The organism is Thauera sp., from assembly GCF_035444905.1.
In the GTDB taxonomy this organism is placed as follows: Bacteria; Pseudomonadota; Gammaproteobacteria; order Burkholderiales; family Rhodocyclaceae; genus Thauera.
Genome location: NZ_DAOMPS010000003.1, coordinates 1 through 56,931 on the forward strand (window position 1 = coordinate 1; position 56,931 = coordinate 56,931).

The window sequence follows — 56,931 nt, forward strand, 5'->3', positions numbered from 1 at the left end:
GCGTCGTCTTGCCATGGTCAACGTGGCCAATCGTGCCAACGTTCACGTGCGGCTTCGTCCGCTCAAACTTACCCTTAGCCATATCGCTATCCTTAAAATCAGAACCAGAAAAACCAGTGCGGCAGCCAATCGAGTTGGCCGCCGCGCCAGGCCAGGCAGAAAATGAGTGGTGCCCATGACGTGGATTGAACACGTGGCCTCTCCCTTACCAAGGGAGTGCTCTACCACTGAGCTACATGGGCTCCGAAACAGTACAAACGCAGCACATCTGGAGCGGGTGAAGGGAATCGAACCCTCGTCATAAGCTTGGAAGGCTTCTGCTCTACCATTGAGCTACACCCGCACTTACCACGCCGCAGCAAACTGCAATCGATTCACTACAACCACTTTCGCCGACCGCGCACGCTGCGCGGCACAACGACGATGTATCTGGTGGAGGGAGAAGGATTCGAACCTTCGAAGGCTGAGCCGTCAGATTTACAGTCTGATCCCGTTGACCGCTTGGGTATCCCTCCGTCGGGAAGCCCCGCACTATAGTGTCTCGAAATTGGGCTGTCAAATACTTTCTGCGAAAGCCCGTGTCATCTGCCATGCACGGCAAGGCCGACAGTGAAACGTGTCGCGCCGGCCCCGAGGGCACGGCCCTATCATGAGGGCAGTCACCGCAACCGCCCGCGAGCGATCGCCCCGCTGCAGCTTCAGCCCCACCACATCCAGCCCGACTCGAGCCTGCCATGGCGCCAGCCCTCAAAGCCCTGCTCGCCCAGGGCGCCGGCCTTGCCGGCGCCCTCCTCCTCGCCCGCAGCGCCGTCTTGAACGGACTGTGGCCGCTCGTGACCGCACAGGCGGCGCTGGCCGCACTGCTTGCAGTCTTGTTGCGCAGCGACCGCTGGTGGCTGCCCATCCATCTCGGCTTTCTTCCGCTCGTGGTGGCAGCGCAGCGGCTCGCACTGCACCCGGGCTGGTACCTGCTGGCCTTCATCGTGCTTGCCCTCACCTACTGGACGAGCTTTCGCAGCCAGGTGCCGCTTTACCTGAGCAATCGCGACACGGCACGGGCCGTGCTCGGGCTGCTCCCAGCGGGTCCGGCGCGGGTACTGGACATTGGCGCGGGCACCGGCTCGCTGCTGCGGCCGCTGGCCCGGTCGCGGCCCGACTGCCAGTTCACCGGCATCGAGCTGGCGCCAGCGAGCTGGCTGCTGGGGCGGGTGCTGACACGCCGGCTCGCCAACCTGCAATGGCGACGGGGCGACCTGTTCGCGGAGCCCTGGGCCGACTACGATGTGGTGTATGCCTTCCTGTCACCGGTGCCGATGGCCGCGGTGTGGAACAAGGCCCGGGCCGAAATGCGGCCGGGCAGCCTGCTGTTGAGCAACAGCTTCCCCGTTCCCGGCTGCGAACCGACGTTCGTCGTCGAAGTCGGAGATCGACGTCGCACACAGCTCTACGCCTACCGGATCGCGCCGGCCAGGGCCGCCTGAGGCACTCGGCCGATGGACGGAAATGACGGCACGAAAGCCCGCTTTTCGCGCGCTCGCACCGGTCGGCCGCACCGGATAATGCCTGCCATGCGCTGATTTGCGAGTGCAAAGCTGAGGACTGAGGATTCATGGCTGAGATCATCTGCGTGATCGGCAACAAGGGCGGGACCGGCAAGACCACGCTCTCCCACATGCTGTGCCAGGGTCTGGGGCTGCTCGGCCAACGTGCGGCCTGCGTGCTCACCGACACGTCGCGCGAACCCCTGATTCCCACTGGGCGCCGCTATGTGATCGCCGATGCACGCACTCGCGACGCGCTGACCAAGGTCGTGGACAAGCTGCGCACCCTGGAGGACTGGATCGGCGTCATCGACGGCGGCGGCAACCGCACCGAGATGGACCGCAAGCTCTACGCCCTGTCCGACATCGTGCTGCTGCCCTTCCGCGAGTCGCACGAGGACATCCGCACCGTGCTGCGCGACCTCGAGATGTTCCCGCGCGCCTACGCCGTGCCCACGCAATGGCCGCACAATGCGTGGCAGCGCGAGGCCGCCGACCGCAGCGTGGCGCAATGGATGGGGGCCTACCGCCATCGCATCCTGCGTCCGGTCAATGCACTGTCGTCATCCAAGCTGTTGCTGCACAAGCAGCTTCCCGAGCAGTTGCCAACGCCGCTCGCCAACGCCTGCCGCGCGATCGCGCGCCAGGTGCTTGAAGTGCTTGAAATCGACTTCATTGACGACGGGCAGGAGTACGAGGTGGAAGAGACGGTCGAGCGCCTGCCCGCAGCCGACATGCCGCTACGCCTGACGCAGGGCGTGCGGCGCTCGCACTGAAGAAGCGCCGCGCAGGCTACAGGCGGGTGCCGCTGCGCGCCAGCGCAACCAGCGCCTGGGCCCGATTGGCCACGCCCAGCGCGCGGAAGATGGCGGTCATGTGGACCTTCACCGTCCCCTCGGACAAGCCCAGCAGATCGGCAATCTCACGATTCGTCCGCCCACTGGCGAGCAGTTCCAGCACCCGGCCCTGGGCAGCGGTCAGGACGAAGTCAGCAGCCACCTGCGCGGGGGCGTGCGCCGGGGCCGCGGGTCGTGTCGGCGGTACCATCGGCATGCCGCCCTCGAGCACGCTGCGCACGGTCTGCAGCAACACCTCGCTCGAGCTGGACTTGGATACGAAACCCGAGGCGCCGGCCTTGATCGCGCGGTGCACCGAAGCCTCGTCGTCCATGGCGGAGACCACGATCGCCGGCATGTCGGGAAAGCGCTTGGCGAGGATCGCCAGGAGCGAGAAGCCGTTCATCTCGGGCAGCATCAGATCGATGATCGCCAGATCCAGATCGCCGTCCTGCTGGAGCCGCGCGAGAGCCTCGTCGGCACTCGCCGCCTCGATGCAGCACACCGCCTCGCCGAGGCGCACCACGGCCTGGGCCATGGCCTCACGCACCAGCGCATGGTCCTCAACGATCAGAATCTTGGTCAACACGCGCTCCGCAACGTTTCTGGTACCGCTCGCCATGCAGGGCGCGCAGGATAGCATGCGAGATCCGTGAGACCCTATGCCGCACCGGGGAAACAGCGGACAATCCGAGCGCCTACCCTCTCCACGCCATGTCACGTCCTGCTCCTGCCCGGCTCGCCGCGCCGCGACCCACTGCGATCGGCGCGCGCGCGCGACCAGCCCTTGCGCGACACCTTGCTCTCCGCGCTCCGGTTGAGCGAGGAAACGGGTCATGATCGAACGCTGGGGCGTACGCGCCCGCGTGACCTTCGTCGCCTTCGTGCCGATGGTGGTGCTGGCCGCGCTGATGACGGCCACCCATACCAGCCTGCGCCTGTCCGACCTGGACGAAGCGCTGGTCGCGCGCGCCCAGGCGCATACTCGCCAGTTGGCGGCGGCGAGCGAATATGCGGTGTTCTCCGGCGACCAGGAGTCCCTGCACCAGCTCAGCAGCGCCCTGCTGCTCGAAGACGACATCGCCTCGGTCTCCATCCTCGACCCCGACGGCAAGGTGCTGGCGCAAGCCGGGCGATCGCCGGATACACGAGCGGACGATGCAGGCGCCACGCGCTCGGGCATGGCGGCGGCAGGCTCGCGGCACTGGCTTCGCATCGTCGAGCCGATCCGCTACAGCCCGCTCGCGACCGATCCGACCAATGAGCTTGGCATGGGCGACGGCGCCGCCACGTCGCCAGCACTCGGCACCGTGGTCGTCGAGGTGTCACTCGCACGCATCCAAGACCGTCGCGCCCAGCTGCTGTGGATTGGCGCGGGCTGGATGCTGGTGGTGGCGCTGGGCAGCCTGCTCTTCGCGCGTGCCATGAGCCGCACCGTGAGCGGGCCGATCCGCAGCGTCGCCGAGACGGTGACACGCATTGGCCAGGGCCAGTTGCACGAGCGCGTCCACATCCGCGAAGGGGGCAGCCTGCGCATGCTGGCCGAGGGCGTGAACGAGATGGCTGAACGCCTGACTGACGCCCACGCGTCGATGTCGCGCCGGATCGAGGAGGCCACGGCGGAGCTGCGCGCGCGCAAGGAAGAGGCCGAGCGGGCGAATCTCGCCAAGTCGCGCTTTCTCGCCGCCGCCAGCCACGACCTGCGCCAGCCCCTGCACGCACTCGGCTTGTTCCTGTCCGAGCTCCAGCAACAGGCACTCGCACCCCGGAGCCGGCAGATCACCGAGCGCATCGGCGCGTCGGCCGAGGCGATGGAGAACCTGCTCGACGGCCTGCTCGACATCTCCCGCCTCGACGCCGGCGTGCTCAAGCCAGTGCCATGCAGCTTCGACCTGCGGGCCGTACTCGAACGCGTCGTCGCCGGCCACGCGCCCAGCGCCGATGCACGCGGGCTTCGCCTGCGGCTGCATTGCGCGTCATGCTGGGTACATAGTGATCCGCACCTGTTCGAGCGCATCATCTCCAACCTCGTCAGCAATGCGATCCGCTACACGCCGGCCGGCAGCGTGCTGGTCGCCTGCCGCCGGCACGGCGCGCAGGTCCGGGTGGAGGTGCGCGACAGCGGCCTCGGGATCGCGAAAGATGCCCAGCACATCATCTTCCAGGAGTTCGTCCAGCTCGATAACGTCGAGCGTGCGCGTGACAAGGGACTCGGCCTTGGACTGGCGATCGTGCGCCGACTCGTCGACCTGCTCGATCTGCGCCTCGACCTGCGCTCGGCCCCGGGCCGCGGCTCGGTGTTCGCGGTCGCCTTGCCCCGCGGCGAGCCGCCGAGCCCGCTCGGAATCGAGGAAAACGCACGCGCCCTCGGACGTTTCGACGGCCTGCGCGTGGCACTGGTCGATGATGACCCGCTGGCCTGCAGCGCCATGCACGACCTGCTGACGAGCTGGGGCTGCGAGGTGATCAGCGCGGCCAGCGCGGACGAGCTGATCGCCCAGCTCGAGGGCGGGCCGATCCCGGACATCCTGCTCACCGACCTGCGCCTGCGCGGCGCCTGTGACGGCCTAGTGCTGATCGAACGCGTTCACGCCCGACCGGCCACCCGTCGGCTGCCGGCCATCGTCGCCAGCGGCGAGATCGCCAGCGAGACCCTCGCGCGCATCCACGCCAGCGGCGTGCAATTGCTGCACAAGCCGGTGCGCCCCGCACGCCTGCGCGCACTGATGCACCGCCTGTTGTCGGCCTCCACGGCCGCCGGCGCGACCGACGACGCATGCTCGGCATGAGCAATGCACAGGAAGCCCAGCGCATCGGGTAAGATTCGCGCACACCCTTCAATCAGCCGGGAGTCACGCAATGTCGCAGGATCAGAATGCCCAGGACCCGCTCGAGTTCGTGCGCGGCATGTGGAGCAGCATGGGCTTTTCGCTACCGGGCATGGTCACCCCGACCTTGGATGTGGACGAGCTCGACAAGCGCATCGCCGACATGAAGGCGGTGGAAGGCTGGCTGAAGATGAACCTGAACATGCTGCAGATGAGCACCCAGGGGCTGGAAATGCAGCGCGCCGCGATCGCCGCCGTCAAGGCCATGAGCCAGCATGCGCAAGGGGCCGAAGCGCCGAGCGCCGACCCGGCGGCCAACCCCTTCGCAGCCGCCGCTTCGATGTGGCCATGGAACATGATGAACACCCAGCCGGCCGGCGAATCGCAGGCTGCCGCGGCGGAAGCCGCGGCCAAGGCGACCAGCCGCGGCGGGCGGCGCAAGGCCCCCGCCGACAAGTAAATCAGGCCGCCCCTGCGCGCCGGGCCGGCTCAGATCACGCCAGCCGCGCGCAGACGGGCAAGCTCCTCGCCCTCCACCCCCAGCGCAGCGAGGATCGCCTCGCTATCCTCTCCTGCGCGCGCCGGCGCCGGCCGGGGCTCGGTCCACGGCATGCGATCCATATGCACCGGTGGCCCGAACTGGCGGATTGCACCGGCGTCCACCACCATGTTGCGCGCGCGAAGCTGGGCATCCTGCAAGCTCTCCTCCAGCCTCAACACCGGCGTGACGCAGCAGTCGACGCGGTCGAACACCTCGATCCAGGCCTGCTGGCTGCGGCTGCCGAAGATCGCCTCGAGCTCAGCCCTCACCTGCGCCCCGACCTCGCCGCGGGCGAGATGGCCGGGTTTCAGATCGGGCCGGCCCAGGGTGTCGCACAGCAGGTGCCAGAACTTCTCCTCCAGCGCGCCCACGGCCATGTGCCGCCCGTCGGCGGTCTCATAGACGCCGTAGCAGGGCACGCCGCCGCTCACCAGATCCTCGCCGCGTGGGCGCGCGCGCCCCGTGGCCAGCACCTCGGCCAGCGGAAAGATCGCATGGGCGAACGCCGCGTCGGTCATCGACACGTCCACATGGCGGCCCCGTCCGCTGCGCTGCGCATCGAACAAGGCGACCATGATGCCCATCACCGCCGCCATCGTGCCTCCCAGCAGATCACCGATCTGCAGATTCGGCAGCACCGGCGGACCACCTGCAGCACCGATCTGGTCGAGCACGCCGGCGTAGCCGATGTAGTTGATGTCGTGGCCCGCGCGCTCGGCATAGGGTCCGGTCTGGCCATAGCCGGTGATGCTGCACAGGACCAGGCGCGGATTGCGCGCGGCGAGCACGGCGTAGCCAAGCCCGAGGCGGTCCATCACGCCGGGGCGAAAGCCCTCGACCACCACATCGGCGCCTTCGATCAGGCGCAGGAACAAGGCCTTGCCCTCGGCCTGCTTGAGGTCCAGCCGCAGGCTGCGCTTGTTGCGGTTGACGATCTGGTAGAAATAGCTCGTGTCGCCGCCCATCGCGCCCATGCTGCGGGCGTAATCCCCGGCGCCGGTATCCTCGACCTTGATGATCTCGGCGCCGTAGTCGCCCAGATGCTGGGTCGCGAGCGGCCCCGGCAACAGACGGGTGAGGTCGAGGATGCGCACGCCCTCGAGCGGACGGCGGTCAGCGTGATTCCCTGCTTGCATGCATGCTCCCGTTGCTGGCAGCGCGCACGCCCCGCGCCGGCCCGGGGCCCGGGGCGCGGGGTGCCGGGTCAGCGCGGCGGTGCGCCTGCCTGTCGATTATTCATAAACCCGCACGTCGTCGATGACCTTGCCGTCGTTGGCAAGCGCCCCTGAAGGCAGGAAGGCGACTTCACCACGCAGCTTGGTCAGCTCCCGGATGTTGGCGGCGATCGCCCCGGCCAGCGCCTCGCTGCCGCCACCGGCGACCTCGCACATCAGCGTCATGCGGTCGTTGAGCCCGGGATTATCCACCACCAGGCGGGCGCGACGGATCTCGGGATGGCGGCGCACCACCTCGGCGATCTGGCCGGGATGCACGAACATGCCCTTGACCTTGGTCGTCTGGTCCGCCCGCCCCATCCAGCCCTTGATGCGCAGGTTGCTGCGGCCGCAGGGCGAAACACCCGGCAGCACCGCCGACAGGTCGCCGGTGCCGAAGCGGATCAGCGGGTAGTCGGGATTGAAGGTGGTGACCACCACCTCGCCCACCTCCCCCACCTCGACCGGGTCGCCCGTGCCGGGACGGACGATCTCGAGCACGATGTCCTCGTCCACCACCAGGCCCTCACGCGCCGGCGTTTCATACGCGATGAGCCCGATGTCGGCGGTCGCGTAGGCCTGGAAGGCCTGGATGCCGCGCGCAGCGAAAGCGTCGCGCATGCTCGGCGGGAAGGCCTCGCCGGACACGAAGGCCTTGGTGAAGGAGACGGCAACGCCGAGCTCGTCGGCCTTGTCGAGCAGGATGCGCAGGAAGGACGGCGTACCCACGTAGGCATTTGGCCGCAGGTCCGCGATCGCCGCCAGTTGCTGCTCGGTCTGGCCCACGCCGGCCGGGAACACCGTGCAGCCCAATGCGTGGGCGGCGGTCTCCATCATCGAACCGGCCGGCGTGAAGTGGTAGGAGAAAGTGTTGTGCACCAGGTCGCCGGCACGGAAGCCGGCCGCGTGCAGTGCGCGCGCCAGGCGGTAGTAGTCGGGTCGGGCGCCCTCGGGTTCGTACAGCGGCCCCGGCGAGGCGAACACCCGCCGGCAGCCCTGGCCCCAGCCCACCGCCGCGAAGCCGCCAAAGGGGCGCGCCGCCTTCTGGCGCTCGAGCAGCTCGGACTTGCGCGTCACCGGCAGCGTGGCCAGGGCCTCGCGACTGACGATGCTGTCCGGGTCGACGTCCTCGAGCAGCTTGGCGAACGCCGGAGCGTTCGCCTTGGCGTGGGCGATCTGGCCGGGCAGGCGCGCAAGCAGCTCGCGCTCGCGCGCGGCGGGGTCGAGGGTTTCGCGGTGGTCGTGAAAATTCATGTCGGCATCCTTGCGCGATCCGGTATCGAGGAGGTGCGGCGCCGAGGCGCCCGGCGGCTCAGCTCAGCCAGCGCTTGCGGCGACGGTAGTGCTTGACGTCGCGGAAGCTCTTGCGCCCTTCGCCCGACAGGCCGAGGTAGAACTCCTTGACGTCCTCGTTGGTCGCCAGGTCCTTCGCGGCGCCTTCCATCACGATGCGGCCGTTCTCCATGATGTAGCCGAAGTCGGCATAGCGCAGCGCGACCATGGTGTTCTGTTCGGCGAGCAGAAAGCTCACCCCTTCCTTGGTGTTGAGGTCCTTGACGATCTCGAACACCTCCTCGACGATCAGCGGCGCCAGACCCATCGAGGGCTCGTCGAGCAGCACCAGCTTGGGCTTGGCCATCAGCGCACGACCGATCGCGCACATCTGCTGCTCGCCACCCGAAGTGTAGGCCGCCTGGCTGTTGCGCCGCGTCTTCAGGCGCGGGAAGTAGTTGTAGACCTTCTCCAGCGTTTCCTCGACTGCGGCCTTGCCGTCGGTGCGGGTGTAGGCGCCGGTGCGCAGGTTTTCGTCGATGGTGAGGTGGCCGAAGCAGTGACGGCCCTCCATGACCTGCACGACACCGCGCTTGACGAGGTCTGCGGGCGTCATCGAGTCAACGCGTTCGCCGTTGTACTCCACCGAGCCCTTGGTCACCTCGCCACGCTCGCCCTTGAGCAGGCTGCTGACCGCACGCAGCGTAGTGGTCTTGCCGGCGCCGTTGCCTCCGAGCAGGGCAACGATGCTGCCCTCCTGCACCGACAGCGACACGCCCTTGAGGACGAGGATCACGTGGTTGTAGATCACCTCGACGTTGTTGACACTGAGGAAGGCTGTATTGGGAGCGTTCATCTTGGATTCCACCACGAGGCCGCCACGCCCGAGGGCGCGGCGGCATGTTTCAACTTACTCCGCGCACTGCTCGACGGTACGGCGCTGAATGCCCTTCTCGGCGGCGTACTTGGTGGCCGCGTCGGCCACCATCGGGCCGAGAACCGACGCATCACCCTCGTACCAGTCGGAGCTGAACTCCCACTTGGCGCCATCCCAGGTGTGTACCCGCGCCCAGGCCGCGCCCATGTGGTCGTTGCACGAGGTCTTGACCGGGCGCATCACCCCCTCGAAGCCCATCCCGTCGAGCTTTGCCTGATCCAGATTGAGATTCTCCAGGCCCCAGCGCACCTGCTCGCCGGTCATGACCTTGCCCTTGCCGTAGCGCTCCTGCGCGGCCGCCACGCCCTCGACACCGAGCATGGCCGAGATCAGGCCACGCATGTAGAGCACCGAACCGACCTCGTCCTTCGGCCCGGTCCCCTGGCCCTTGTCGTGCACCAGGGCGAGCACGTCCTTCACCACCTTGCTGTTGGGCTCGGCACCGTGCTGCAGGGCGAGCGCGCTGTAACCCTTGGCGCCGGCACCGACATCCTTGACGTCGGGTTCCGCGCCCGCCCACCAGATGCCGAGCATCTTGTCGCGCGGATAGCCGGTGGCCTGAGCCTCCTTGATCGCGGTGGAGTTCATGACACCCCAGCCCCACAGCAGCACATGGTCCGGGCGGTCGCGGCGGATCTGCAGCCAGGTGGCCTTCTGCTCGACACCCGGGTGGGCGACCGGCAGCAACTGGAGATCGAAACCGTGCATCTTGGCGCGCTCCTGCAGCAGCGGGATCGGCTCCTTGCCGAAGGGGCTGTCGTGGTAGACCAGCGCGATCTTCTTGCCCTTGAGCTTGTCCATGCCGCCCATCTGCTTGGCGATATGCTGGATGGCGACGTCAGCGCCGACCCAGTAGGTGCCCAGCAGCGGGAAGTTCCACTTGAACACCGTGCCATCCTGCGACTCGCTGCGGCCATAGCCGGAAGTGATCAGCGGAATCTTGTCCACCGGGGCCTTCTCCGTCATGGCGAAAGTCACACCGGTCGACAGCGGCTGGAACACGGTGGCGCCCTTGCCCTTCAGGCGCTCGTAGCACTCGACACCGCGGTCGGTGGCGTAGCCGAACTCGCACTCCTCATAGCTGAGCTTGACACCGTTGACGCCGCCCTGGGCATTGACCAGTTTCAGGTAATCGACGTAGCCGTTGGCCCAGGGGTTGCCGTTGGCGGCATAGGCGCCGGTGCGATAGACCAGCACCGGGAAGAACTGCTCGGACGCCTGGGCGTGGGCTGCGGGGGTGAACACGGCGGACGACAGGCCCACCGAGGCGATGGCGGCCGCAAGGGCCAGGGTGCGGAATTTCATGAGTCTCCTCCTTATGATTGCTTCATGGGCACTGCGACAAAACCGCTGCATCAGTGGGGGAAGGGCCACAGACGCAGTTTCTGCTTGGCGATCGACCACAGTCGGGCGAGGCCATGGGGCTCGACGATCAGGAAGAAAATGATCAACGAACCGAAGATGATGAGCTCGGCATGCGAGATACCGGCGGTCGACACGGTGACCCCGATCAGCCCCCCCACGAAGGGCAGGAACTGGTTCAGGAAGATCGGCAGGATCACGATGAAGGCGGCGCCGAAGAAGCTGCCCATGATCGAGCCCATGCCACCGATGATGACCATGAACAGCAACTGGAAGGAGCGATCGACCGAGAACGCCGCCGGCTCCCACGAACCGAGGTGCACGAAGCCCCACAGCGCCCCGGCCACACCGACGACGAAGGAACTCACCGCGAACGCCGAAAGCTTGGCGAACATCGGGCGGATGCCGATGACTTCCGCCGCCACGTCCATGTCGCGGATCGCCATCCACTGGCGGCCGATGCTGGCGCGAGTGAGGTTCTTGGCCAGCAGCGCGAACACCACCACGAAGATCAGGCAGAACAGGTACTTCTCGGTCGGCGTGTTGATCACCCAGCCGAAGGCCTCCAGCTTGGCCACCGACACCGAGCCCGAGGCCGAGTAGTTGGTGAACCAGCCGATGCGCAGAAAGGCCCAGTCGCACAGGAACTGCGCGGCCAGCGTCGCCACCGCCAGGTAGAGGCCGCGCACCCGCAGGCTGGGGATGCCGAACAGGATGCCGAAGGCCGCTGCCGCCACGCCACCGAGCAGCATCGCCAGCACCAGCGGCATGCCGTCGATGCGCACCATGAAGTTGTAGGCCGCATAGGCGCCGATCGCCATGAAGGCCCCCGCCCCCAGGGTGATCTGGCCGCAGTAGCCCACCAGCAGGTTCACCCCCAGCGCCGCCAGTGACAGCAACAGGAAGGGGATCAGGATGGCGCGAAACAGGTACTCGTCGGCCAGCATCGGCACGCCGATGGCGGCGAAGGCGATCAGACCGAGGACGAACCACTTGTCCTGGGCGATCGTGAAGATCTGTTGGTCGGCCAGGTAGCTCGTCTTGAACTGGCCATTCTCACGATAAATCACTGTTCTCTCTCCCCGTCAGACGCGGTTGATGATCTTTTCGCCGAACAGACCCTGCGGCCGGAACAGCAGCACGATGAGTGCCATCACGTAGGCGAACCAGATTTCGATGCCGCCGCCAACGTAGGGTCCGAGATAGACCTCGGACAACTTCTCGCCGACGCCGATGATGAGACCGCCGACGATCGCACCCGGCACCGAGGTCAAGCCGCCGAGGATCACCACCGGCAGCGCACGCAGCGCCACGGTGACGAGGGAGAACTGCACGCCCATCTTCGAGCCCCAGATGATGCCCGCCACCAGCGCCACCAGACCGGCCACGCACCACACGATCACCCAGGTCTTGTTGAGCGGAATGCCCACCGACTGCGCCGCCTGGTGGTCATCGGCCACCGCCCGCAACGCCCTGCCCACCGCGGTCTTCTGGAAGAAGACGGTGAGGCCGGCGACCAGCACCGCCGCCAGCGCCGCGGCGATGAAGTCTTCCTTGTTGATCATGACGCCGCCTTCGATGAGGCCCTCGAACATGATCACCGGGTCCTTCGGCATGCCGACGTTGATCGAGTAGATCTCGCTGCCGAAGAAGGTCTGGCCCAGGCCCTCGAGCACGTAGGCGATGCCCAGCGTCACCATCAGCAGCGTGGCGCCTTCCTGGTTGACCAGCTTGCGCAGCACGAAGCGCTCGACGGTCCACGCCACGGCGAACATCACGATGCCCGCACCGATGATGCCGATCACGTTGGCGAGGAACAGGCTGTCGCCGCCCAGCGCCGCGTTCGACCACTCGGAGAAGCGGGCCATCGCCAGCGCGGCGACCAGCACCATCGCCCCCTGGGCAAAGTTGAACACCCCGGAAGCCTTGAAGATGAGCACGAAGCCCAGCGCGACCAGCGAGTACAACATGCCGGTCATCAGGCCGCCCAACATCGTTTCGATAAAGAATCCCATGTCCCGCTCCGCTCAGTGACCGCTGCCCAGATAGGCGTTGATGACGTCCTGGTTGTTGCGCACCTCGTCAGGCGTGCCGTCGCCGATCTTCTTGCCGTAGTCCAGCACCACCACACGGTCGGAGATGTCCATCACCACCCCCATGTCGTGCTCGATGAGCACGATCGTGGTGCCGAACTGGTCGCTGATGTCGAGGATGAAGCGGCACATGTCCTGCTTTTCCTCGACGTTCATGCCCGCCATCGGCTCGTCGAGGAGCAGGATCTGCGGCTCCATCGCCAGCGCGCGGCCAAGGTCGACACGCTTCTGCAGACCGTAGGGCAGCGCGCCCACCGGCGTCTTGCGGATGTGCTGGATCTCGAGGAAGTCGACGATCTCCTCGACCTTGGCGCGGTGCGCGATCTCCTCGTTGCGTGCGGCGCCGATCCACAGCGCCTGCTGGAAGAGGTTGCACTTCATCTTCAGGTTGCGGCCGGTCATGATGTTGTCCAGCACGCTCATGCCCTTGAACAGCGCGATGTTCTGGAAGGTGCGCGCGATGCCCTGCTGGGCCGCCATGTGCGGCTCCATCTTCTTGCGCTCCTGGCCGCGGAACATGATCCTGCCTTCCTGCGGGTGATACACCCCGTTGATCACGTTGAGCATCGAGCTCTTTCCGGCGCCGTTGGGGCCGATGATGGCGCGCACCTCGTGCTCGCGGATATTGAAGCTGATGTCGGTCAGCGCCTTCACCCCGCCAAAGCGCAGCGAGATGTTCTGCAGGTCGAGGATCACGTCGCCGAACTGGCGCCCCGTCTGAGCCGCGGGCGCGGCATTGCTTGCAGTCGTCATTGTCTCGTCTCTCCTCACGCGGCCTGCTTGCCGGCCTGCGGCACGAAGGTCTTGACCTCCTCGATGCGCAGATCGGCGGACACCTTGGCGGTGCGACCGTCTTCGTACTTGACCTGGGTCTCGATGAACTGGGTCTTCCTGCCTTCGAACATGGCGTCGATCAGCTCGCCGTACTTCTCGGCGATGAAGTTGCGCCGCACCTTGCGCGTGCGGGTGAGCTCGCCGTCATCGGCATCGAGCTCCTTGTGCAGGATCAGGAAGCGCTTGATCTGCGAGCCACTCATGTTGGGGTCGTTGGCGAGATCGGCATTGACCTTCTCGACACAGTCGCGGATGAGGTCATACACCGCGGACTGCTGGGCCAGATCGGCATAGCCGGAGTAGGCCATGCCCTTCTTCTCGGCCCAGTTGCCCACCGCCTCGAGATCGATGTTGATGAAGGCGGTGACGAACTCCTTGCCGTTGCCGAAGGTGACCGCCTCCTTGATGTGCTGGAAGAACTTGAGCTTGTTCTCGATGTAGTTGGGCGCGAACATCGTGCCGTCGGCCATCTTGCCAACGTCCTTGGCGCGGTCGATGATCTTGAGGTGACCATCCTCGTCGAAGAAGCCCGCGTCGCCGGTCATGAAGTAGCCGTCGGCGTTGATCGACTCGGCGGTGGCGTCCGGGCGCTTGTAGTAGGCCTTGAGCAGCATCGGCCCCTTGACCAGGATCTCACCGTTGTCGGCGAGCTTGACCTCGACGAAGGGCGCCGGCTTGCCGACCGAATCGAGCTTGATCTGGCCGTCCGGCTGCAGGCACACATAGGCGCAGGTCTCGGTCTGGCCGTAGAGCTGCTTGAGGTTGATGCCGATCGAACGATAGAAGCGGAACAGATCGGGTCCGATCGCCGCACCGGCAGTGTAGGCGACGCGGATGCGGCTCATGCCGAGCACGTTCTTGAGCGGGCCGTACACCAGCAGGTTGCCCAGCCAGTACTGGAAGCGGTCACCGCCCGACACCGGCTTGCCGTCGAGGATGTCGGCACCGCAGCGGCGGGCGACGTCCATGAAGTGACTGAAGATCTTGCGCTTGAGGGCGCCGGCGTCTTCCATGCGGATCATCACCTGGGTAAGCAGGTTCTCGAACACGCGCGGCGGGGCGAAGTAATAGGTCGGACCGATCTCGCGCAGGTCGTTCATGACCGTCTCGCCCGACTCGGGACAGTTGATCGTGAAGCCCGCCACCATGGCCTGCGCGAAGGAGAACAGGTGGTCGCCCACCCAGGCCATCGGCAGGTAGGACAGGATGTCCTCGCGGTCGGTGAGCTTGTCGAACTGCATGCCGCCACGCGCCGCGGCGATGAAGGCGCCATGGGTCTGGCACACGCCCTTGGGCTTGCCGGTGGTGCCCGAGGTGTACAGCATGATCGAGATGTCGTCTGAGGCGCCCTTGGCGATCTCGCCATCCAGGAAGTCCGACTGGTTGCGATCGTGGATGCGCCCCATCTCCTGCAGCTCGTCCAGCCCCATCAGCAGGGTCTCGGTGTAGTGCCGCATGCCGCGCGCATCGTCGTAGATCACGTGCTCGAGCAGCGGCGCCTCGGGCTGGATCTCGAGCATCTTGTCGACTTGCTCCTGGTCCTCGACGATGGCGAACTTGATCTCGGCGTCCTGCAGCACATAGACCATCTCCTGCGCCACCGCATCCTGGTACATCATCACCGGGATGCCGCCCAGGCACTGGCAGGCGGCGACCGACCAGTACAGGCGCGGCCGGTTGTCGCCGACGATGGCAAGGCGATCGCCGCGCTTGAAGCCAAGCTGCGCCAGACCGCAGGCGATTGCCCGCACGTTTTCCGCCACCTGCGCCCAGCTGTAAGTCTGCCAGATTCCGTAGGCCTTCTCGCGCATCGCCGGCTGCTGCGGCCTGGCCTTCGCGTGATGCATCAGGTAGCGCGGAAAGGTGTCCAGCCCGCCCTCTGCACCCTGCCCGTGGATATCGGACCTGCCCTTGCCTGTGTCCATTCCACACTCCTCCTTCGGTTTTTGTCCTGTCTGTCTCGACACCCGGGCCACTGTTGTGAGTTGTACGGCCGGGCGGGACGCGAAGCGGCGTCCGAGTCAGTTCAGGCTGGAGTGTGACAAGCCACTTTTGCGCAACTGTTTGTGGAATGTACTGAATTGTTGCAGGTGGCGCGGCAGGCGCGATCCGCCCGCAGATTCAGGTGGGGAAAGCGAAGCGGTACTGGCTCTTGCCGCCTTTCTTGGCCTCGTACATCGCCCCGTCCGCGCGCCGCAACAGCTCTGCGAGCTGCGCGGGCGGACAGTGGGTGTAGGCCACCCCGACGCTGGCCCCGATCGTGACCAAGACGCTCTCGCTCACGGCGAACGGTTGAGCGAGCAGGTCGACCAGCTTGCCGGCAATCTGGCGCGCCATCGAGATCGAGTTCAGACGCTCGAGCAGCACGACAAACTCGTCGCCACCGATCCGCGCGACCTTGTCGCTGCGGCGTACGATGGATTCCACGCGACGGGCGACCAGTTTCAGGAGCTCGTCGCCGGCCTCGTGCCCGTGGGTATCGTTGACTGCCTTGAAGCCATCGAGATCGAACATCAGCAGGCACAGCCCGGCCGCCTCTCGGCTTTCCCTTGCAGCGGCGCCATAGACCTTCTCCACGCCACGGCGGTTGAGCAGGCCCGTCAGGGCATCGCGCTCGGCCTGGGTGCGCGCCAGCGCCTCGGCACGCTTGCGCTCGGTCACATCGTTGATGATCCCCTGCAGCATGCCGGGCGAGCCTTCGAGCGGATTGAGCACCACATTCAGCCAGCGCACGTAACCACTCGAATCGCGACACTCGAAATCAGCACCCGGCAGCGGGCGCCCGAGCGCTGCTTCACCCAGCATGTGAGCGAAGTGACCCTCGGCGTCGACGAAGCGCTCACCGAGGATGAAACGACCTTCACGGTCGTCGCGCAAGGGCAGGTTGAGCAGCCGTGCCAGCCAGGGATTCCAGTCCGACAGGCGGCCCCCGGCATCGATCGTGCACAGGCCGGTCTCGGCATTGTGGAAGATCAGCCGCCACTTGCGTTCGGCCGCCGCGTGCAGCTCACGCGCCCGCCGCTCGCTGACGAGGCTGACAGCCATGCGGTCGATCAAGCCGTTGATGTCCTCCGCCAGGCGGCCGATCTCGTCGTGCTCATGGCCGCGCGGCGCCGCCACGTGCGCCCCACCCTCGGCATCGAGTCGATGCAGATCGTCGGACAGCGTCCGGATAGGGCGCGTGACGCCGCGCGTCACGACCCAGCTCACCCCCAACGTGATCAGCACGACCTCGATTGCAAGAATCAACGCAATGAAGCGCGAATAACTTGCGGCGTCGCGAGCGATGACCTCGACTGCCGGCACGATGCGAAGCTGGCCGATGACCTCGGTGTCGTCAAAGGGCGAATGCAGGGGCTGACTCAGGGCAAGAGGCTGCCGCAAGCCGACGGGGCTCGCATCGGGCCCGCCCGCGGCGGCGAGGACGATGCCGCTGTCCTCGATCACCGCCTGCGCGATGCTGCGGTTGTTCAATAGACCGATCACCACCTCGGTCGCGAGCTGAGCGTCACCGGCGAAGGCGGCCACGCTGGCGGCGCGCTCGACGGTCGACATCAGCTCGACCAGCGCACCATTGAGGCGGTCGCGCTCGGTCCGCTCGATCAAGACCGCACTGAACCAGGCCACGACGGCACCGATCACGCCACCGAAGAGCAGGATCAGCAGCGTGGCACGGACTGCCAGCCCGCGCCGGACAGGCCGTGGCGGAGGAATGGGGGCCACCGCCTGCGCGGCGGCGACGGTCAGATCAGGGCCCAAGACGCATCACCACCCTGGCACGAGGATCGAGCTGGTCGGCCCGGACGAAGGCGATCGCGCTGCGGCTGTCGAGCACCATTTCGATCGCCTCCTGCGCACTTGCCACACGCAGGGGCGGCTGGGTGCGCCCGGAGAACTGCAGACGGGCCCAGTAGGCGTTGATCTCGGCCAGATTGCGCCCGACCAGGCTCTGGTAGAAGGCAGCACGCAAAGGCTCGACATCGATGACCGTCACCCGCTCACCCGACGGCAGTTGCCGCAGGCGGCCCAGGAAGATGTGGCTGGCCTGCTGGCGACTGAGCTCGCCGATGCTGCTCTCCGGATGCGTCACGATCAGCAGCTCGTCGGCGAGCGCATCCTTGCCCACGAAGGCAAGCAGCGACACCATGCAAATGATGAGAAATCTGTACATGGCGGGCCTCTCAGAACACGAAGTCGATCGTGGCTGAGAACAGCGTCAATCCGCGCGGACCTGTCCTGAAACCCCTGTCGTCGAGCAGGGACGATGAACGCTTGGCTTCGATGCGGTCCACCTGCAGCTTGAAGGCAGCGTTGTCGGCGAAGTCGTAGCGGACGCCGGCGCCAACCGTGTGTTGGTCATGCCTGATGAATTCGCGGTTGTGCAACCAGAGCGACTGAAGTTGTCCCCCCTGCAACGGCGCGGGCCAGGACAATTCGCGCTCGACCGCGTCGATGACGCTTCGCGAGTAACTCAGGTAAGGCTTCCAGGCGCCGAATCGATAGGACGCTGTCGCCCCGAGGCCCCAGCCTTCATGTCCGGGATGAATGGACATCGACATATCGGTACCGACGAACTGCAGTGACATCGGGCCGCGTTCCCAGCCGACGCCCAACCCGAGATATGTGACACGATTGGTCTCAGTGATCTCGGTTGCGCGCTCGGCCGCCTGCGGAAAGTCAAGAAAGGGCGCCTGGGCGAGACCAAAAAGCGCCTGCGCCAGCGTCCCCATCCGAGGATGACGGGTCGCCGTCATGCTTCCCCAGGCGAGCTTCACGCTGAGTTCAGGCCCGACCCAGTCGAGCGCCGCACCAAAGGTACGCCCGCGATTCATCTCGTATATCTCGTCGCTCAGGAAGACTCCACCTCGGGTGCGCCCGCCAAAGAGCTTCAGGCGCATCAAGCCCTGGCCGACGAAGGCCTGGAATGCGGCGTCCACGCCGTCGAAGGTATCGAAGGTCAGCCGGCCATACACATCCGCGTAGGGCCTCACCGTGGTGTAGGAGTAGCCGACATGGCGTGAGTCGCCATCGAGATAGATATCCACCGCCATGCGTCCGGCACGAAACTCCGACCAATCGTTGGGCGCGTACTTGACGAAGCCCCACGTCAGTTGCGGCGTCCATTTGCGGTCGATGTCCTGGCGGCTCACCACCTGGCCCATGACCGACCAGTTGGCATCGATCTGGCCATTGAGCTGGAGGCCGAGCAGGCTGTCGCCCCGGGTCTCGAGGTGACCACTACGGACGCCGCCGCGCTGGTCGACGCTCCGCCGGAAGAGGGTGTCGTCCTCATCGTGGTAAGCCACGCCGAGCGTGCCGAAGCCGCTCACGGACCAGACCGGCGGCAGGCCGCGATCGGCCACGACGGGCTCCGCCGCGAAGCAGGACAGGCTCGCACCCAGGATCGAAGTCGCGAGTGCCGCGAGTAATCTGGTTTTCACACAGGGAATCCGGAATTCGCTCTTGTTTTTGATGTTTTTAATTATTTTGGCCATACTGCACCGCATTTGCAATTAGTAACCGATTATTGTGGTTGCTGAACATGACGTGGATCACAAAAGGGGATTCGCGCGGCCCGAATGCTGCACGATTCGCGCTAGACTGGCGCGCGGATCTCTACCCGTAATGGGCGCCTGCACGGTGCCCCGCGATCAGGAAGCTTCGTCGATGGAACGCAAGGCCTTCACCAAACCCGTCCATGTCACGACCTGGATGGCTGTCTTCCTCGCCCTCGTCGCCCTGCTCGCCGCCGCACTCGTTCCCCAGCTCAAGCATGCCTTCCTCGCCAATGCCGCCTTCAATGGCGTCATCCTGTTCGTGCTGGCGATCGGCATCGCGGTCAATCTGCGCCAGGTCTGGCGGCTGCAGCGCGAGGTGCTGTGGATCGAGGACTTCCAGCACGCCGAGCCGAACAGTCCCCCGAGCGGGCTGCGTCCGGTCCTGCTCGCACCGATGGCGCGCCTGCTGTCCACACGCCAGCGCGGCAAGTTCAACCTCTCGCCCACCTCCACCCGCTCCATCCTCGACAGCGTGCAGATCCGCCTCGAGGAGCAGCGCGACCTGTCGCGCTACCTGATCGGGCTGCTGATCTTTCTCGGCCTGCTCGGCACCTTCTGGGGCCTGCTGGTCACCATCCGCTCGATCGGCGAGATCATCGGCAACATGAGCGTCGGCACCGACCCGGTGGCGATGTTCGAAGCGCTCAAGACCAAGCTCGACGAACCGCTCGGCGGCATGGCGACGAGCTTCTCGACCTCGCTGTTCGGTCTGGCCGGCTCGCTCATCGTGGGCTTTCTCGACCTGCAGTCCGGTCACGCGCAGAACCGCTTCTACAACGAGCTGGAAGAATGGCTGTCGCACATGACCAAGTTGCCCTCGGGCGTCGGTGTCGAAGCCGAAGGCAACGTGCCCGCCTACGTGCAGGCCCTGCTCGAGCAGACCGCCGAGAGCATCGAACGCATGCAGCGCTCGGCTGCCGAGTCCGAACGCGAACGCCGCGCCACCGCCGAACACCTGGGCGAACTCAACAATCAGCTCGGCCGCCTCGCCGACCTCATTACCCGCGAGTCGCGTGACCTCTCGACCCTGTCCGCCTCGCAGGACGATCTGCGCGGCCTGATTCGCCAGCTCGCCCAGCAGCCCGCACAGGGCGCGCAGTTCTCCGAGGACCTGCGCGCCGAGCTGCGCCTGCTGTCGCGCACCATCGCCGCCGCACTCGGCGGCCAGGGCAGCCACAAGGCGGACTGAACCATGGCCCGTCTCGCCCGCCGCCGGCCGATGGACTTCTGGCCCGGCTTCGTCGACGCCCTCGCCTCGCTGCTGATGGTGCTGGTGTTCGTCATCCTGATCTTCGTCATCGGCCAGTTCGTGCTCGCCGACGCGGTGAGCGGGCGCGACCGCGCGCTGGCCCAGCTCAACGCCGAGCTGGCCGCCCTCGCCCAGACCCTGAGCCTGGAAAAGTCCGCCCGCGAACGCGCCGACCTGCAGGTCGGCGAGCTGAGCGCCTCGCTCACCGCCTCCGAGCGCGAGCGCGAAGCCCTGTCCACCGAGTTGCTGACGGCACGCGACGAACTCCACACCGCCCAGGACGAAGCCCGCGCCCAACGCGAGGAGGCCGCCCGCCTCACCGCCGACATCGCGGCCCTGCAACGCCTGAAGGCCGAGCTCGAGGCCGAGGCCGCCCGGCTGGCCAGTGCGCTCGACGACAGCGAGCGCGGCCTCAAGGAACAGACCGAGATGTCGGCCGCCGCGATCGCCCAGGTCGAACTCCTCAACCGGCAGCTCGCCGCGGTGCGCGAGCAGCTCGAACAGCTCAACGCCGCACTCGACGCCGCCAAACTCGCCGCCAGGGACAAGGACCTCAAGATCGAGGAGCTGGGCCGCGAGCTCAACCTCGCGCTGGCGGCACGGGTGCAGGAGCTCGCCCGCTACCGCTCCGAATTCTTCGGTCGCCTGCAGGCCGTGCTCGGCGAGCGCAAGGACATCCAGATCGTCGGCGACCGCTTCGTGTTCTCGAGCGAGGTGCTGTTCCCCACTGCGTCCGACGAGGTCAGCGCCGAGGGCATGATCCAGCTCACCCGCCTGGCAGAAACGCTTAAGGCGCTGTCCGCCGAGATCCCGGCCGACCTGCCCTGGGTCCTGCAGGTCGACGGCCACACCGACCGCCGGCCGATCGCCACTGCGCGCTTCCCTTCGAACTGGGAGCTGTCCACCGCGCGCGCGCTCGCCATCGTCAAGTTCCTGCGCACCCAGGGCATTCCGCCCGATCGCCTGGCCGCCACCGGCTATGGCGAGTTCCACCCCCTGGATGCGCGCAGCACCGAGGACGCCTACGCGCGCAACCGGCGCATCGAGCTCAAGCTCACCAGCCGCTGAGCGCGCGCCCTGCTCAACGCCGCCCGGCGGGGTCCCGGGCGAGGCTGTCCTGCGGACGTGCCGCCTGCTCCAGATCCTTCACCACCACCGACAGCGCCTCGGTGGAGATCAGCACCTCGATCAGTGACAGCACCAGGGACAGCGCAAGCGTCAGGATGCTGGCGCCGAACATGAGCTGCCCTGTCGTCTGCGCCTCCATGAACAGTGCGAACATCGACAGCGCGCACAACAGGAAGCTGAGCACGCCGAAGCCCTGCATGTACTGCGTCAGCACGATCCGTCGTTTCAACCCGGGCAACTGCCCCTGCACCAGCGGCGCGGTGCGATCGAGCGAGGCGGCGAGCTGGCGCACCACCTGGGCGAGGGTCAGGAATCGATTGGTGTAGGCGAGCAGCAACAGCGAGATCGCCGGAAACAGCAGCGCGGGCGTGGTGAGGTTCATGGCGGCGGGCGAAGGTTTGGACAACCACCATTTTCGCCTGCGTGCTGCATGAAAAAGAAAAAAAACGGCGCCGAAGCGCCGTATCCCAAGTGGGAGAGTGGGGGGAAAGCGGATCGTGCTTACATGCTGCGGCGATACTGGCCGCCGACCTTGTACAGCGCGTCGGTGATCTGGCCGAGCGAGCAGTAGCGCACCGCATCGACCAGCACCTCGAACACGTTGGTGTTGTCGATCACGGCCTGCTGCAGCCTGGCCTGCCACTTCGGTGCCTCGGCCTTGTTGCGGGCATGGAAGTCGGCCAGCCGCTTCAACTGGCCCTGCTTTTCTTCCTCGGTCGAACGGGCGAGTTCGATCTCCTGCTGGGCCTGGCCCTTCGGGTTGAGGAAGGTGTTCACGCCGATGATCGGGTAGGAGCCGTCGTGCTTCTTGTGCTCGTAGTAGAGCGACTCCTCCTGGATCTTGCCGCGCTGGTAGCCGGTTTCCATCGCACCCAGAACGCCGCCGCGGCTGGCGATGGCCTCGAACTCCTTGAGCACCGCCTCTTCGACGAGGTCGGTGAGCTCCTCGATGATGAAGGCGCCCTGGTTCGGGTTCTCGTTCTTGGCCAGGCCCCACTCGCGGTTGATGATGAGCTGGATCGCCATCGCACGGCGCACGGACTCTTCGGTCGGCGTGGTGATCGCCTCATCGTAGGCGTTGGTGTGCAGCGAGTTGCAGTTGTCGTAGATTGCGATCAACGCCTGCAGCGTGGTGCGGATGTCGTTGAAATCCATCTCCTGCGCGTGCAGCGAGCGGCCCGAGGTCTGCACGTGGTACTTCAGCTTCTGGCTGCGCTCGTTGGCGCCGTACTTGTTCTTCATCGCTACCGCCCAGATGCGGCGGGCGACGCGGCCGATCACCGAGTATTCCGGGTCCATGCCGTTGCTGAAGAAGAAGCTCAGGTTGGGCGCGAAGTCGTCGATGTGCATGCCGCGGGCGAGGTAGGACTCGACGTAGGTGAAGCCGTTCGACAGCGTGAAGGCGAGCTGGCTGATCGGGTTCGCGCCGGCCTCGGCGATGTGGTAGCCCGAGATCGACACCGAGTAGAAGTTCTGCACCTTGTTATGAACGAAATACGCCTGGATGTCGCCCATCATCTTCAGCGCGAACTCGGTCGAGAAGATGCAGGTGTTCTGGCCCTGGTCTTCCTTCAGGATGTCGGCCTGCACCGTGCCGCGCACGGTCGACAGCGTCCACGCCTTGATCTTGGCGTATTCGTCCTCGGTCGGGTCGCGACCGTTGTCGGCCTTGAACTTGGCGATCTGCTGGTCGAGCGCGGTGTTGAAGAAAAAGGCGAGGATGATCGGCGCCGGGCCGTTGATCGTCATCGACACCGAGGTGGTCGGCGCGCACAGGTCGAAGCCGTCGTACAGCACCTTCATGTCGTCGAGCGTGGCGATCGACACGCCCGAGTTGCCGATCTTGCCGTAGATGTCCGGACGCGGGTCGGGGTCGCAACCGTACAGGGTCACCGAGTCGAAGGCGGTCGACAGGCGGTGTGCCGGCATGCCCTCGGACACTTTCTTGAAGCGTCGGTTGGTGCGGAAGGCGTCGCCCTCGCCGGCGAACATGCGGGTGGGGTCCTCACCCTCGCGCTTGAAGGCGAACACGCCGGCGGTATAGGGGAAGGAGCCGGGGACGTTCTCCTTCATCAGGAACTTGAGCGTCTCGCCCTCGTCCTCGAAGCTGGGCAGCGCCACCTTGCGGATCTTGCTGCCCGACAGCGAGGTATGGGTGAGCTGGGTGCGGATCTCCTTGTCGCGGATCTTCACCACGTACTCGTCGGCGGCGTACAGCGCCTTCTCGGTCGGCCACTGCTCGAGCAGCTTCTTGGCCTGCGGGGTGAGCTCGCCGTCCTTCCAGTTGATCAGCTCGTCGAACGAACCGGCGTCCTTGCCGCACTGCTCGAACAGCCCCTTGGCGATCTTCAGCGACTGGCGCTCGCGCGCGACGCGTGCCTGCTGCTCGACGTGCTTGTGGTAGCCGCGCACGGTGTCGGCGATCTCGGCCAGGTAGCGGATGCGTTCGGCGGGGACAATCGCGCGGCCTTCGCTCGACGCCTTCACGGCCACCACCGGCAGCTTGCTCTTGGCGGCCTTCAGGCCCTTGCCGACCAGCGCCGGCAGCACCGCCTGGTACAGCGCGGTGACGCCGTCGTCGTTGAAGCGCGCCGCCATGGTGCCGAACACCGGCATCTCGTCCGGGCTCTGGCTGAACAGCTCACGGTTGCGCTGGTATTGCTTGCGCACGTCGCGCAACGCATCCTGCGCGCCCTTGCGGTCGAACTTGTTGATGGCGACGAAGTCGGCGAAATCGAGCATGTCGATCTTCTCGAGCTGGCTGGCGGCACCGAACTCCGGCGTCATTACGTACAGCGACAGATCGACGAAGGGCACGATCGCGGCGTTGCCCTGGCCGATGCCCGAGGTCTCGACGATGACCAGGTCGAAGCCGGCCAGCTTGCACGCGGCGATGACCTCGGGCAGCGCGGCCGAGACTTCCGAGCCGGTGTCGCGGGTGGCGAGCGAGCGCATGTAGATGTTGTCGTGCTCGATCGCGTTCATGCGGATTCGGTCGCCCAGCAGCGCGCCGCCGGTACGCTTGCGCGAGGGGTCGATGGAGACGATGGCGAGCTTGAGCTTGTCGTCCTGGTCGAGGCGGAAGCGGCGCACCAGCTCGTCGGTGAGCGAGGACTTGCCCGCGCCGCCGGTGCCGGTGATGCCCAGGGTCGGCACCCTGGTCTTGGCGGCGGCCTCGATCAGCGCCTTCTTGACCTCGTCACCGTAGCCGCCGTTCTCCAGCGCGGTGATGATCCGCGACAGCGCGCGGCGGTCGCCGGCGGCGAGCGCCTTCAGCACCGCGTCGGCCTTCTGCGGCGCGGCCTTGGTGATGTCCATGTCGCAGCGCTCGACCACGCTGTTGATCATGCCCTGCAGACCCATCTTGGCGCCGTCCTCGGGCGAGAAGATGTGGGTGACGCCGTATTCGTGCAGCTCACGGATCTCGGCCGGGACGATCACACCGCCGCCGCCGCCGAACACCTTGATGTGCTCACCGCCGTTGGCCTTGAGCAGATCGATCATGTACTTGAAGAACTCGACGTGGCCGCCCTGGTAGCTGGTGATGGCGATGCCCTGCACGTCTTCCTGCAGCGCGGCATTGACGATCTCGCCCACCGAACGGTTGTGGCCGAGGTGGATGACCTCGGAGCCGGTCGACTGCAGGATGCGGCGCATGATGTTGATCGAGGCATCGTGGCCGTCGAACAGGGCGGCGGCGGTGACGAAGCGCACCTTGTTCTTCGGCTTGTAGGGCGAAAGCTTGTGCGCAACGCTCAGATCGGTCATATCGGTCTCCCCCCTGGGATGATGGATTTCAATATCTGAATGGTAGAAGCCGCGCGGCTGCATTGCCATTGCTCCGGCGGACTTCAATCATGCAAAATCCGCCAATCACCCACGTCCGCTCTGCCTGCCCACCCGTCCCCACGCCATGCCGACCCTTGAGCCTGCCAACAGCACCGAAAACCGCCGCGACACGCGCAATCGGGCATCGGTCGCCATGGGTTTCGTCACTGGCATGCTGTCGGGCATGCGCCGTCAGGGGCGCAACCCGGCGCCGCTGCTCGCCGCCACCGGCATCGACCTTGCAGACGCCGCCAGCCGCATCCCCTTGCACCGCTACGCGGCGCTCTACAACCGGGTCATCGCCGAACTGGAGGACGAGGGTTTCGGACTGTTCAGCCGCAGCATGCCGCCGGGCTGCTTCGAGTTCCTGTGCCGCGGCATGCTCGGCGCCCCCACCCTGGCCGAAGCGCTCGGCCGTGCCGGGCGCTTCATGCGCATCGTGCTGCCCGACCTGGAGGTCGCCGTCAGCAGCGCCGCCGACCGCGCCGAACTGCGCATCACCGAGCGCCTGCCGCTCGGCCACGGGCGCGACGATCCCGCGCGGGTGTTTGCCTTCGAGTGGCTGCTGCGCCTGCTGCACGGCGTCGCCAGCTGGTTCGTCGGCCGCGGCCTCGCGCTCGACGCGGTGGACTTCCCCTACCGCCGCCCGCCGCACGCGGACGACTATGCCCTCGTCTACACCGAGCATTCGCGCTTCGCAGCGGACACCGACGCGCAGGCCGAAGACGATACGCGCAGCCCCCTCGTTGCCCGCTTCCAGGCCAACCTGCTCGACCTGCCGATCCGGCGTGACGAAGCGGCGCTCGCGGCCTTCCTCGACGGCGCCCCGGGCAAGATCTCGATGCTCTACCGCCGCGACCGCGAGATGGTGTTTCGGGTGCGCGACCTGCTGCGCGACGCCCTGCCACGCAACCTCACGGTCGCCGAGGTCGCACGCAGCCTGCACCTGTCCTCGCGCTCGCTGCACCGCCGGCTGGAGGAAGAAGGCTCCGGCTTTCGCACCATCAAGGATGCCATGCGGCGCGACATCGCGCTGTCCCGCCTCGCCAAGACGCGCCAGCCGATCGCCCGCCTCGCCGCCGAGCTCGGCTATGCCGACACCTCGACCTTCTATCGTGCCTTCGTGGCGTGGACCGGCGTCTCGCCCGAACACTTCCGCCGCCGCCTCACCGCCAGCGATACCTCCACCTCGAGCGGGATGACCTGAGGCCGTGAAGGACAATGCACACAGCGGCTGCGCGCACTTTGTGCAAACATCGCAGCGTCCCTCCACGCACCACGCCGAATGGCCGAACCTGACACGATGACGACACCCGCCAGCCCGACGCCGGACCTCCCCGCGCTGACGCCCGAACTGCGGCGCCGGCACGACCTGCTGCTGGCCGGGCTGGACCTGCTCGATCAGGCCATCGCGGTGTTCGACACCACACCCAAGCTGGTCACCTGGAACAAGGCCATGGTGCGCCTGCTCGACTTCCCCGAGTCGATGATGCGGGTCGGCACCCCGTTCGAGGATTTCGCCCGCTTCAACGCCGAACGCGGCGAATACGGGCCCGGCGACATCGACACCCTGGTGCGCGAGCGCGTCGCCGCGGCGCGCAGTTTCCAGCCCCACTACGCCGAACGTGCGCGCCCCAACGGCCGCCTGCTCGCCATCCGCGGCGTTCCCATCCCCAACCTCGGTTTCGTCTCGCTATGGACCGACATCACCGAGCAGCGGCGCTACGAGGCGGTCATCGAGCAGCAGAACGCCCAGCTCGAGGAGCGGGTGCGCGAGCGCACCGCCGAGCTCGAGGCGGCCAACGCCCGGCTGGGGCAGGCCAACATCGAGATCGACGATATCGCCGCCGCCCTGCGCCGCAGCGAGAACCGCCTGCAGCTCATCATCGACTCCATCCCCGCGCTGGTCGCCTACGTCGGCAGGGACGACATCTACCGGTTCGCCAACAAGGGTTACGCCGACTGGTTCGGCTTCGCCAAGGACGAGATCGTCGGCCGCAGCATCCTCGACGTGTTCGGCCCAGACAGCTATGCCCAGATCCTGCCGCATCTCGAGCGGGCGCGCGCCGGCGAGCGCGTCAGCTACGAGTACGCCCGCCACCTCACCGATGGGCGCACCGTGCATGCACGCAGCGTCGTCGTGCCCGAGACCGACGGCACCGGTCGCACGGTGGGTTTCTTCGTCATGTCGATCGACATCACCGAGCAAAAGGCCAGCCAGGCCGCCCTGATCCAGGCGCAGAAGATGGAGGCGGTAGGCCAGCTCACCGGTGGTCTCGCCCACGACTTCAACAACCTGCTCACCATCATCATCGGCAACCTGTCGACGCTGCAGAGCCGCATCGGCGGCGGCTCGGGCGCCGAGTTCGTCACCCCTTCGCTGCAGGCCGCCCGTCGCGGCGCCGAACTCATCCGCCGCCTGCTCACCTTCTCCCGTCGCCAGTCGCTCGAGCCGACGGCCGTCGAGGTCAGCGCCCTGGTGCACAACATGACCCACCTGCTGGTGCGCACGCTGGGTGAAACCATTCGCGTGCGCCTGCGCCTGCCCAGCAATCCGCTGTACGCGCTGGTCGATCCGCACCAGCTCGAGAACGCCATCCTCAACCTCGCCATCAACGCCCGCGACGCCATGCCCGAGGGCGGTGAGCTGACCATCACCGTCAAGGCGCGCAGCCTGGAGGCCAAGGTCGCCGCCGTCGGCGAACTCGCCCCCGGCAATTATGTGCAGATCGACGTCAGCGACACCGGCACGGGCATCGATGCCGCCCTGCTGCAGCGCGTGTTCGAGCCCTTCTTCACCACGAAACCTTTCGGCAGCGGCAGCGGTCTGGGCCTGTCGATGGTGTATGGCTTCGTGCGCCAGTCCGGTGGCAACATCCGCATCCGCAGCACGCCGGGCGAAGGCACCCACGTGCGCTTCGTGCTGCCGACGACGGATGCCCCGCAAGCCATGGCGCAAGCCCCTGCCGCGGCCGCACAGCCGCAGCCGGTGCTGGACGGCCCGGTGCTGCTGGTCGAGGACGAGCCGGAGGTACGCAAGGTGGTCCGCATGCAGCTCACCGCCTGCGGCTACCCGGTGATCGAGGCCAGCAACGGCGTGGAGGCCCTGCAATTGCTCGAGAACGTGGACGACATCGCCCTTCTCGTCAGCGACACGGTAATGCCCGGCGGCATCGGCGGGCGCGAGCTCGCCGCGCGCGCCCGCCTGCTGCGCCCCACGCTGCCGATCCTGCTCGTCACCGGCTACGCCAGCGAAAGCGCCGCCACCGGCACCCCCACGGCTGACGTGCCCACGCTGCGCAAACCCTTCGACCAGGCGACGCTGCAGGCCTGTCTGGCAAACCTGCTCGCCCCACCTATACCGGAGACCGGCCCACGATGACAACGACGCCCGCCGAGGCCACCCCGCCCGCGATCTTCGTCCTTGAGGACGACCCCGAGATCGCCCGCCTGATCTGCATGAGCCTGGCCGAATACGGCTTTCGCGGCGAACACCTGAGCACCGGGCGCCAGTTCCTGACGCGCGCCCGCCAGGCCGCACCCGACCTGTGCATCATCGACCTCGGCCTGCCCGACATGGACGGCATGCAGGTCGTGCGCGAGCTGCAGGACGGCAGCCCCTGCGCGGTGCTCATCCTCACCGGACGCAACGACGTCACCGACCGCGTGCTCGGGCTGGAACTCGGCGCCGACGACTACATCGTGAAGCCCTTCGAGCCGCGCGAACTCGTCGCCCGCGTGCGCTCCATCCTGCGCCGCTACCAACGCTCCGCCGCCCCCGAGGCCAGCGCCGAGCGCAGCCTGGCGCGTTTTTCGGGCTGGACCTTCGACGCCAGCCGGCACGCGCTGACCGCCGCGGACGGGCGCGAAATCGGCCTTTCCGCGGCCGAAGCCAGCCTGCTCGGCACCTTGCTGCGCCGCCCGAACAAGATCCTGTCACGCGAGCAATTGCTCGGCGAACGCGACGTCGACCCCTTCGACCGCAGCATCGACGTGCGCATCTCGCGGCTGCGGCGCAAGCTCGACGACGACCCGCAGAGCCCGCGGCTGATCAAGACCGTGTACGGCGCCGGCTACCTGTTCGCCGCGCAGGTGAGCTGGGAATGAACACGCTGCACCGCAGGTCCGCCACGCACGTTGCATCTGTCGCTATAATTATGGATTATTAATCCACTACAGCGGAGAACCGCCATGTCGCAGCGCCCCTTCAAGATCCTCGGCATCCAGCAGATCGCCATTGGCGGTCCCAGCAAGGACAAGCTCAAGACCCTGTGGGTCGACATGCTCGGCCTGGAGGTCACCGGCAACTTCGTGTCCGAGCGCGAGAACGTCGACGAGGACATCTGCGCCATGGGCGCCGGCCCGTTCAAGGTCGAGGTCGACCTCATGCAGCCGCTCGACCCGGAGAAGAAGCCGGCAGTGCACACCACCCCGCTGAACCACGTCGGCCTGTGGGTGGACGACCTGCCGAAGGCGGTCGAGTGGCTCAGCGCCAATGGCGTGCGCTTCGCCCCGGGCGGCATTCGCCGCGGCGCGGCGGGCTTCGACATCACCTTCCTGCACCCCAAGGGCAATGAGGACTTCCCCATTGGTGGCGAAGGCGTGCTGATCGAGCTGGTCCAGGCGCCGGCCGAAGTGGTCGATGCCTTCGCCCGCCTGGCCGGCTGAGGCGCGATCGCCCTGTGCCTACAGGGCGGACGCCGAGAAGGTGTCGCAGGCGCCCAGCTCACCGCGCTGCAAGCCGATGCGGAACCAGCGCACGCGCTGCGCGGCGCTGCCATGCGTGAAGCTGTCGGGCACGACGTAGCCCTGCGCCTGCTTCTGGATGCGGTCGTCGCCGATCGCACTCGCGGCCGCGAGCCCCTCCTCCACGTCGCCCGCCTCGAGCACCTGGCGGCTGCGCTGGGCGTGATGGGCCCACACGCCGGCAAGGCAATCGGCCTGCAGCTCGAGGCGCACCGAGAGCTGGTTGGCCTCGCGCTCGGACACGCGCTGACGCGCCTGCTGCACCTTGCTCGAAATGCCGAGCAGATTCTGCACATGGTGGCCGACCTCGTGCGCAATCACATAGGCCTGGGCAAAGTCGCCCGGCGCGCCGAAGCGGTGGTGAAGCTCGTCGAAGAAGGACAGATCGAGGAAGACCTTGCCGTCGGCGGGACAGTAGAAGGGCCCCATCTGCGCCTGGCCCACACCGCAGGCGCTGCGCGTGGCACCGGTGAAGAGCACCAGTTGCGGCTCCTGGTAGCGCGCACCCCCGGCACGGAAGATCGGCCCCCAGGTGTCCTCGGTATCGGCCAGGACCATCGACACGAAGCGCGCCGCCTCATCCTCGGCCGCAGGACGTGGCTCGCCCGGCGCGCGGGATTCGATCGCCGGCGGCGCCACCACGCCGGTGTTGAGCACCACGCTCGGGTCGATGCCGAAATACATCGCCACCAGCACCAGCACGACCGTGCCGATCCCGATCCGTCCGCCACGTCCGCCCAGCCGCGGCCCGCCCTGCCCGCGCCGGTCCTCGACGTTCCGGCTTTCCCTGCCGTTGCGAAAATCCATGGGGCCGCTCCCTGCGCCGATCGATGATCCAATCTTAGCAGCCGCCCCAGACAAAAGAGCCCGCGACGGCGGGCTCCTTGTTCATGATCGAGCGGGGGTTCAGGCCGTCGCAAGACGCTCCCGGCGGATGGCCTGGTATTCGTCCTGCCAGAACCACTTCTCCTCACCGAACGCCGGCACGAGCTGATCAAGCCAGGTGGCCTTGTCGTCGTACTTGGCGAAGAAGGGGCGCTGCACCCAGTCGGGGTTGCGCCCCTGGATGAAGCGCAGCACGAAGACCTTCTCGCCGCCGATCTCGGTGATGCCCTGGATCTCCACCTTGCCAGGGCTGGCGCTCATGCTCGGGCCACGCGCGGTGCGGGCGAGGCCCGAGACCTGCTGGATCGCCTGCTGGTAGATCTCCCAGGCGCGCACCAGAGGCACCTCGAAGTAGTTGCGCGCGCCGGTGTCGCGCTCGACGAACATGTAGTACGGCACCAGGCCGAGCTTGACCTCCATCTTCCACAGCTTGGCCCACACCGCCGGGTCGTCGTTGATGTGGGCGATGAGCGGACCCTGGGCGCGGATGACGGCACCGGTGGCGCGCACGCGGCGGATGGCGGCCTGGGCGGCCTCGGTATCGAGCTCCTTCCAGTGGTTGTAATGCGCCATCAGGGCGACGTGCTTGCCCGACTCGACGAGTTGGGTGAGCAGGCGCATCAGGTCGTCGGCGTCTTCCGCGCCGAGGAAGCGGTGCGGCCAGAAGGTGAGCGCCTTGGAGCCGATGCGGATGGTCTGGATGTGATCGAACTCGGGCTGCAGCAAGGGCTCGAGGTAGTCGCGCAGGTGACGGGTCTTCATCACCATCGGGTCGCCGCCGGTCACCAGCAGGTCGGTGACTTCGGTGTGCTGGCGCAGGTAGTTGTGCAGCGCCGACGCTTCCGACGAGGCGATGCGCAATTCCTTGTCGCCGACGAACTGCGCCCAGCGGAAGCAGAAGGTGCAGTAGCTGTGGCAGGTCTGGCCCTGGCTGGGGAAGAACAGCACCGTTTCGCGGTACTTGTGCTGCATGCCGTCGAGGCGATGGCCCTCGTCATCGAGCGGCATGTTCATCTGCATCTGGTCGGCCGGATGCGGGTTGAGGGCGTGACGCACCTCGTCGATGGCACGCTCGAGTTCGTCCTTCGGTGCGTCGCGGCGCAGCAGCTCGGCGATGCGCTCGTAGTGCTCCGGCGCAAGCATGCCGCGCTGCGGGAAGGTGAGCTGGAACAGCGGGTCTTCGGGCACCTTGTCCCAGTCGATGAGCTCGTCGATCACGTACTGATTGACGCGGAAGGGCAGCACCGACGACACCACCTTCATCTCGAAGCGCTGCTCGGCGGATAGCTTCGAGAGATGGGGGATGCGGTCGAGGTCGCGCTGCGTATAGACCTTGAAGGGCACCGGCTCGAACAGCTCGGCGCTGGATTGGGTCTCCGCTGCGCGCGGGCTCAGGGGCTTGAGGGCATGCACTTGTGCGCTCATGGAACGTCCTCCTTGTGTGCGACTGCTTCATGTATGGCGGGCGACGACGCGTGCGCCGCCCACAGCCCTGCCCCGGATGTGCGTGCATCAGGTGTGGCGATCAGCAGGGATAAGCTCGTAGACCAGGCCGCGGGACGCGACGACTGGCAGTTTCATCGCCCGGCGCGCGAAGGCCGGGTTCATGCGGCCATTGAGGCGCGCCCGCCGGCTGCGGGGCGATGGGTGCGGGGCCGCGTTCGCGGCCCGCTTTGCAGCTCGGCGAGGCGCATCATATGTCACCAAGTTGTTTTGCGCAAATACGACTGAACGAAGCGCGGGAAAGTTCCGGCGCGCAGTGCACAAAAAAAGGGCCTGCTTGCGCAGGCCCCCGCCGACAGGCACCCGGGCACATGGCCCGGGTCTCCCTCCCCATCGATCAAAACGAATATCGGATAATGATCACTCGAACTCGATGATGACTTCGTCCACCGACAGGCTGGCGCCCGGCCTGGCGACGATCTTCTTGACCTTGCCGTCCTGCTCGGCCTTGAGCACGTTCTCCATCTTCATCGCCTCGATGATCGCGAGCTTCTCGCCCGCCTTGACTTCCTGGCCCTCGGCCACCGCCACCTCGCGCAGCAGGCCGGGCATCGGCGACAGCAGGAACTTCGACAGGTCGGGCGGCAGCTTCTCGGGCATCAGCGACAGCAGGTGTGCGGCGCGCACCGTCATCACCATCGGCTCGACCTGCAGGCCGAAGTGGGAGATGCGGTAGCGCAGGCCACGACGCTCGATCTGCAGGCAGATCGGCGCGCCATTGACGGTGCCGGTAAACAGCAGGTCGCCGAACTTCCAGTTGGAAACGATGTTGTAGGTGCGGCCTTCATGCGTCACGGCCAAGCCGCCGTCGATGGCCTGGGTGTGCACCGCGTACTGCTTGCCGCCCATCACCACCACCCAGTCGGACGCGACCTTGCGACCGTGGCCGGCGAGCTGACCTTCGATCTGCACCGCGCGCTCGATGTAGCGGCTGCGGGCAAAGGTGGCGACGGCGGCCAGCAGTGCTGGATCGTCGTGCGGCACCATCGAGGCGTCGAAGCCCTGCGGGTACTCCTCGGCGATGAAGCCGGTGTTGAAATGTCCCGAGCAGAAGCGCGGGTGCTGCAACAGCGCGGCCTGGAAGGGGATGTTGGAGCTGATGCCGCGGATGACGAAGGCGTTGAGCGCGTCACGCATGCGCTCGATGGCCTGCTCTCGGTTCGCACCGTGCACGATCAGCTTGGCGATCATCGAATCGTAGTACATCGAGATCTCGCCGCCCTCGTACACGCCGGTGTCGACGCGCACGCCGTCGCCTTCGGCCGGCGCCTGGAACTTGACCAGGCGACCGGTGGAGGGCAGGAAGCCGCGGAACGGGTCTTCGGCGTTGATGCGGCATTCCATCGACCAGCCGTTGATCTTCACGTCGGCCTGGCTGAGTGGCAGTTTTTCGCCGTAGGCGACGCGGATCATCTGCTCGACGAGGTCCAGCCCGGTGATCAGTTCGGTCACCGGGTGCTCGACCTGCAGGCGGGTGTTCATCTCGAGGAAGTAGAACTCCTTGGTCGCGCCGGAGACCACGAACTCGACCGTGCCGGCCGATTCGTAGTTCACCGCACGCGCCAGGGCCACCGCCTGCTCGCCCATGGCCTTGCGCATCTCGGGGTCCACGAAGGGGCTGGGCGCCTCCTCGATGACCTTCTGGTGACGGCGCTGGATGGAGCAGTCGCGCTCGTTCAGGTAAACGTAGTTGCCGTGCGAGTCGCCCAGCACCTGGATCTCGATGTGGCGCGGCTCGAGCACGTACTTTTCGATGAAGACACGGTCGTCGCCGAAGGCGTTGCGCGCCTCGTTGACGCAGGAGGCGAAGCCTTCGTGCGCCTCCTTGTCGTTGAAGGCCACGCGCAGGCCCTTGCCGCCACCGCCGGCCGAGGCCTTGATCATCACCGGGTAGCCGATGTTCTTCGCGATCTCGACCGCCTCGTCGGGGCCGGAGATGGCGTCGTTGTAGCCGGGGATGGTGTTCACGCCAGCGGCGATCGCGAGCTTCTTCGACTCGATCTTGTCGCCCATTTTGGCGACCGAATAGTGCTTCGGGCCGATGAACTTGATGCCTTCCTCTTCCAGGCGACGCGAGAACTCCGCGTTCTCGGACAGGAAGCCGTAGCCCGGGTGCACCGCCTCGGCGCCGGTCTGCTTGCAGGCGGCGATGATCTTGTCGATGACGAGGTAGGACTCTTTGGACGGCGCCGGGCCGATGCACACGGCCTCGTCGGCCATGTCGACGAAGAGCGCGTCCTTGTCCGCCTCGGAATGCACTGCGACGGTGGCGATGCCCATCTTGCGGGCGGTCTTGATGACGCGGCAGGCGATTTCCCCGCGGTTTGCAATCAGGATCTTCTTGAACATGTATGTATTCCTCGTGCGGCAATCAGAGCGGGATGTTGCCGTGCTTGCGCCACGGGTTCTCGAGCTGCTTGTCCTTGAGCATCGACAGCGAGCGGCAGATGCGCTTGCGGGTCTCGTGCGGCATGATCACGTCGTCGATGAAGCCGCGCGCGCCGGCCACGAAGGGGTTGGCAAAGCGCTGCTTGTACATGGCCTCGCGCTCGGCGATCCTGGCCGGGTCGTTCTTTTCTTCGCGGAAGATGATCTCGACCGCGCCCTTGGGGCCCATGACCGCGATCTCGGCGCTCGGCCAGGCAAAGTTGACGTCGCCGCGCAGGTGCTTGGACGACATCACGTCGTAGGCGCCGCCGTAAGCCTTGCGGGTGATGAGGGTGACCTTGGGCACGGTGCATTCGGCGTAGGCGTAGAGCAGCTTGGCGCCGTGCTTGATGATGCCACCGTATTCCTGCGCGGTGCCGGGCATGAAGCCGGGGACGTCGACCAGGGTGACGACCGGGATGTTGAAGGCGTCGCAGAAGCGCACGAAGCGCGCGGCCTTGATCGAGCTCTTGATGTCGAGGCAGCCGGCCAGCACCAGCGGCTGGTTGGCGACGATGCCCACCGGCGAGCCTTCCATGCGCGCGAAGCCGATGATGATGTTCTTGGCGTAGTCGGGCTGCAGCTCGAAGAAGTCGCCGTCGTCGACCATCTTGACGATCAGCTCCTTCATGTCATACGGCTGGTTGGGGTTGCTCGGCACCAGGGTATCGAGCGAGTGGTCGAGGCGGTCCGCCGGGTCGACGCAGGGCACGACCGGCGGCTTGTCGCGGTTGCTGCCGGGAATGTAGCCCACCAGGCGGCGGGTCATCATCAGCGCTTCGACGTCGTTCTCGAAGGCGAGGTCGGCCACGCCCGACTTCGTCGTGTGGGTCACCGCTCCGCCGAGCTCCTCGGCGGTGACTTCCTCGTGCGTCACCGTCTTCACGACTTCGGGACCGGTCACGAACATGTAGGACGAGTCCTTGACCATGAAGATGAAGTCGGTCATCGACGGCGAATACACCGCACCGCCGGCGCACGGCCCCATGATCAGCGAGATCTGCGGCACCACGCCCGAGGCCAGCACGTTGCGCTGGAACACGTCGGCGTAACCGCCGAGCGAATCGACGCCTTCCTGGATGCGGGCGCCGCCCGAATCGTTGAGGCCGATGACCGGCGCGCCGACCTTCATCGCATGGTCCATGACCTTGCAGATCTTCTCGGCGTGGGTCTCGGACAGCGAGCCGCCGAACACGGTGAAGTCCTGCGAGAACACGAACACCAGACGACCGTTCACGGTGCCGTAGCCGGTGACGACGCCGTCGCCCGGGATATGATCGGCGTCCATGCCGAAGTCGTTGCAGCGGTGCTCCTTGAACATGTCCCACTCTTCGAAGCTGTCGTCGTCGAGCAGCAGCAGGATGCGTTCGCGGGCGCTCAGCTTGCCCTTGGCGTGCTGAGCGTCGATGCGCTTCTGGCCACCGCCGAGGCGGGCCTTTTCGCGCTTTTCCTCTAGCTGGCGGATGATGTCGTGCATTGATGACCTCCTGTCGGATCTCTGTATTGCGTCGGGCCGGCCGCTACGACGGCCCCTTGTTTGTCAGGCTTGCAGATGGCCGAGCAGCCGCAGCGCGGCGACGGAGGGGGTGGTGCTGCCCTCCTCCACCGCCCGCGACAGCGCCGGCAGTTCGTCCTTGACCCGGGGATGGCTGCGAAAGCGGCTGCGCAGCCCCGAGTCGATCATTTCCCACATCCAGGCCAGGGCCTGGTGGCGCCGCTTGGCGTCGAGCTCGCCGGACGCGGTGAGCGCCTGGCGGTAGTCGGTCACCGCCCTCCAGAATTCGGCGATGCCGTCCTTCTTCAGTGCCGACAGCGTCAGTACCGGCACCGTCCAGTTGGGGCTGGCCGGGCGCAGCATGTGCAGCGCGGTCTTGATCTGCGACTTCGCCCGCATCGCCGCCGCCGGGTCGATGTCGGCCTTGTTGATGACGATCAGGTCGGCGATCTCCATGATCCCCTTCTTGATCGCCTGCAGGTCGTCGCCGGCATTGGGCAGTTGCAGCAGGCAGAAGATGTCGGTCATGCCCGCGACCGCGGTCTCGCTCTGCCCCACCCCCACGGTCTCGACAATGACCACGTCGAAGCCGGCGGCCTCGCACACCAGCAGGGTTTCGCGCGTCTTCTCCGCCACCCCGCCCAGGCTGCAGGCCGAGGGGCTGGGGCGGATGAAGGCGGCAGTGTTCTGGCTCAGCAGCTCCATGCGCGTCTTGTCGCCGAGGATGGAGCCGCCGGTGACCGAGGACGACGGATCGACCGCCAGCACAGCCACCCGCAGCCCCTGCTCGATGAGGTAGAGACCGAGCGCTTCGATGAAGGTGGACTTGCCCACCCCCGGTACGCCGGAGATGCCCACCCGCATGGCCCCGCCGGTGTGCGGCAGCAGGGCTTCCAGCACATGGCGGGCACGCGCCTTGTGGTCCTCGCGCAGGGACTCGATGAGCGTGATCGTCTTCGCCAGCGGACGCAGTTGACGGCCGAGCACGCCCTCGACCAGCGCGCGGTCGGCGGTGTCGAGCGCCGTCATCAGGCCTTGGCGCGGGCCGCGCGGATCTGCTTCAGCACTTCACGCGCGGCGGCCGGGATCGGCGTGCCGGGCCCGAAGATGCCCTTGGCACCCGCGGCGTAGAGCGCGTCGTAGTCCTGCGCCGGGATCACGCCACCGACGAAGGTGATGATGTCATCGGCGCCGAGGCGCTTGAGCTCATTCACGATCTGCGGCACCAGCGTCTTGTGGCCGGCGGCGAGGCTGGAGCAGCCCACGGCGTGGACGTCGTTCTCCACCGCGTGGCGGGCGGCTTCTTCCGGCGTCTGGAAGAGCGGGCCGATGTCGATGTCGAAGCCGAGGTCGGCGAAGGCCGAGGCGACGACCTTGGCGCCGCGGTCGTGGCCGTCCTGGCCGAGCTTGGCGATCATGATGCGCGGGCGGCGGCCTTCTTCGGCAATGAAGGCCTCGATGTCGGCCTTCAGGGCCTTCCAGTCTTCCTGTTGTTCCACGACGGCTCCATAGACGCCGGACACGGCTTGCGGGTTGGCACGATAGCGGCCGAACACCTTCTCCAGCGCATCCGACACCTCGCCGACGGTGGCGCGCAGGCGCACGGCCTTGACCGAGAGGTCGAGCAGGTTACCCTCGCCGGTCTCGGCGCACTTCGTCAGCGCATCCAGCGCAGCTTGCACGGCGGCGGCATCGCGGCTGGCGCGCACCTGGGCCAGGCGGGCGATCTGCGACTCGCGCACCGCGTGGTTGTCGATGTCGAGGATCTCGATCGGGTCTTCCTTGGCCAGCTTGTACTTGTTGACGCCGACGATGACGTCCTTGCCCGAGTCGATGCGCGCCTGCTTGTCGGCGGCGCACTCCTCGACCTTCATCTTGGCCCACCCGGACTCGACCGCCTTGGTCATGCCGCCCATGGACTCGATCTCTTCGATCAGCGCCCAGGCCTTGTCCGCCATGTCCTGGGTGAGCTTTTCCATCATGTAGGAGCCGGCCCAGGGGTCGACGACGTTACAGATGTGGGTCTCTTCCTGGATGATGATCTGGGTGTTGCGCGCGATGCGGGCGGAAAACTCGGTCGGCAGCGCGATGGCTTCGTCGAGCGCGTTGGTGTGCAGCGACTGGGTGCCGCCGAACACCGCCGCCATCGCCTCGATGGTGGTGCGCACGACGTTGTTGTAGGGATCCTGCTCGGTGAGCGACCAGCCCGAGGTCTGCGAATGGGTGCGCAGCATCATCGACTTGGCGCTCTTGGGGTTGAACTGCTTCATGAGCCGCCACCACAGCAGACGCGCGGCGCGCATCTTGGCGATCTCGAGGTAGAAGTTCATGCCCACCGCCCAGAAGAAGGACAGGCGGCCGGCGAAGGTGTCGACGTCCATGCCGGAGTTGATGCCGGTGCGCACGTACTCGACGCCGTCGGCGAGCGTGAAGGCGAGCTCGATCGCCTGGTTGGCACCCGCTTCCTGGATGTGGTAGCCGGAGATCGAGATGCTGTTGAACTTCGGCATGTGCTGCGCGGTGTAGCCGAAGATGTCGGCAATGATCTTCATCGACGGCGTGGGCGGATAGATGTAGGTGTTCCGCACCATGAACTCTTTGAGGATGTCGTTCTGGATCGTGCCCGAGAGCTTGTCCTGGCTGACGCCCTGCTCTTCGGCGGCGACGATGTAGCCGGCGAGGATGGGCAGCACGGCGCCGTTCATGGTCATCGACACCGACACCTTGTCGAGCGGGATGCCGTCGAACAGGATCTTCATGTCCTCGACCGAGTCGATCGCCACGCCGGCCTTGCCGACGTCACCCGTCACCCGCGGGTGGTCGGAGTCGTAGCCACGGTGGGTGGCGAGGTCGAAGGCGACCGACACGCCCTGACCGCCGGCGGCGAGCGCCTTGCGGTAGAAAGCGTTGGAGGCCTCGGCAGTGGAGAACCCGGCGTACTGGCGGATGGTCCACGGCTTGACCGCGTACATGGTGGGCTGCGGGCCGCGCAGGAAAGGCTCGAAGCCGGGCAGCGTGTCGGCATGCTTGAGGTCGGCGGTGTCGGCCTTGGTATACAGCGGCTTGACCACCAGCCCCTCGGGCGTGATCCAGTTGAGCTTGCTGATGTCGCCGCCCGGGGAATGCTTGGCGGCGGCCTTGTTCCAGGCCTCGAGATCAGGCTGCGGATAGGTGGGCTCGTTGGCGTCGTTGGTCTGCGACATGAAAAACCTCTTTGCTTCGGCAGCTCACGGAGCCGCGGGTCGATAAGTGGAACCAGGCCGACCTGATCGGGCCAGGACAGGAACAAGCCTGCGCGTGCGGGCCACTCGGCCCCCTGCGCCAACGAGGCCGCTCATGGCATGCCACGAGCGGCCGTCGACGCTCCGCCGGGCGACGTGCCCCCCTCTGCTGCACCGGGTGCATACCCGGCGCCTCCCATGCCACGTCGCGCACTGGAAGTTGACTTGTTCAACAGACGTAATAATACTTTATCCATAATTATGAGCGCAATGGGCGCGCACATCGTTTCCTCCTGCGCCTGCACTGCCCGCCTCTCGCTGCGGAATCATCACACGACACCACATGAACGCGTCCCGAATCGCGCCGATGGCGCTCTACCAGGAAGTGGCCGAGCGCCTTCGCCAGCGCATCTTCTCGCATGAACTCCCCCCCGGCACCTGGGTGGACGAGCAGGCGCTGGCCGAGCAGTACGGGATCTCGCGCACGCCACTGCGCGAAGCCTTGAAGGTGCTCGCCTCCGAGGGCCTGGTGACGCTCAAGCCCCGACGTGGGTGCTACGTGACCGAGATCTCCGAGCGCGACCTCGACGAGGTCTTCAGCGTCATGTCGATGCTCGAGGGCGAATGCGCACGCGCCTCGACCGCCCGCGCCACCGACTCCGATCTCACCCGGCTGCGCGCCATCCACGCCGACCTGGAAAAGGCCGCGGCCGCCGGCGACATCGACGGCTTCTTCGAAGCCAACCAGGCCTTCCACCGCAGCCTGCAGGAAATCGCCGACAACCGCTGGCTGCTGCACGTGATCGAGGACCTGCGCAAGGTGATCAAGCTTTCGCGCCACCACTCGCTGTTCTCCGAGGGCCGACTGGAGCAATCGCTGGCCGAGCACCGAGACATCCTGCAGGCCCTGCTCGCGCGCGACGGCGAGCTCGCAGAGCGCCTGATGCGACACCACATCCTCAGCGGCCGCGCCGCCCTCGCCCGCATCGCCGACGCAAAAGTGGAGGCGGACGCCTGAGACTGCCCGCCCTCAGCCGTCCTGAGCAGCAATGACGGCCGTGCCACTCTCGCGCGTCACCAGGACCTGGTCGATCCGGTGGTTGTCGATGTCGACCACCTCGAATTTGTAGCCGGCATACACGACGAAGTCGGTGCGCTTGGGCACCTTGCGCAGCCGGTACATCAGGAAGCCGGCGACGGTCTCGTAGTTCTGGAAACCCTCGAACACATCGATGTCGAGCGCCTGCATGACGTCCTCGATCGGCGTGACGCCGTCGATCAGCCAGGAGTTGTCGTCGCGACGCACGATGAGCTCCTCCTGGAAGGGGCTCACCAGATCACCCATCACCGTGCTCATGACGTCCTGCAGCGACAGCAGGCCGACCACCAGCGCGTACTCGTTGAGCACCAGGGCGAAGTCCTCCTTCGCGTCGCGAAAGCGTTCGAGCGCCTCGAACAGGGTGAGCGTGTCGGGCAGCATCAGCACCTTTCGCACGATCGGCTGGGTACGCAGCGACAGGTCCTTGCCATGGAGGATGCGCGGCAGGATGTCCTTGGCGTCCACATAGCCGATCACGCTGTCGATACCGTCCTCGCACACCGGGAACTTGCCGTGTGGATGCTCCGCGATCTTGCGCCGGATGCTCTCTTCCGACTCGCTGAGCGTGAGGAAGACGATGCTCTCGCGCGAGGTCATGGCCGAGGGCACGATGCGCGAATCGAGTTCGAACACATTGCTGATCAGGTGCTGCTCCTGGCGCAGCAACGCGCCCGCCTGCGCGCCGGCATCGGCCATCGCGACGATGTCGGCGGGCGTGATGTCCTCGGTGCGCACGCTGGGGATCTTCAGCAAGCGGAAGATGCGGTCGGCCAGGCCGTTGAATACCCACACCACCGGCGCCAGGATCCAGGTGCACACCTGCATCGGCTGCACCAGCGCCACCGCCACGCGCTCGGGCTGGACCAGTGCGAGGCGCTTGGGCATCAGGTCGGCGAACAGCACGAACAGCGCGGTGACGAAGCTGAAGGACAGCACGAAGCTCACCGTGCCCAGGCTCGGCCCGTCGTAAAGCGGTCTCAGGAAGGCCTCGACATAGGGCGACAAGGCCTGCTCGCCGACGATGCCACCCAGGATGGCGACCGCGTTGAGGCCGATCTGCACCACGGTGAAGAAGTTGCCCGGACTGTCCTGCAGCGCGAGCACGCGCTGGGCGTTGGCATGCCCGCCTTCGGCCATCAGGCGCAGCTTGATCTTGCGCGACGCGGCGAGCGAGATCTCGGACATCGAGAAGAACGCACTCACCGCGATCAGCACGAAAATGATGAACAACTCGTTGACCAGCACGATCACTCCTTTGGGAAAGGCCCCGCCGGAAGGCAAAACCACAGGGGATACGGCGCCGAGTCTATCACTTCGCCATGACACGCCCGGCCCTTCGGCGCCTCACAAACCCGGCGCCAGAAAAGCGAAACCCCGCGCGGCACGGGGCCGCAGCGGGGTTTCGGGACAGCACCGTCAGGACCTGCGTCCGCGGCGCTGGAGCTTCAGGCGACGGTCAGTGGGCAGACGCGGTGGCCGCGCCGACACCGGTCTGCGCACGCACGTACTGGTCCTCGAACGCTTCCTTCTCGTCCTTCGCCGCCTGGCTGCGGTCCAGCGTGGAGAACAGCCAGGTCATGAAGAAGGCGATCGGCATCGAGAACAGCGCCGGCTGGGTGTAGGGGAAGATGGCCGACTCGAAGTGCAGCACATCGACCCACACCGACTTCGACAGCACGACGAACAGCACCGCGCTGATCAGGCCGGAGTAACCACCCCACAGCGCACCCCGGGTGGTGAGGCCCTGCCAGTACATCGACAGGATCAGCACCGGGAAGTTGGCCGAGGCGGCGACGCCGAAGGCCAGCGCCACCATGAACGCGATGTTCATGTTCTCGAAGGCGATGCCGAGCAGGATGGCGACGATGCCCAGGCCGATGGTGGCGAACTTCGACACGCGCAGCTCGGTGGCCTCGTTGGCCTTGCCCTTCATGATCACGCGCGAGTAGATGTCGTGCGAGATCGCCGACGCACCGGCCAGCGCCAGGCCGGCCACCACCGCGAGGATGGTCGCGAAGGCCACCGCCGACAGGAAGCCGAGCAGCAGGTTGCCGCCGACCGCCTGCGCCAGGTGCATGGCGATCATGTTGCCGCCGCCGATGACCTTGCCACCGATCTGGCCGCCCTCGAAGAACTCGGGACTGGTGCCGACGATCAGGATGGCGCACAGGCCCATGATGGCGATGACGTTGAAGAAATAGGCAACGATACCCGAGGCGTACAGCACCGACTTGCGTGCTTCCTTGGCGTCGGTCACGGTGAAGAAGCGCATCAGGATGTGCGGCAGGCCGGCGGTACCGAACATCAGGCCAAGGCCGAGCGAGATCGCGGTGACCGGATCGGCCAGCAGGCTGCCCGGCGCAAGCAGGTTCACACCCAGACGATGCACTTCCATCGCGCGGTTGGTCAGCTCGTCGAAGCTGAAGCCGAACTGGCTGAAGGCCAGCAACCCCACGGTGGTGCCGCCGATCAGCAGCATGCAGGCCTTGATGATCTGCACCCAGGTGGTGGCGACCATGCCGCCGAAGGTGACGTAGATCATCATCAGCGCGCCGACCACGAACAGCGCGACGGTGTAGTCGAGGCCGAACAGCAGCTTGATGAGCTGGCCGGCACCGACCATCTGCGCGACCAGGTAGAAGCACACCACGGTCAGCGAGCTGACCGCCGCCATCGTGCGCACCTTGCCCTGGTTGAGGCGGTAGGCGGTGATGTCGGCGAAGGTGAACTTGCCCAGGTTGCGCAGGCGCTCGGCCATCAGGAACAGGATGATCGGCCAGCCGACGAAGAAGGCGATCATGTAGATGTAGGCGTCGACGCCCTGCATGTACATCATCGCGGTGAGGCCGAGCAGCGTGGCGGCCGACATGTAGTCGCCGGCGATCGCCAGGCCGTTCTGGAAGCCGGTGATGCCGCCGCCGGCGGTGTAGAAGTCGGCGGTCGACTTGGTGCGGCTCGCGGCCCAGTAGGTGATGCCCAGGGTCAGCAGCACGAACACGAAGAACATGCCGATGGCGTGGAAGTTGAGCGGCTGCTTTTCCATCTGGCCCATGTCGCCCTTGGCCAGCGCGAGCGCGGGCAGGGACAGGACCAGCAGGCCGGTGCCGAGGCGCGAAAGGAGCTTGGCGTTCATCATTTTTCCTCCTTCCAGGCGGCCTGGACAATTTCCTTGTTGATGTCGTCGAACTCGCCGTTGGCGCGCCGCACGTAAACGAAGGTCAAGACCCAGAAGAAGATGAACTGGAAGAGACCGGCCGCAATGCCGAAGGTGAGGTTGCTGCCCTCGAACAGGCGGGTGCCGATGAGGCCGGGCGCGAAGGCCACCAGCAGCACGAAGCCGTAGAACATGATCAGGACGATTGCCGCGAGGATGCCCGCAAAGCGGGTCCGCTTGGCCACCAGTTCCTGGAAGCGTGGGTTGCGCCGGATGTGCGCATACATTGAGACAGACACTTCTCCCTCCTCATGGATAAGCAACGTAAAACCGCATTGCCCTCCACCCTCCTTTGGCCGAGCGCTCCGTCTGACGCGGGTTATCGGCAGCGCGGATGATATATCATCCATAAGAGTCCATACCACCCCGTATGGAAAAATTTAATCGCCGATAGCCCTGCTTACCGATGAACTCGAGAATCGATTGTGAAATCAATGCCGGTGTCGCCACCGTGAGCCTGCACAACCCCGCCAAGCTCAATGCGGTCAACGCCGCCATGTGGCGCGGCCTGTCCGCCGCGATGCAAGGCATTGCCGCCGATGACAGCGTGCGCTGCGTGATCCTGCGCGGCGCCGGCGACGAGGCCTTTGCCGCCGGTGGCGACATCGAGGAATTCCGCAGCGTGCGAGCGACGGTGGACGACGCCCTGCACTATCACGAGGACCTGGTCGCCAGCGCGCTCGACGCCATCCGCCACTGTGCCGTGCCTACCGTGGCCGCGATCCGCGGCGCCTGCGTCGGCGGCGGGCTGGAGATCGCCGGCTGCTGCGACATCCGCATCGCCGGCGAGTCCTCGCGCTTCGGGGCGCCGATCAACCGCCTGGGGTTCTCGATGTATCCGGGCGAGATGGCCGGCCTGCTGGCCCTGGTGGGGCCGGCGGTGGTGCTGGAGATCCTGCTCGAAGGCCGCATCCTGGACGCGCGCGAAGCGTTGCAGAAGGGCTTGCTGAGCCGGGTGGTGGACGACGAGAAGGTGTTCGAGGAGGCGGCGGCGACCGCCACGCGCATCTGTGCCGGCGCGCCGCTGGTTTCGCGCTGGCACAAGCAGTGGGTGCGGCGCCTGATGGCGGGCGGCGCGCTGAGCGAGGCGGAAAGGCGTCAGGCCTTCGACTTCCTGGCGACCGAGGACTACCGCGAGGGGCTCAGCGCCTTTCTGGAGAAGCGAACGCCGGTGTTCAAGGGTCGCTAAAGGCACAGGTGACGCGGATCAAGCGCTTCCCGCGGGATCTTGCGCCTCAGTCGGGCAGTGGCTCGGTATCGACGTATTCCTCCACTTTCATGCCGCGCAACTGATAGCCCGCCACCCCCATCTCCGAGTCCACCCGGCCCACGGCCATCACACCCTCCACCCACACCGGCAGCATGTTCCAGCCCGCCGGCACCGGCTTGTCCGGGATCACGTGGATGAGCTGGTTGGCCGGTGGCGGCGGCACATGCACGCAGGCGCCGAAGTACGGCACGAGCAGGAACTCGCTGATCTGCTCGCCGCTGGTCTCGAGCGGCACCAGAAAGCCCGGGATGCGCACACGCTCGCCCGCGAGGCGCTCGACCACCGGCGCGCGGTCCCATTCCTCGCGCATGCGCTGCAGCGCCTCCATGGCGCGCGGATCGTTGTCGCCGAGCTCGTCGAGCCTGAGGTCGGCGAAGAAGGCCTCCGGATTCCAGTCCGCAGGGATCAGGTCGTCCCAACTGATCTCGCGAAACGCACCGACCGCGCCACCGGCCGGTGCGGCGAGGCGATCGCCGACCTGATACTCGCCGCCACCGGCCGCCGGGGCCTGGGCGAGGGCCGGTGTCAGCGCCGCTGACAGCAGCAGGAAGGATGCGCCGATCGCGGCGCGCAACACGCTTGCATTGATCATTGAAGAATCCATCTCGATAGGTTCGACATCCGCTCGCCGGTTCACACCCGGATGGTCATGCCGTCGGCGAGCGAATAGCGGTAGGCGCGCAGCGCCGGCACCAGGCTCGCCAGCACGCTGGCGCCGAGCACCGCGGCCAGCAGGCGCCATTCTCCCGCCGACGGCCAGCCCAGGCTCAGTTGCAGACCATGGTTCGCGCTCAGCCAGGGTGCCAGCGCAGCGCTCGCACCATACAGCAGCGCAAGCCCGAGCGCGATCCCGCCCAGCGCCAGCAGCACGCTCTCGAGCGCAAGCAGCGCGAACACCTGGCGCGGACTCGCCCCGAGGGCGCGCAGGATCGCGAGCTCGCGGCGGCGCTCGCCCAGGCTCGCCACCACCACCGCGACCATGCCGGCCAGCCCCACCACCACCACCAGCGCCGACACCGCGAGCAGTGCCTGCTCGGCAATGCCGACCAGGCTCCACAGCTCCTGCAGCGTGGCGCCGGGCAGGATGGCGGTCAGCGCCTCGCCGCCGTAGGTGTTGATCTCGCGCTGCACACGGAATACCGCGGTCCGGCTCTGTAGCCCGACCAGGGCGGCGGTGACCGACTTGGGCTGCAGATCGAACTTGCGCACGTGCTCGGGCGCGATGCTCAGCCCCGGGACGGGCGCGCCACCGTGCCAGTCCAGATGGATGGCCTCGATGCCTTCGAGACCGACCAGCAGCGCGCGATCGACCGGCGTGCCGCTGCGCGCGAGGATGCCGACGACGGTGAACGGCTTGTCGTCGTGGTCGGCGAAGCGCGGCCCGCCCTGCCCGCCGAGACTGCCATGGCTGAGCACGATCTGCTGTCCGAGGCGGTAGCCGAAGCGGGCCGCCACCTCGGCGCCCAGCACGACCTCGAAGATGGCGCTTGTCTCCGCGGGGGCGTCTGCAAAGGGGCGGCCCTGCGCGAAGCGCAGCGCACGCCGCTCGCCATGCCGGTAGTGCTCGAAGAAGCCCGCCGTGGTGCCGATGACACGATGACCGCGGTGCGAGTCGCCGAGCGAGATCGGCACCAGCCACTGCACCTGCGGCAGCGCGGCGATGTGCTCGATGCTGGCCCAGGACACGTTGTTGGTGGCGCTGCCGAGGTGGAAGACCGAATACAGCAGCAACTGCACCGGTCCGCTGCGCGCGCCCACCACCAGGTCGGTCCCGGAGATCGTCTGTGCAAAGCCGGCACGGGCGTCGTTGCGCAGACGCTCGACGCCCAGCAACAAGGCCACGGCGAGCGCCACCGCGACCACCGTCAGCGCCACCGACAGGCGGCGATTGGCGATGCTGCGCAGGCTCAGCGACAGCACCGGCGTCATGACGCCGGCCCCGCCGCCGGCTGCCGAGCGCGCGCTGGCCCCGTCTCCAATGCCTGCACGGCCGCACGGTTGAGACGGTCGAGCTCGAGCACGCGGTCGAAATGGGCGGCCAGGCGCTGGTCGTGACTGACGAAGAGCAGCGCAGCGCCGGCCGCCGCGCACTCTTCGAGCAGCAGGTCGATGAAGGCCTGCTGGCGGTCGGCATCGAGCGCCGAGGTCGGCTCGTCGGCCACGACCAGGCCGGGGCGTCCGATCAGCGCACGCGCCGCCGCCACGCGCTGTTGCTGCCCGACCGACAGCGCCGCCGCCGGGCGCTCGAGCAACGCCGCATCCAGGTCGAGCCGCGCGGCCAGGCGCGCCACCTCGGCCGCCGGGGTGCTGCCGGCGGCGGTCAGGCGCGCCCGCCGCTGCGGCGAGAAGCGGCACGCAAGCAGGATGTTGTCGCGCGCCGACAGCCAGGGGAGCAGGTTGAAGAGCTGGAACACGAAGCCGACATGATCGGCGCGAAAGCGGTCACGTGCCCCGGCCGACAAGGCACCGAGCGCCTGGCCGGCAACACGGACCGTGCCCGCCTGCGGCAGGACCACGCCACCGACCAGCGACAGCAGCGTGGTCTTGCCGCTGCCGCTGGGCCCGCGCAGGAACACCCGCTCGCCGGCCGCGATCTCGAGCGCGTCGAGCGCAAGGCAGTCCGCTGGCGCCCCGGGCCAGCGATAGCGCACGCCATCGAGGCGGACGGCCGCCGACGCGGCAGCAGCGGGGGTGCGCGCCGTCATCGCGGCGTCAACGCGCAAGGCGTCGCTCACAGCGACAGGACCGCCGCACCGGGCTTGAGCACCGCGGCCCCCTGCCCGCTCTCCGCCGCGCGTACCGCACGCAGTTCGCGCAGGCGCGGGAAGACGTCGAACAGTTCGACGCGCAGGGCGTCGAGTGCCGCGGGACGGGCACACTCGAAGCGGTAGGTGGCGATCAGGTCTGCATGGCCCTCACGCGCGCCCACACCGTGGTCGTGATCGTGATCGTGATCGGCAGGCTGTTCCTTTCCGGCCTGCAGCGGCCAGGGCGAGTCGAGCACTGTCTCGGCGAGCACGCAGCCCGCCGCCTCGGGCAGCCGGAACAGCTCGGCGCCCTGGCTCAGGCGGGCCTCCGCATCGGCCAGGGTAGCGCGCTGTGCGGCGGTGGCCGGCGCATGCTCGAAACCGACCAGATTATCGAGCGGCGTACTGAGTTCGATCAGAAGCTCCGCCCCCTCGATGGCGACACTCAGATGGGCGACGCCATGTTCATGGGCACCGTGGGCACGCTGGGCGTGGGCAGGGGGCATCAAGGCGCTCGCACAGACGGCGAGCAGCGCCAGGCGGGAAACGGCGGCAAGCGGGGGGTTGAACCTGGTTCGAGTGATCATGTGCGTTTAGAGGTTCTTGATTGACGGGAGGCTGGAAAGCTGCGGCGAGGCTTCGACGTCGCGCTGCGCCGCAGGTTCTTCTAATGCTACAATGTTGCATCAGTAACGCGCCAGTCAGCCGCCTGCCTCCACCCGCCCAACGCTCATGCCCGCCCATGTTCCCAGCTCCGCCCGCGAACTGATCACTGCCCATGGCGGCCGGGTCACACGCACCCGTGTCGCGGTCATCGAGGCGCTGCGCGCCTCGGACCATCCGCTGTCGCATGACGAGATCGGCGCCGAGCTCGCAGCAGCCGCCATTCCCCACGACCGCGTGACCCTTTATCGCGCGCTCGAATGGCTGGTCGAGCAGGGTATTGCGCAGCGCATTGCCGGCGGCGAGCGTGCCTGGCGCTTCGAGCTCCGGCGCGAGGACGCCCATCGCCACGCCCACTTCCATTGCGACCGCTGCGGCCAGATCCTGTGCCTGGAAGACGTGCCCGCCACGGCCAGCCCCGCACTGCCGGCCGGCTTCGAACTCGACCGCGCCGAACTCGTGCTGCACGGCGCCTGCGCCGACTGCGGCCGCCGGGGCGTGGCGGAGGGCTCGCGATGAGCCATCACGATCACGCGCCAGCCACGGCGCCCCTGCGGCCCCAGCCGCAGGCTCACTCGCACGCCCATTCACATTCGCACGGCCAGGCGTCCGCTGCGTCGACCGCCACGCATCGTCACACCGAGCGCGGCGGCGCACGCCCTTTGCCCGCGCGCAGCCTGCTCGGCGCCGGCCTGGGGACACGGCTCGGAGTTGCGGCGGGTGCGCTCGCGCTGCTGTGGCTGAGCATCCTGTGGGCGCTGGGCTGACATGGATCTCGCGTTGCCCCCCATGATCCGCCTCGACAACCTGACCCTGGGCTACGACCGCCACCCGGCGGTGCACCACCTGTCGGGGGAGATTCCCGCCGGTGCGCTGGTGGCGGTCGTCGGCCCCAATGGCGCGGGCAAGTCCACCCTGCTCAAGGGTATCGCCGGCGAGCTGCGCCCGATCGGCGGCCGCATCGTGATGCCGGCGCTGCCTGCCGGCGGCGTGGCCTACATGCCGCAGCGCGGCGAGATCGACCACAGCTTCCCGGTGTCGGTGTTCGAGGTCGTCGCCATGGGCCTGTGGCACGAGATCGGCGCCTTCGGCGGCCTGTCGCGTGCGCAGCGTCAGCGCGTGCGCGAGGCCTTGTCCGCAGTCGGCCTGTCGGGCTTCGAGTCGCGGCCGATCGGCTCCTTGTCGGGCGGCCAGCTGCAGCGGGCACGCTTCGCACGGCTGATCCTGCAGGACGCGCCGCTGATCCTGCTCGACGAGCCCTTCGCCGCCATCGACAGCCGCACCGTGGACGACCTCGTCGCCCTGATCCTGGGCTGGCACGCCGAAGGCCGCACCATCCTCACCGTGGTGCATGACCTCGAGCAGGTTCGCCGCCACTTCCCCACCGCGCTGCTGTTGTCGCGCGAGCCGGTCGCCTTCGGCCCCACCGCGCAGGTGCTCACGCCCGAGTTGCTGGCGCGGGCCCGCCGCCTGTCCGAGGCCTTCGACGAGCACGCTCCGGAATGCCACATCGAGAACGTGGCCGTGCTGCCGCTGCCGGCAGCGCCCGCACACGATCACGGCCACGGTGAAGGCCACGGACACGCGCCGGCTCACGCCGCGCACGATCATCGCCACAGCTCGTAAAGCGCTTCACTCCGCCATCGCGCCCCTCCCCCGTGACCGAACTCCTCCTTACCCCCTTCACCGAGTTCGCCTTCATGCGCCGCGCGCTCGCCGGCTGCCTGGCGCTCGCGCTTGGTGCCACGCCGGTCGGCGTGTTCCTGTTGCTGCGCCGCATGAGCCTGATGGGCGACGCCATGAGCCACGCCATCCTGCCCGGCGCCGCGCTCGGCTACCTGGCTTTCGGCCTGTCGCTCGGGGCGATGACCGTGGGCGGCATCGTCGCCGGCCTGGTGGTGGTGCTGGCCGCCGGTCTGGTGACGCGCGCCTCCATCCTCAAGGAGGACGCCAGCCTGGCGGCCTTCTACCTGCTGTCGCTGGCGGCGGGGGTGATGATCGTGTCGCTGCGCGGGCGCAACCTCGACCTGCTGCATGTGCTGTTCGGCTCGGTGCTCGCGCTCGACGATGCCTCGCTGCTGCTCATCGCCAGCATCGCCAGCGTCACCGTGGTCTGCCTCGCCATCCTGTTTCGGCCGCTGGTGATGGAATGCTTCGATCCCGCCTTCCTGCGCGGGGTCAGTCGCTGGTCGCCGGTGGCGCATTACGGCTTTCTGATGCTGGTGGTGATCAACCTGGTGAGCGGCTTCCACGCCCTCGGCACGTTGATGGCGGTCGGCATCATGATCCTGCCCTCGGCCGCCGCCCGCCTGTGGGCGAAGGGACTACCGCTGCTGTTGCTGCTTGCGGTGCTGTTCGCCTTCGGCAGCGGCGTCGCCGGTCTGCTGCTGTCCTTCCATGCCGACGTCCCGGCCGGGCCTGCGATCGTGCTGATGTGCGGCGTGGTGTATTTCGTTTCACTGCTGGCCGCGCCGGGCGGCCTGCTCGCCGGACGGCTACCCGTACGCCACCACCTCGAATCCTGAAGGCTGAATCCTGCAATGACGATGATGACCAAGACCCGCCCCTCTGCCATCGGCCGCAGCCTGCGCGCGCTGGCCACCGCCTGCACTGCCTTGCTGCTCGGCACCACCGCCCACGCCCAGGCGCTGGAGGTGACGACGAGCTTCAGCATCCTCGGCGATCTCGTGGCGCAGGTCGGCGGCGAACGCGTGGCGGTGCGCACCCTGGTGGGCGCCGATGAGGACGCCCACGCCTTCCAGCCCCGACCGTCGGACGCACGGGAGATCGGCAGCGCGGCGCTGGTCGTGGTCAACGGACTCGGCTTTGACGACTGGATGGTGCGCCTGGCGCGCGCCGGCGGCTACAAGGGCAAGGTCGTGGTCGCGAGCGAAGGCATCGCCACCCTGACGATGGCGAAGAACGATGGCCACGGTCATGGTCATAACCATGGCCATGGCGGCAAGGCGGTCGATCCGCACGCCTGGCAAGACGTCACCAACGTGCGCCGCTACGTCGCCAACATCGCCGACGCGCTGGCGCAGGCCGATCCGCAAGGCGCCGCCGTCTATCGGCTCAACGCCGAGCGCTACGACGGCGAACTGAAGGCGCTCGACGCCGAGATCCGCGCCGCCTTCGACGCACTGCCCGCCGAGCGGCGCAAGGTGGTGAGCTCGCACGATGCATTCGGCTATTTTGGCCGCGCCTACGGCCTCCGCTTCCTGTCCCCGGTCGGGGTGGCAAGCAACGCCGAGCCCACCGCCCAGGGCGTCGCCCGTCTGATCCGCCAGATCAAGGCCGACAACGTGCCTGCGGTGTTCATCGAGAACGTCGCCGACCCGCGCCTCATCGAACGCATCCGCAGCGAGAGCGGCGCGCAGGTCGGAGGCACCCTGTATTCGGATGCACTGTCGAAGGCAGACGGTCCAGCGTCCAGCTACATCCAGATGATGCGCAGCAACCTGGATGTGCTGCGCACGGCGCTGGCGGCGCCCGCAGACAGGTAGGTCTCGCCAGCGGGGTTGGCGCCGCAACGAGTGGGCGCCACCCCACGCCGCGTGCCTCAACCGAAAAGACTGTGCAGCATTTTTGCCGAGAGCAGCACCAGCACCCCGGCGAAGACCTTTTTCAGCGTCGCCACCGGCAGGCGATGGGCAAGCTTCGCGCCGAGCGGAGCGAAGAACATGCTGGTCGCGGCCACCACCACCAGCGCAGGCAGGTAGATGAAGCCCAGCGTGAGCGGCGGCATGTCGGGCGCTCCCCAGCCATTGACCAGATAGCCCACCGTGCCCGCGATCGCGATCGGCAGCCCGATCGCGGCCGAAGTCCCGATCGCGTTCTGCATCTTGACGTTGCACCAGCTCATGAACGGCACCGACAGCGAACCGCCGCCGATCGCCACCAGCGCCGAGAACCCGCCGATGCCCAGACCGGCTGCGCTCATCCCGACCGCCCCGGGTAGCTCGCGCGAGGGCTTGGGCTTGATGTTGAGCAGCATCTGGGCCGACACGTAGGCCATGAAGAGCGAGAAGAAGATCGCCAGCGGCACGGTATCGACGCGCGCGGCGATGAAGGTGCCGCCAAAGGTGCCGAGCAGGATGCCGGGCGTGATCAGGCGCACCACGTCCCAGCGCACCGCACCGTGGCGATGATGGGCCCGCAGGCTCGACACCGAGGTCAGCACGATTGCCGCCATCGACGTGCCGAGCGCCAGATGCATCACCTGGGCCTGCGGAAACCCCTGGGCGAGGAACAGGGAGGTCAGCATCGGCACCATGATGCCGCCGCCGCCCACCCCGAGCAGACCCGCAAAAAACCCCACCGCGGCCCCGAGCAAGGGGTAGGCGAGCCACCAGACATTCACATCCATGCGCTTCTCACTTGTGTTGAAACCGCCCCCGCAGGCCGATTCAGGCCAGGCGGCGAAACCCTGAACTATCAACCACGCCCCCGCCTGCCGGCAAGCCGCCACGCGTGCGCAGGCCGCCCTTGCGCGACGACCGAAGCATCTGGATGCAATCTTCCCCCGCGCATCACCACACCCGGCGGATGCGCGTCGCCTATAGTCTACGGCCGCCGCCGCGGCTGACGGCGCGCGTCCCGCAACCAATCGAGGAGAAAACAATGAAACGAATCCAGCGTCTGCTCGCCATCGTGCTCAGCGCCAGCGTCCTCAACGCCACTGCCCTCCACACCGCGCATGCCGCTCTGGTCCCCACCGAGGAAGCGGCCCGGCTGGCAGGCGTGACCCAGGCGGAATCCGGGCATGCCCGCCTCAGCGCAGCGTTCGCGCGCGAGGACGTCCGTGCCGAACTGCTGCGCCAGGGTGTCGACCCGGCCCTCGCACAGGCACGCATCGCCGCCCTCACCGACGCCGAGGCGACGCGCCTGGCCGATCAGATCGACAGCGCACCGGCCGGCGGCATCATCGGCGCCATCCTGCTGGTGTTCTTCGTGCTGCTGTTCACCGACATCCTGGGCCTGACCAAGGTCTTTCCCTTCACCCGTTCGATTCGCTGAACGCGGCATGCCGACCGGCACCCTTGCAGCCGCCGCGGTGCCTGGCGGCCGCCCCCTGGGGCCCACGCGACGATCGCGCTGCGCCCCCCTCTTCGCGCTCGTCCTGCTGCTGGCCGCACTGCTCGCAGGCGGCTGCGCCACCCCCTCGCCCGGGCTGCTGGCGCAGCCCAACGCCGGGCTGCCGAGCCGCGTCGAACTCGCCGACACCCCCTTCTTTCCCGACGACAGCCATTTCTGCGGACCCGCGGCGCTCGCCACCAGCCTGTCCGCCGCCGGCCTGCCAACCCGGCCGGAGGAACTCGTCGGACAGGTCTTCCTGCCCGGCCGCGAAGGTTCGCTGCAGATCGAGATGCTGGCCGGCGCGCGCCGCAACGGCGCGGTCGCCACCCTGATCCCGGGCACCCTCGAGGCCTTGTTGCGCGAGGTCGCCGCCGGTCATCCGGTGATCGTGCTGCAGAACCTCGGCCTGTCGTGGGCACCGTCCTGGCACTATGCAGTGGTCGTCGGCTACGACCTCGAGGCCGGCGAGATCCTGCTGCGCTCCGGACCGATGAAGCGCCAGGTGCTCGGCCTGCGCACCTTCGAGCACACCTGGAAGCGCAGCGCGCACTGGGCCTTCGTCACCCTGCCCCCCGGCCGCTTGCCACTGACCGTCAGCGCGGCCGACGCGACCGAGGCCTTGATCGCCTTCGAGCGCTCGGCGCCCCCCAGGTCAGCAGCCCTGGCCTATCGCAGCGGCCTGCAGCGCTGGCCGCACAGCTATGCGCTGGAAATGGGTCTGGGCAATGCCCTCCATGCGGCGCGCGACCTCCCCGGTGCCGAAGCGGCCTTTGGCCGCGCCGCCGACACCCATGACCAGGCGGCCGCGCACAACAATCGCGCACGCGTGCTGCTCGAACTCGGCCGCCCCGCCCAAGCACGGCAGGCGGCGGAACGAGGCCTGGCCGTCGCCGGCCCCCTGCGCGCCACGCTGCTCGACACGCTGCGGGCGATCGACACTGCAATGCCCGCGCGCTGACCCGCGCCGGCGCAAACGGGAGAAGGGTCAGGGAGGCAGAATGTGAAGAAGGCGCGGTGATCGCTCACCGCGCCTTCTCTGTTGGCCCCCCGCCTGTGCCGTTTCCATCGGGCATCCTGAACCTAGGGTTCAGGGAGGTCGCATCCCTTCCGCTTCAGGATCACCCGACTAGGGGCATTCACACCAGCGGCATCAATGGTCAGCGACCGAGTCTCTCGACTATTGGTTCAAGGAATCTACGACTTCAACGAACACTGCAGGGGATTGATCTTACGTGCCCGACAGACTGCCCGGATCACCGGAGAACGTCTCCGAAATAGCTCGAAAAGCATTTAAAAGAGCTTTTCTTGCTGACCCAGCACCCCGTCGAGGCGCGCTTTCATGAGCCCGATTCTACGCTTCATGCCCGGCATGTCAAACCCATTGCCACGCTGGAACTGGAGGAACTCGTGGGCGATGTTGAGCGCGGTCATGACCGCCAGCTTTTCACCGTTCGAGTTGGTCTTCTGCCCCAGTTCACGGAACTTGTCGTCAAGATAGGCGACCGTTGCCAGCAGTTCATCGCGGTTTTCCGGCGCGCAGGAGACTCTGTACTCCTTCCCCAGCAGCATCACGTCCAGATGGTCCATCGACACGGTATCAGGCCTCCGGCAGGCTTTCTAGCAAGCGCTCGACACGTTCGGCGGCATGCCGAACCTTGTCGGAGAGCTGGCGGTTGTCGGCTTCGAGCCGCACGATGCGTCCGCGCAGCCCGGCGTTGTCGGCCTTGAGGCGTTCGTAGTGGCCGATCAGTTGCTCGAGCTGGGCTTCGAGTTGCGCGAGTTCGGTATCCATGGCGTCGATGGTAGTGAGCGACCGAAGACCGGTCAATCAGCGCTGGACCTGGGTCACGTCACGCACCGCACCGGTGTCGGCCGAGGTCGTGAGCGCTGCGTAGGCCTGCAGCGCAGCCGACACCGCACGCTCGCGCTTGACCGGCTTCCACGCTGCCGCGCCCCTCGCCTCCATCGCCGCACGGCGACGGGCCAGTTCGGCGTCGTCGATGACGAGGTGGATGCGGCGCTTGGGGATGTCGATCTCGATGGTGTCACCGTCCTCGACCAGCGCGATGGCACCGCCCATCGCCGCCTCCGGCGAGGCGTGGCCGATCGACAGGCCGGAGGTGCCACCGGAGAAGCGGCCATCGGTGAGCAGCGCGCATTGCGCGCCCAGTCCGCGGCTCTTGAGGTAGGAGGTGGGATAGAGCATCTCCTGCATGCCGGGACCCCCCTTCGGCCCCTCGTAGCGGATCACCACCACGTCGCCCGCCTGCACCTGCTCGCCAAGGATGCCGTCCACCGCGTCTTCCTGGCTCTCGTACACCCGGGCCGTGCCGGTGAACCTCCAGATCGACTCGTCTACGCCGGCGGTCTTCACGATGCAGCCCTTCTCGGCGATGTTGCCGTAGAGCACGGCCAGCCCACCGTCGGCAGTGAAGGCATGGGCCTTGTTGCGGATGATGCCCTTCTCACGATCGGCATCGAGCTCCTTCCAGCGCCGGTCCTGGCTGAAGGCGACCTGGGTCGGCACGCCGCCGGGGGCCGCGCGATAGAAGGTATGGACCGCCTCGTCATCGGTACGCTTGATGTCCCACTTGGCGAGCGCCTCGGCCATCGAGGCGCTGTGCACGGTGGGCACGTCGGTGTGCAGCAGGCCGGCGCGGTCGAGCTCGCCGAGGATGGACATGATGCCGCCGGCGCGATGCACGTCCTCGATGTGCACGTCGGCAATCGCTGGCGCGACCTTGCACAGGCAAGGCACGTGGCGGCTGATGCGGTCGATGTCCTTCATGGTGAAGTCGACCCCCGCCTCCCGCGCGGCAGCGAGCAGGTGCAGCACGGTGTTGGTCGAGCCGCCCATGGCCACGTCCAGGCTGATCGCGTTCTCGAAGGCCTTGAAGCTGGCGATCGAGCGCGGCAGCACCGAAGCGTCGTCCTTTTCGTAATAGCGGCGGGCGAGATCGACGATGCGGTGACCGGCCTCGCGGAACAGGCGCTCGCGGTCGGCGTGGGTGGCGAGCGTGGTGCCGTTACCCGGCAGCGACAGGCCGAGCGCCTCGGTGAGGCAGTTCATCGAGTTGGCGGTGAACATGCCCGAGCACGAGCCGCAGGTCGGGCACGCCGAGCGCTCGATGGCGTCGACCTCCTCGTCCGAGCAGTTCTTGTCGGCGGCCTTGACCATCGCATCGACGAGGTCGAGCGAGATGACCTTGGACTCCCACTTGACCTTGCCGGCCTCCATCGGGCCGCCGGAGACGAAGATCGCCGGGATGTTCAGGCGCAGCGCGGCCATCAGCATGCCCGGGGTGATCTTGTCGCAGTTCGAGATGCACACCAGGGCGTCGGCGGTGTGGGCGTTCACCAT

General features: G+C 67.1%; 51 protein-coding genes, 3 tRNA genes and 1 other RNA gene (1 of these 55 only partly in view). 19 read left to right on the forward strand and 36 right to left on the reverse strand.

The features are described from left to right. The 4 genes from PLC66_RS02015 to PLC66_RS02030 all read right to left on the reverse strand — a co-directional run. Nucleotides 1–193, reverse strand: a 193-nt coding sequence (locus tag PLC66_RS02015; protein WP_349769664.1) for a hypothetical protein, incomplete at its 3' end; no start/stop codon positions are given. Continuing rightward, nucleotides 168–242: transfer RNA gene (locus PLC66_RS02020), tRNA-Thr, on the reverse strand. The genes PLC66_RS02020 and PLC66_RS02015, both read right to left, overlap by 26 nt. Nucleotides 243–269: 27 nt before the next feature. Then, nucleotides 270–343 (reverse strand) — tRNA-Gly (locus PLC66_RS02025). An 87-nt stretch (nt 344–430) separates the two neighbouring features. Further along, nucleotides 431–515, reverse strand: a tRNA-Tyr gene (locus PLC66_RS02030). Nucleotides 516–734: 219 nt separating this feature from the next. Here PLC66_RS02030 and PLC66_RS02035 point away from each other — a divergent pair. Beyond that, nucleotides 735–1,481 carry a class I SAM-dependent methyltransferase gene (locus PLC66_RS02035; RefSeq protein ID WP_324537409.1) on the forward strand — a complete coding sequence of 249 codons (747 nt, stop codon included), beginning with the start codon at nt 735–737 and terminating at the stop codon, nt 1,479–1,481. Nucleotides 1,482–1,609: 128 nt separating this feature from the next. Then, on the forward strand, nt 1,610–2,317 hold the full coding sequence (locus PLC66_RS02040) for a P-loop NTPase family protein (RefSeq protein ID WP_324537411.1): 708 nt from the start codon (nt 1,610–1,612) through the stop codon (nt 2,315–2,317). 16 nt (nt 2,318–2,333) lie between these two features. Here the strand turns inward: PLC66_RS02040 and PLC66_RS02045 are convergent, their stop codons facing one another. Further along, nucleotides 2,334–2,963 carry a response regulator gene (locus tag PLC66_RS02045; protein WP_324537413.1) on the reverse strand — a complete coding sequence of 210 codons (630 nt, stop codon included), beginning with the start codon at nt 2,961–2,963 and terminating at the stop codon, nt 2,334–2,336. 250 nt (nt 2,964–3,213) lie between these two features. Here PLC66_RS02045 and PLC66_RS02050 point away from each other — a divergent pair, with 250 nt between their 5' ends. Both PLC66_RS02050 and PLC66_RS02055 read left to right on the forward strand, forming a co-directional pair. Then, complete coding sequence (locus PLC66_RS02050; protein ID WP_324537415.1) at nt 3,214–5,166, forward strand: ATP-binding protein; 1,953 nt, start codon at nt 3,214–3,216, stop codon at nt 5,164–5,166. A gap of 70 nt (nt 5,167–5,236) precedes the next feature. Continuing rightward, entirely contained in the window at nt 5,237–5,665 is a 429-nt protein-coding gene (locus PLC66_RS02055) for a PhaM family polyhydroxyalkanoate granule multifunctional regulatory protein (protein WP_324537417.1), read from the forward strand. A gap of 29 nt (nt 5,666–5,694) precedes the next feature. Here the strand turns inward: PLC66_RS02055 and PLC66_RS02060 are convergent, their stop codons facing one another. The 11 genes from PLC66_RS02060 to PLC66_RS02110 form a co-directional block, all read right to left on the reverse strand. Continuing rightward, nucleotides 5,695–6,882, reverse strand: a complete 1,188-nt coding sequence (locus PLC66_RS02060; RefSeq protein WP_324537419.1) for a CaiB/BaiF CoA transferase family protein — start codon at nt 6,880–6,882, stop codon at nt 5,695–5,697. Nucleotides 6,883–6,978: 96 nt separating this feature from the next. Continuing rightward, on the reverse strand, nt 6,979–8,214 hold the full coding sequence (locus tag PLC66_RS02065) for a phenylacetate--CoA ligase family protein (RefSeq protein ID WP_324537421.1): 1,236 nt from the start codon (nt 8,212–8,214) through the stop codon (nt 6,979–6,981). A gap of 58 nt (nt 8,215–8,272) precedes the next feature. After that, nucleotides 8,273–9,088, reverse strand: a complete 816-nt coding sequence (locus PLC66_RS02070; RefSeq protein WP_324537422.1) for an ABC transporter ATP-binding protein — start codon at nt 9,086–9,088, stop codon at nt 8,273–8,275. Nucleotides 9,089–9,142: 54 nt separating this feature from the next. Further along, entirely contained in the window at nt 9,143–10,474 is a 1,332-nt protein-coding gene (locus tag PLC66_RS02075; protein WP_324537424.1) for an ABC transporter substrate-binding protein, read from the reverse strand. Between the two features lie 50 nt (nt 10,475–10,524). Beyond that, nucleotides 10,525–11,601 carry a branched-chain amino acid ABC transporter permease gene (locus tag PLC66_RS02080; RefSeq protein WP_324537426.1) on the reverse strand — a complete coding sequence of 359 codons (1,077 nt, stop codon included), beginning with the start codon at nt 11,599–11,601 and terminating at the stop codon, nt 10,525–10,527. A gap of 15 nt (nt 11,602–11,616) precedes the next feature. Then, on the reverse strand, nt 11,617–12,546 hold the full coding sequence (locus tag PLC66_RS02085) for a branched-chain amino acid ABC transporter permease (protein ID WP_324537428.1): 930 nt from the start codon (nt 12,544–12,546) through the stop codon (nt 11,617–11,619). 12 nt (nt 12,547–12,558) lie between these two features. Further along, nucleotides 12,559–13,377 carry an ABC transporter ATP-binding protein gene (locus tag PLC66_RS02090; RefSeq protein ID WP_324537430.1) on the reverse strand — a complete coding sequence of 273 codons (819 nt, stop codon included), beginning with the start codon at nt 13,375–13,377 and terminating at the stop codon, nt 12,559–12,561. Nucleotides 13,378–13,391: 14 nt separating this feature from the next. After that, the gene (locus PLC66_RS02095; protein ID WP_324537432.1) at nt 13,392–15,383 is read right to left on the reverse strand and encodes an AMP-dependent synthetase/ligase; all 1,992 of its coding nucleotides are present in this window, start codon (nt 15,381–15,383) and stop codon (nt 13,392–13,394) included. Between the two features lie 196 nt (nt 15,384–15,579). Then, a complete protein-coding gene (locus tag PLC66_RS02100) occupies nt 15,580–17,217 on the reverse strand; it encodes a diguanylate cyclase (RefSeq protein ID WP_324537433.1) in 1,638 nt (545 codons plus the stop codon). Then, on the reverse strand, nt 17,207–17,629 hold the full coding sequence (locus PLC66_RS02105; RefSeq protein WP_324537435.1) for a type 2 periplasmic-binding domain-containing protein: 423 nt from the start codon (nt 17,627–17,629) through the stop codon (nt 17,207–17,209). The genes PLC66_RS02100 and PLC66_RS02105 overlap by 11 nt, the downstream gene beginning before the upstream one ends. Nucleotides 17,630–17,639: 10 nt before the next feature. Further along, nucleotides 17,640–18,953: a porin gene (locus tag PLC66_RS02110; protein WP_324537437.1), complete on the reverse strand. Its 1,314-nt coding sequence runs from the start codon at nt 18,951–18,953 to the stop codon at nt 17,640–17,642. A 172-nt stretch (nt 18,954–19,125) separates the two neighbouring features. Between PLC66_RS02110 and PLC66_RS02115 the strand changes: the two genes are divergently transcribed. Both PLC66_RS02115 and PLC66_RS02120 read left to right on the forward strand, forming a co-directional pair. Further along, nucleotides 19,126–20,205, forward strand: a complete 1,080-nt coding sequence (locus PLC66_RS02115) for a flagellar motor protein MotA (RefSeq protein WP_324537439.1) — start codon at nt 19,126–19,128, stop codon at nt 20,203–20,205. Nucleotides 20,206–20,208: 3 nt separating this feature from the next. After that, on the forward strand, nt 20,209–21,333 hold the full coding sequence (locus PLC66_RS02120) for a peptidoglycan -binding protein (protein WP_324537441.1): 1,125 nt from the start codon (nt 20,209–20,211) through the stop codon (nt 21,331–21,333). Nucleotides 21,334–21,346: 13 nt separating this feature from the next. Here PLC66_RS02120 and PLC66_RS02125 read toward each other — a convergent pair whose 3' ends face one another. Beyond that, the gene (locus tag PLC66_RS02125; RefSeq protein ID WP_324537676.1) at nt 21,347–21,775 is read right to left on the reverse strand and encodes a DUF2721 domain-containing protein; all 429 of its coding nucleotides are present in this window, start codon (nt 21,773–21,775) and stop codon (nt 21,347–21,349) included. A 119-nt stretch (nt 21,776–21,894) separates the two neighbouring features. Then, on the reverse strand, nt 21,895–25,161 hold the full coding sequence (gene icmF, locus PLC66_RS02130) for a fused isobutyryl-CoA mutase/GTPase IcmF (protein ID WP_324537443.1): 3,267 nt from the start codon (nt 25,159–25,161) through the stop codon (nt 21,895–21,897). Between the two features lie 214 nt (nt 25,162–25,375). Here icmF and PLC66_RS02135 point away from each other — a divergent pair, with 214 nt between their 5' ends. The 4 genes from PLC66_RS02135 to PLC66_RS02150 all read left to right on the forward strand — a co-directional run bounded on the left by PLC66_RS02135 (nt 25,376) and on the right by PLC66_RS02150 (nt 29,889). Continuing rightward, nucleotides 25,376–26,428 (forward strand): AraC family transcriptional regulator, encoded by a 1,053-nt coding sequence (locus tag PLC66_RS02135; protein WP_324537445.1) that lies wholly within the window; start codon nt 25,376–25,378, stop codon nt 26,426–26,428. Nucleotides 26,429–26,506: 78 nt separating this feature from the next. Continuing rightward, nucleotides 26,507–28,603, forward strand: a complete 2,097-nt coding sequence (locus tag PLC66_RS02140) for a PAS-domain containing protein (protein ID WP_503012167.1) — start codon at nt 26,507–26,509, stop codon at nt 28,601–28,603. After that, a complete protein-coding gene (locus PLC66_RS02145) occupies nt 28,600–29,328 on the forward strand; it encodes a response regulator transcription factor (RefSeq protein ID WP_324537447.1) in 729 nt (242 codons plus the stop codon). The genes PLC66_RS02140 and PLC66_RS02145 overlap by 4 nt, the downstream gene beginning before the upstream one ends. An 84-nt stretch (nt 29,329–29,412) precedes the next feature. After that, complete coding sequence (locus PLC66_RS02150; RefSeq protein ID WP_324537449.1) at nt 29,413–29,889, forward strand: VOC family protein; 477 nt, start codon at nt 29,413–29,415, stop codon at nt 29,887–29,889. A gap of 18 nt (nt 29,890–29,907) precedes the next feature. On the opposite strand, the gene ypfJ is transcribed toward PLC66_RS02150, so the two are convergent. The 6 genes from ypfJ to scpA form a co-directional block, all read right to left on the reverse strand. After that, nucleotides 29,908–30,774 (reverse strand): KPN_02809 family neutral zinc metallopeptidase, encoded by an 867-nt coding sequence (gene ypfJ / locus PLC66_RS02155; protein WP_324537451.1) that lies wholly within the window; start codon nt 30,772–30,774, stop codon nt 29,908–29,910. Between the two features lie 99 nt (nt 30,775–30,873). After that, complete coding sequence (locus tag PLC66_RS02160) at nt 30,874–32,277, reverse strand: KamA family radical SAM protein (RefSeq protein ID WP_324537453.1); 1,404 nt, start codon at nt 32,275–32,277, stop codon at nt 30,874–30,876. 438 nt (nt 32,278–32,715) lie between these two features. Continuing rightward, complete coding sequence (accC, locus tag PLC66_RS02165) at nt 32,716–34,704, reverse strand: acetyl-CoA carboxylase biotin carboxylase subunit (protein WP_324537455.1); 1,989 nt, start codon at nt 34,702–34,704, stop codon at nt 32,716–32,718. 22 nt (nt 34,705–34,726) lie between these two features. Continuing rightward, nucleotides 34,727–36,259: an acyl-CoA carboxylase subunit beta gene (locus PLC66_RS02170; protein WP_324537457.1), complete on the reverse strand. Its 1,533-nt coding sequence runs from the start codon at nt 36,257–36,259 to the stop codon at nt 34,727–34,729. A 63-nt stretch (nt 36,260–36,322) separates the two neighbouring features. Then, nucleotides 36,323–37,306 (reverse strand): methylmalonyl Co-A mutase-associated GTPase MeaB, encoded by a 984-nt coding sequence (gene meaB, locus PLC66_RS02175; protein ID WP_324537459.1) that lies wholly within the window; start codon nt 37,304–37,306, stop codon nt 36,323–36,325. After that, the gene (scpA, locus tag PLC66_RS02180) at nt 37,306–39,480 is read right to left on the reverse strand and encodes a methylmalonyl-CoA mutase (RefSeq protein ID WP_324537461.1); all 2,175 of its coding nucleotides are present in this window, start codon (nt 39,478–39,480) and stop codon (nt 37,306–37,308) included. The genes meaB and scpA overlap by 1 nt, the downstream gene beginning before the upstream one ends. A 361-nt stretch (nt 39,481–39,841) precedes the next feature. Between scpA and PLC66_RS02185 the strand changes: the two genes are divergently transcribed. Continuing rightward, entirely contained in the window at nt 39,842–40,516 is a 675-nt protein-coding gene (locus PLC66_RS02185) for a GntR family transcriptional regulator (RefSeq protein ID WP_324537463.1), read from the forward strand. Nucleotides 40,517–40,528: 12 nt separating this feature from the next. Here the strand turns inward: PLC66_RS02185 and paeA are convergent, their stop codons facing one another. The 3 genes from paeA to PLC66_RS02200 form a co-directional block, all read right to left on the reverse strand. Beyond that, entirely contained in the window at nt 40,529–41,842 is a 1,314-nt protein-coding gene (gene paeA, locus PLC66_RS02190; protein WP_324537465.1) for a polyamine export protein PaeA, read from the reverse strand. A gap of 211 nt (nt 41,843–42,053) precedes the next feature. Next, nucleotides 42,054–43,730 carry a cation acetate symporter gene (locus PLC66_RS02195; protein WP_324537467.1) on the reverse strand — a complete coding sequence of 559 codons (1,677 nt, stop codon included), beginning with the start codon at nt 43,728–43,730 and terminating at the stop codon, nt 42,054–42,056. After that, a complete protein-coding gene (locus PLC66_RS02200) occupies nt 43,730–44,050 on the reverse strand; it encodes a DUF485 domain-containing protein (RefSeq protein WP_503012168.1) in 321 nt (106 codons plus the stop codon). The genes PLC66_RS02195 and PLC66_RS02200 overlap by 1 nt, the downstream gene beginning before the upstream one ends. A 167-nt stretch (nt 44,051–44,217) precedes the next feature. Here PLC66_RS02200 and PLC66_RS02205 point away from each other — a divergent pair, with 167 nt between their 5' ends. Then, nucleotides 44,218–45,000 carry an enoyl-CoA hydratase/isomerase family protein gene (locus PLC66_RS02205; protein WP_324537469.1) on the forward strand — a complete coding sequence of 261 codons (783 nt, stop codon included), beginning with the start codon at nt 44,218–44,220 and terminating at the stop codon, nt 44,998–45,000. A gap of 46 nt (nt 45,001–45,046) precedes the next feature. On the opposite strand, the gene PLC66_RS02210 is transcribed toward PLC66_RS02205, so the two are convergent. The 4 genes from PLC66_RS02210 to PLC66_RS02225 are packed head-to-tail and all read right to left on the reverse strand — an operon-like array spanning nt 45,047 to nt 48,415. Then, entirely contained in the window at nt 45,047–45,673 is a 627-nt protein-coding gene (locus tag PLC66_RS02210) for a DUF3299 domain-containing protein (protein ID WP_324537471.1), read from the reverse strand. A 41-nt stretch (nt 45,674–45,714) separates the two neighbouring features. After that, a complete protein-coding gene (locus tag PLC66_RS02215) occupies nt 45,715–47,010 on the reverse strand; it encodes an ABC transporter permease (protein WP_324537473.1) in 1,296 nt (431 codons plus the stop codon). Beyond that, nucleotides 47,007–47,804, reverse strand: coding sequence for an ABC transporter ATP-binding protein (locus PLC66_RS02220; protein ID WP_324537475.1), 798 nt, complete (start codon nt 47,802–47,804; stop codon nt 47,007–47,009). Before PLC66_RS02220 ends, PLC66_RS02215 begins: the two co-directional genes overlap by 4 nt. An 8-nt stretch (nt 47,805–47,812) precedes the next feature. Beyond that, entirely contained in the window at nt 47,813–48,415 is a 603-nt protein-coding gene (locus PLC66_RS02225) for a DUF2796 domain-containing protein (RefSeq protein WP_324537477.1), read from the reverse strand. A gap of 145 nt (nt 48,416–48,560) precedes the next feature. Here PLC66_RS02225 and PLC66_RS02230 point away from each other — a divergent pair, with 145 nt between their 5' ends. The 5 genes from PLC66_RS02230 to PLC66_RS02250 are packed head-to-tail and all read left to right on the forward strand — an operon-like array spanning nt 48,561 to nt 51,997. Further along, nucleotides 48,561–49,010, forward strand: a complete 450-nt coding sequence (locus PLC66_RS02230; protein WP_324537479.1) for a Fur family transcriptional regulator — start codon at nt 48,561–48,563, stop codon at nt 49,008–49,010. Then, nucleotides 49,007–49,258 (forward strand): hypothetical protein, encoded by a 252-nt coding sequence (locus tag PLC66_RS02235; protein ID WP_324537481.1) that lies wholly within the window; start codon nt 49,007–49,009, stop codon nt 49,256–49,258. Before PLC66_RS02230 ends, PLC66_RS02235 begins: the two co-directional genes overlap by 4 nt. A gap of 1 nt (nt 49,259) precedes the next feature. After that, nucleotides 49,260–50,117, forward strand: a complete 858-nt coding sequence (locus tag PLC66_RS02240; protein ID WP_324537483.1) for a metal ABC transporter ATP-binding protein — start codon at nt 49,260–49,262, stop codon at nt 50,115–50,117. 32 nt (nt 50,118–50,149) lie between these two features. Beyond that, entirely contained in the window at nt 50,150–51,016 is an 867-nt protein-coding gene (locus PLC66_RS02245) for a metal ABC transporter permease (RefSeq protein ID WP_324537485.1), read from the forward strand. A gap of 15 nt (nt 51,017–51,031) precedes the next feature. Continuing rightward, nucleotides 51,032–51,997, forward strand: a complete 966-nt coding sequence (locus PLC66_RS02250; RefSeq protein ID WP_324537488.1) for a metal ABC transporter solute-binding protein, Zn/Mn family — start codon at nt 51,032–51,034, stop codon at nt 51,995–51,997. 56 nt (nt 51,998–52,053) lie between these two features. Here the strand turns inward: PLC66_RS02250 and PLC66_RS02255 are convergent, their stop codons facing one another. Further along, on the reverse strand, nt 52,054–52,860 hold the full coding sequence (locus PLC66_RS02255) for a sulfite exporter TauE/SafE family protein (RefSeq protein ID WP_324537490.1): 807 nt from the start codon (nt 52,858–52,860) through the stop codon (nt 52,054–52,056). Between the two features lie 254 nt (nt 52,861–53,114). Between PLC66_RS02255 and PLC66_RS02260 the strand changes: the two genes are divergently transcribed. Together PLC66_RS02260 and PLC66_RS02265 are read left to right on the forward strand one after the other, a co-directional pair. Then, on the forward strand, nt 53,115–53,510 hold the full coding sequence (locus PLC66_RS02260) for a PA2779 family protein (protein ID WP_324537492.1): 396 nt from the start codon (nt 53,115–53,117) through the stop codon (nt 53,508–53,510). A gap of 7 nt (nt 53,511–53,517) precedes the next feature. Then, a complete protein-coding gene (locus tag PLC66_RS02265) occupies nt 53,518–54,528 on the forward strand; it encodes a PA2778 family cysteine peptidase (RefSeq protein WP_324537494.1) in 1,011 nt (336 codons plus the stop codon). 82 nt (nt 54,529–54,610) lie between these two features. Here the strand turns inward: PLC66_RS02265 and ssrS are convergent. The 4 genes from ssrS to ilvD all read right to left on the reverse strand — a co-directional run. Further along, nucleotides 54,611–54,794, reverse strand: a non-coding RNA gene (gene ssrS / locus PLC66_RS02270) — 6S RNA. A gap of 66 nt (nt 54,795–54,860) precedes the next feature. Continuing rightward, the gene (locus PLC66_RS02275) at nt 54,861–55,157 is read right to left on the reverse strand and encodes a cell division protein ZapA (RefSeq protein WP_324537495.1); all 297 of its coding nucleotides are present in this window, start codon (nt 55,155–55,157) and stop codon (nt 54,861–54,863) included. Nucleotides 55,158–55,167: 10 nt separating this feature from the next. Beyond that, a complete protein-coding gene (locus PLC66_RS02280) occupies nt 55,168–55,362 on the reverse strand; it encodes a coiled-coil domain-containing protein (RefSeq protein WP_324537497.1) in 195 nt (64 codons plus the stop codon). Between the two features lie 36 nt (nt 55,363–55,398). Then, on the reverse strand, nt 55,399–56,931 hold the 3' portion of the coding sequence (ilvD, locus tag PLC66_RS02285) for a dihydroxy-acid dehydratase (RefSeq protein ID WP_324537499.1). Its footprint extends 318 nt past the window's final position; 1,533 of the gene's 1,851 nt are visible here — the last part of the coding sequence; its start codon lies beyond the right edge, outside the window — the gene reads right to left on this strand; it ends in the stop codon at nt 55,399–55,401.

Bases quoted from the DNA above. Each gene is read 5' to 3' on its own strand.
- PLC66_RS02035 (WP_324537409.1), top strand. From the start codon at position 735: ATGGCGCCAGCCCTCAAAGCCCTGCTCGCCCAGGGCGCCGGCCTTGCC.
- PLC66_RS02040 (WP_324537411.1), top strand. From the start codon at position 1,610: ATGGCTGAGATCATCTGCGTGATCGGCAACAAGGGCGGGACCGGCAAG.
- PLC66_RS02050 (WP_324537415.1), top strand. From the start codon at position 3,214: ATGATCGAACGCTGGGGCGTACGCGCCCGCGTGACCTTCGTCGCCTTC.
- PLC66_RS02055 (WP_324537417.1), top strand. From the start codon at position 5,237: ATGTCGCAGGATCAGAATGCCCAGGACCCGCTCGAGTTCGTGCGCGGC.
- PLC66_RS02060 (WP_324537419.1), bottom strand. From the start codon at position 6,882: ATGCAAGCAGGGAATCACGCTGACCGCCGTCCGCTCGAGGGCGTGCGC.
- PLC66_RS02065 (WP_324537421.1), bottom strand. From the start codon at position 8,214: ATGAATTTTCACGACCACCGCGAAACCCTCGACCCCGCCGCGCGCGAG.
- PLC66_RS02070 (WP_324537422.1), bottom strand. From the start codon at position 9,088: ATGAACGCTCCCAATACAGCCTTCCTCAGTGTCAACAACGTCGAGGTG.
- PLC66_RS02075 (WP_324537424.1), bottom strand. From the start codon at position 10,474: ATGAAATTCCGCACCCTGGCCCTTGCGGCCGCCATCGCCTCGGTGGGC.
- PLC66_RS02085 (WP_324537428.1), bottom strand. From the start codon at position 12,546: ATGGGATTCTTTATCGAAACGATGTTGGGCGGCCTGATGACCGGCATG.
- PLC66_RS02090 (WP_324537430.1), bottom strand. From the start codon at position 13,377: ATGACGACTGCAAGCAATGCCGCGCCCGCGGCTCAGACGGGGCGCCAG.
- PLC66_RS02095 (WP_324537432.1), bottom strand. From the start codon at position 15,383: ATGGACACAGGCAAGGGCAGGTCCGATATCCACGGGCAGGGTGCAGAG.
- PLC66_RS02105 (WP_324537435.1), bottom strand. From the start codon at position 17,629: ATGTACAGATTTCTCATCATTTGCATGGTGTCGCTGCTTGCCTTCGTG.
- PLC66_RS02110 (WP_324537437.1), bottom strand. From the start codon at position 18,953: ATGGCCAAAATAATTAAAAACATCAAAAACAAGAGCGAATTCCGGATT.
- PLC66_RS02115 (WP_324537439.1), top strand. From the start codon at position 19,126: ATGGAACGCAAGGCCTTCACCAAACCCGTCCATGTCACGACCTGGATG.
- PLC66_RS02120 (WP_324537441.1), top strand. From the start codon at position 20,209: ATGGCCCGTCTCGCCCGCCGCCGGCCGATGGACTTCTGGCCCGGCTTC.
- PLC66_RS02125 (WP_324537676.1), bottom strand. From the start codon at position 21,775: ATGAACCTCACCACGCCCGCGCTGCTGTTTCCGGCGATCTCGCTGTTG.
- icmF (WP_324537443.1), bottom strand. From the start codon at position 25,161: ATGACCGATCTGAGCGTTGCGCACAAGCTTTCGCCCTACAAGCCGAAG.
- PLC66_RS02135 (WP_324537445.1), top strand. From the start codon at position 25,376: ATGGGTTTCGTCACTGGCATGCTGTCGGGCATGCGCCGTCAGGGGCGC.
- PLC66_RS02140 (WP_503012167.1), top strand. From the start codon at position 26,507: ATGGCCGAACCTGACACGATGACGACACCCGCCAGCCCGACGCCGGAC.
- PLC66_RS02145 (WP_324537447.1), top strand. From the start codon at position 28,600: ATGACAACGACGCCCGCCGAGGCCACCCCGCCCGCGATCTTCGTCCTT.
- PLC66_RS02150 (WP_324537449.1), top strand. From the start codon at position 29,413: ATGTCGCAGCGCCCCTTCAAGATCCTCGGCATCCAGCAGATCGCCATT.
- ypfJ (WP_324537451.1), bottom strand. From the start codon at position 30,774: ATGGATTTTCGCAACGGCAGGGAAAGCCGGAACGTCGAGGACCGGCGC.
- PLC66_RS02160 (WP_324537453.1), bottom strand. From the start codon at position 32,277: ATGAGCGCACAAGTGCATGCCCTCAAGCCCCTGAGCCCGCGCGCAGCG.
- accC (WP_324537455.1), bottom strand. From the start codon at position 34,704: ATGTTCAAGAAGATCCTGATTGCAAACCGCGGGGAAATCGCCTGCCGC.
- PLC66_RS02170 (WP_324537457.1), bottom strand. From the start codon at position 36,259: ATGCACGACATCATCCGCCAGCTAGAGGAAAAGCGCGAAAAGGCCCGC.
- meaB (WP_324537459.1), bottom strand. From the start codon at position 37,306: ATGACGGCGCTCGACACCGCCGACCGCGCGCTGGTCGAGGGCGTGCTC.
- scpA (WP_324537461.1), bottom strand. From the start codon at position 39,480: ATGTCGCAGACCAACGACGCCAACGAGCCCACCTATCCGCAGCCTGAT.
- PLC66_RS02185 (WP_324537463.1), top strand. From the start codon at position 39,842: ATGAACGCGTCCCGAATCGCGCCGATGGCGCTCTACCAGGAAGTGGCC.
- PLC66_RS02195 (WP_324537467.1), bottom strand. From the start codon at position 43,730: ATGAACGCCAAGCTCCTTTCGCGCCTCGGCACCGGCCTGCTGGTCCTG.
- PLC66_RS02205 (WP_324537469.1), top strand. From the start codon at position 44,218: ATGAACTCGAGAATCGATTGTGAAATCAATGCCGGTGTCGCCACCGTG.
- PLC66_RS02210 (WP_324537471.1), bottom strand. From the start codon at position 45,673: ATGATCAATGCAAGCGTGTTGCGCGCCGCGATCGGCGCATCCTTCCTG.
- PLC66_RS02215 (WP_324537473.1), bottom strand. From the start codon at position 47,010: ATGACGCCGGTGCTGTCGCTGAGCCTGCGCAGCATCGCCAATCGCCGC.
- PLC66_RS02225 (WP_324537477.1), bottom strand. From the start codon at position 48,415: ATGATCACTCGAACCAGGTTCAACCCCCCGCTTGCCGCCGTTTCCCGC.
- PLC66_RS02230 (WP_324537479.1), top strand. From the start codon at position 48,561: ATGCCCGCCCATGTTCCCAGCTCCGCCCGCGAACTGATCACTGCCCAT.
- PLC66_RS02235 (WP_324537481.1), top strand. From the start codon at position 49,007: ATGAGCCATCACGATCACGCGCCAGCCACGGCGCCCCTGCGGCCCCAG.
- PLC66_RS02240 (WP_324537483.1), top strand. From the start codon at position 49,260: ATGGATCTCGCGTTGCCCCCCATGATCCGCCTCGACAACCTGACCCTG.
- PLC66_RS02250 (WP_324537488.1), top strand. From the start codon at position 51,032: ATGACGATGATGACCAAGACCCGCCCCTCTGCCATCGGCCGCAGCCTG.
- PLC66_RS02255 (WP_324537490.1), bottom strand. From the start codon at position 52,860: ATGGATGTGAATGTCTGGTGGCTCGCCTACCCCTTGCTCGGGGCCGCG.
- PLC66_RS02260 (WP_324537492.1), top strand. From the start codon at position 53,115: ATGAAACGAATCCAGCGTCTGCTCGCCATCGTGCTCAGCGCCAGCGTC.
- PLC66_RS02265 (WP_324537494.1), top strand. From the start codon at position 53,518: ATGCCGACCGGCACCCTTGCAGCCGCCGCGGTGCCTGGCGGCCGCCCC.
- PLC66_RS02275 (WP_324537495.1), bottom strand. From the start codon at position 55,157: ATGGACCATCTGGACGTGATGCTGCTGGGGAAGGAGTACAGAGTCTCC.
- PLC66_RS02280 (WP_324537497.1), bottom strand. From the start codon at position 55,362: ATGGATACCGAACTCGCGCAACTCGAAGCCCAGCTCGAGCAACTGATC.